Origin of the sequence: Bradyrhizobium sp. LMTR 3 (assembly GCF_001693485.1) — a bacterium.
Classification (GTDB): domain Bacteria; phylum Pseudomonadota; class Alphaproteobacteria; order Rhizobiales; family Xanthobacteraceae; genus Bradyrhizobium.
This window is the reverse complement of sequence record NZ_MAXC01000043.1, coordinates 455,961-511,937: the sequence shown is the minus strand read 5'-3', so window position 1 is coordinate 511,937 and position 55,977 is coordinate 455,961. Positions and strand designations below refer to the sequence as shown.

At 62.1% G+C, this 55,977-nt stretch carries 50 protein-coding genes, 1 tRNA gene and 4 pseudogenes (2 of these 55 running past the window's edge); 34 read left to right on the top strand and 21 right to left on the bottom strand.

The features are described from left to right. Both hmgA and fahA read left to right on the top strand, forming a co-directional pair. Positions 1–2: a 2-nt sliver of a homogentisate 1,2-dioxygenase gene (hmgA, locus tag LMTR3_RS25910; protein WP_065747786.1), read on the top strand. 1,345 nt of this gene lie to the left of the window's left edge; just 2 of its 1,347 coding nucleotides fall inside the window; its start codon lies beyond the left edge, outside the window; its stop codon straddles the left edge of the window (only 2 of its three bases are visible, at positions 1–2). 207 nt (positions 3–209) lie between these two features. After that, positions 210–1,481 carry a fumarylacetoacetase gene (gene fahA / locus LMTR3_RS25905; protein WP_065747785.1) on the top strand — a complete coding sequence of 424 codons (1,272 nt, stop codon included), beginning with the start codon at positions 210–212 and terminating at the stop codon, positions 1,479–1,481. Between the two features lie 130 nt (positions 1,482–1,611). On the opposite strand, the gene LMTR3_RS25900 is transcribed toward fahA, so the two are convergent. Both LMTR3_RS25900 and LMTR3_RS25895 read right to left on the bottom strand, forming a co-directional pair. After that, positions 1,612–1,923, bottom strand: a complete 312-nt coding sequence (locus LMTR3_RS25900) for a DUF1272 domain-containing protein (protein WP_065747784.1) — start codon at positions 1,921–1,923, stop codon at positions 1,612–1,614. A 110-nt stretch (positions 1,924–2,033) separates the two neighbouring features. Beyond that, positions 2,034–2,498, bottom strand: coding sequence for an Lrp/AsnC family transcriptional regulator (locus tag LMTR3_RS25895; RefSeq protein ID WP_065747783.1), 465 nt, complete (start codon positions 2,496–2,498; stop codon positions 2,034–2,036). 122 nt (positions 2,499–2,620) lie between these two features. On the opposite strand from LMTR3_RS25895, the gene hppD reads away from it, so the two are divergent. Continuing rightward, entirely contained in the window at positions 2,621–3,739 is a 1,119-nt protein-coding gene (gene hppD, locus LMTR3_RS25890; protein WP_065747782.1) for a 4-hydroxyphenylpyruvate dioxygenase, read from the top strand. A gap of 109 nt (positions 3,740–3,848) precedes the next feature. On the opposite strand, the gene LMTR3_RS25885 is transcribed toward hppD, so the two are convergent. The 4 genes from LMTR3_RS25885 to LMTR3_RS25870 form a co-directional block, all read right to left on the bottom strand. Then, complete coding sequence (locus LMTR3_RS25885; RefSeq protein ID WP_065747781.1) at positions 3,849–4,955, bottom strand: CaiB/BaiF CoA transferase family protein; 1,107 nt, start codon at positions 4,953–4,955, stop codon at positions 3,849–3,851. Between the two features lie 161 nt (positions 4,956–5,116). Beyond that, complete coding sequence (locus LMTR3_RS25880; RefSeq protein WP_065747780.1) at positions 5,117–5,917, bottom strand: FAD binding domain-containing protein; 801 nt, start codon at positions 5,915–5,917, stop codon at positions 5,117–5,119. Between the two features lie 15 nt (positions 5,918–5,932). Next, a complete protein-coding gene (locus tag LMTR3_RS25875; protein WP_065747779.1) occupies positions 5,933–8,278 on the bottom strand; it encodes a xanthine dehydrogenase family protein molybdopterin-binding subunit in 2,346 nt (781 codons plus the stop codon). 83 nt (positions 8,279–8,361) lie between these two features. Then, on the bottom strand, positions 8,362–8,847 hold the full coding sequence (locus LMTR3_RS25870) for a (2Fe-2S)-binding protein (protein ID WP_065747778.1): 486 nt from the start codon (positions 8,845–8,847) through the stop codon (positions 8,362–8,364). A 495-nt stretch (positions 8,848–9,342) separates the two neighbouring features. Between LMTR3_RS25870 and LMTR3_RS25865 the strand changes: the two genes are divergently transcribed. Then, positions 9,343–11,313, top strand: a complete 1,971-nt coding sequence (locus tag LMTR3_RS25865; protein ID WP_084029813.1) for a methyl-accepting chemotaxis protein — start codon at positions 9,343–9,345, stop codon at positions 11,311–11,313. 122 nt (positions 11,314–11,435) lie between these two features. Here the strand turns inward: LMTR3_RS25865 and LMTR3_RS25860 are convergent, their stop codons facing one another. Beyond that, positions 11,436–11,786: a DUF3175 domain-containing protein gene (locus LMTR3_RS25860; RefSeq protein ID WP_084029812.1), complete on the bottom strand. Its 351-nt coding sequence runs from the start codon at positions 11,784–11,786 to the stop codon at positions 11,436–11,438. 356 nt (positions 11,787–12,142) lie between these two features. On the opposite strand from LMTR3_RS25860, the gene LMTR3_RS25855 reads away from it, so the two are divergent. The 3 genes from LMTR3_RS25855 (at position 12,143) to LMTR3_RS25845 (ending at position 16,148) form a co-directional block, all read left to right on the top strand. Next, positions 12,143–13,642, top strand: coding sequence for an MFS transporter (locus LMTR3_RS25855; RefSeq protein WP_065747775.1), 1,500 nt, complete (start codon positions 12,143–12,145; stop codon positions 13,640–13,642). A gap of 9 nt (positions 13,643–13,651) precedes the next feature. Next, the gene (gene otsB / locus LMTR3_RS25850; protein ID WP_065747882.1) at positions 13,652–14,488 is read left to right on the top strand and encodes a trehalose-phosphatase; all 837 of its coding nucleotides are present in this window, start codon (positions 13,652–13,654) and stop codon (positions 14,486–14,488) included. 196 nt (positions 14,489–14,684) lie between these two features. Beyond that, positions 14,685–16,148, top strand: a complete 1,464-nt coding sequence (locus LMTR3_RS25845) for a trehalose-6-phosphate synthase (protein ID WP_065747774.1) — start codon at positions 14,685–14,687, stop codon at positions 16,146–16,148. Between the two features lie 225 nt (positions 16,149–16,373). On the opposite strand, the gene LMTR3_RS25840 is transcribed toward LMTR3_RS25845, so the two are convergent. After that, positions 16,374–16,721 carry a hypothetical protein gene (locus LMTR3_RS25840; RefSeq protein WP_065747881.1) on the bottom strand — a complete coding sequence of 116 codons (348 nt, stop codon included), beginning with the start codon at positions 16,719–16,721 and terminating at the stop codon, positions 16,374–16,376. A gap of 196 nt (positions 16,722–16,917) precedes the next feature. On the opposite strand from LMTR3_RS25840, the gene LMTR3_RS25835 reads away from it, so the two are divergent. From LMTR3_RS25835 to LMTR3_RS37975, 4 genes are all read left to right on the top strand, one after another. Continuing rightward, positions 16,918–17,007: transfer RNA gene (locus LMTR3_RS25835), tRNA-Ser, on the top strand. A 161-nt stretch (positions 17,008–17,168) separates the two neighbouring features. Beyond that, a complete protein-coding gene (locus LMTR3_RS39475) occupies positions 17,169–17,558 on the top strand; it encodes an Arm DNA-binding domain-containing protein (protein ID WP_245319993.1) in 390 nt (129 codons plus the stop codon). Next, positions 17,555–18,463 (top strand): tyrosine-type recombinase/integrase, encoded by a 909-nt coding sequence (locus LMTR3_RS25830; RefSeq protein ID WP_245319992.1) that lies wholly within the window; start codon positions 17,555–17,557, stop codon positions 18,461–18,463. The genes LMTR3_RS39475 and LMTR3_RS25830 overlap by 4 nt, the downstream gene beginning before the upstream one ends. Then, positions 18,460–18,642 carry a hypothetical protein gene (locus LMTR3_RS37975; protein ID WP_141686799.1) on the top strand — a complete coding sequence of 61 codons (183 nt, stop codon included), beginning with the start codon at positions 18,460–18,462 and terminating at the stop codon, positions 18,640–18,642. Before LMTR3_RS25830 ends, LMTR3_RS37975 begins: the two co-directional genes overlap by 4 nt. 431 nt (positions 18,643–19,073) lie before the next feature. On the opposite strand, the gene LMTR3_RS25825 is transcribed toward LMTR3_RS37975, so the two are convergent. Further along, on the bottom strand, positions 19,074–19,757 hold the full coding sequence (locus LMTR3_RS25825) for a TetR/AcrR family transcriptional regulator (protein WP_065747773.1): 684 nt from the start codon (positions 19,755–19,757) through the stop codon (positions 19,074–19,076). Between the two features lie 111 nt (positions 19,758–19,868). On the opposite strand from LMTR3_RS25825, the gene LMTR3_RS25820 reads away from it, so the two are divergent. The 6 genes from LMTR3_RS25820 to LMTR3_RS25795 all read left to right on the top strand — a co-directional run bounded on the left by LMTR3_RS25820 (position 19,869) and on the right by LMTR3_RS25795 (position 25,504). Continuing rightward, positions 19,869–20,762 (top strand): NAD(P)/FAD-dependent oxidoreductase, encoded by an 894-nt coding sequence (locus LMTR3_RS25820; RefSeq protein ID WP_065747772.1) that lies wholly within the window; start codon positions 19,869–19,871, stop codon positions 20,760–20,762. A gap of 21 nt (positions 20,763–20,783) precedes the next feature. After that, positions 20,784–21,257 (top strand): methyltransferase family protein, encoded by a 474-nt coding sequence (locus LMTR3_RS25815; protein WP_065747771.1) that lies wholly within the window; start codon positions 20,784–20,786, stop codon positions 21,255–21,257. Positions 21,258–21,343: 86 nt separating this feature from the next. Further along, entirely contained in the window at positions 21,344–21,802 is a 459-nt protein-coding gene (locus tag LMTR3_RS25810; RefSeq protein ID WP_065747770.1) for a (2Fe-2S)-binding protein, read from the top strand. Between the two features lies 1 nt (position 21,803). Then, positions 21,804–24,053 carry a xanthine dehydrogenase family protein molybdopterin-binding subunit gene (locus LMTR3_RS25805; RefSeq protein WP_065747769.1) on the top strand — a complete coding sequence of 750 codons (2,250 nt, stop codon included), beginning with the start codon at positions 21,804–21,806 and terminating at the stop codon, positions 24,051–24,053. Between the two features lie 126 nt (positions 24,054–24,179). Continuing rightward, positions 24,180–25,148 (top strand): Vgb family protein, encoded by a 969-nt coding sequence (locus LMTR3_RS39470; RefSeq protein ID WP_245319991.1) that lies wholly within the window; start codon positions 24,180–24,182, stop codon positions 25,146–25,148. Positions 25,149–25,285: 137 nt separating this feature from the next. Then, positions 25,286–25,504, top strand: coding sequence for a hypothetical protein (locus tag LMTR3_RS25795; protein ID WP_065747880.1), 219 nt, complete (start codon positions 25,286–25,288; stop codon positions 25,502–25,504). Here the strand turns inward: LMTR3_RS25795 and LMTR3_RS25790 are convergent. Continuing rightward, positions 25,487–26,170: a TetR/AcrR family transcriptional regulator gene (locus tag LMTR3_RS25790; RefSeq protein WP_065747767.1), complete on the bottom strand. Its 684-nt coding sequence runs from the start codon at positions 26,168–26,170 to the stop codon at positions 25,487–25,489. The two genes, LMTR3_RS25795 and LMTR3_RS25790, sit on opposite strands and share 18 nt — an antisense overlap. 202 nt (positions 26,171–26,372) lie before the next feature. Here LMTR3_RS25790 and LMTR3_RS25785 point away from each other — a divergent pair, with 202 nt between their 5' ends. The 3 genes and pseudogenes from LMTR3_RS25785 (at position 26,373) to LMTR3_RS25775 (ending at position 28,777) form a co-directional block, all read left to right on the top strand. After that, a complete protein-coding gene (locus LMTR3_RS25785; RefSeq protein ID WP_065747879.1) occupies positions 26,373–27,266 on the top strand; it encodes an NAD(P)/FAD-dependent oxidoreductase in 894 nt (297 codons plus the stop codon). 56 nt (positions 27,267–27,322) lie between these two features. Further along, on the top strand, positions 27,323–27,700 hold the full coding sequence (locus LMTR3_RS25780) for an antibiotic biosynthesis monooxygenase family protein (protein WP_065747766.1): 378 nt from the start codon (positions 27,323–27,325) through the stop codon (positions 27,698–27,700). A 214-nt stretch (positions 27,701–27,914) separates the two neighbouring features. Continuing rightward, positions 27,915–28,777 (top strand): annotated as a pseudogene (locus tag LMTR3_RS25775) (class I SAM-dependent methyltransferase). On the opposite strand, the gene LMTR3_RS39465 reads toward LMTR3_RS25775, so the two are convergent. Further along, the gene (locus LMTR3_RS39465) at positions 28,774–28,968 is read right to left on the bottom strand and encodes a hypothetical protein (protein WP_245320000.1); all 195 of its coding nucleotides are present in this window, start codon (positions 28,966–28,968) and stop codon (positions 28,774–28,776) included. The pseudogene LMTR3_RS25775 and the gene LMTR3_RS39465 sit on opposite strands and share 4 nt — an antisense overlap. Between LMTR3_RS39465 and LMTR3_RS25770 the strand changes: the two genes are divergently transcribed. The 7 genes and pseudogenes from LMTR3_RS25770 to LMTR3_RS25745 all read left to right on the top strand — a co-directional run bounded on the left by LMTR3_RS25770 (position 28,877) and on the right by LMTR3_RS25745 (position 35,831). Continuing rightward, positions 28,877–29,995 carry a Bcr/CflA family efflux MFS transporter gene (locus LMTR3_RS25770; protein WP_245319996.1) on the top strand — a complete coding sequence of 373 codons (1,119 nt, stop codon included), beginning with the start codon at positions 28,877–28,879 and terminating at the stop codon, positions 29,993–29,995. The two genes, LMTR3_RS39465 and LMTR3_RS25770, sit on opposite strands and share 92 nt — an antisense overlap. Positions 29,996–30,145: 150 nt before the next feature. Next, a complete protein-coding gene (locus tag LMTR3_RS25765) occupies positions 30,146–31,255 on the top strand; it encodes an efflux RND transporter periplasmic adaptor subunit (protein WP_065747764.1) in 1,110 nt (369 codons plus the stop codon). Positions 31,256–31,428: 173 nt separating this feature from the next. Next, positions 31,429–34,566 (top strand): efflux RND transporter permease subunit, encoded by a 3,138-nt coding sequence (locus LMTR3_RS25760; RefSeq protein WP_065747763.1) that lies wholly within the window; start codon positions 31,429–31,431, stop codon positions 34,564–34,566. A gap of 34 nt (positions 34,567–34,600) precedes the next feature. Continuing rightward, positions 34,601–34,824 (top strand): annotated as a pseudogene (locus tag LMTR3_RS25755) (TetR/AcrR family transcriptional regulator); the annotation flags it as partial. Between the two features lie 47 nt (positions 34,825–34,871). After that, positions 34,872–35,012, top strand: a pseudogene (locus LMTR3_RS37965) (SAM-dependent methyltransferase); the annotation flags it as partial. Positions 35,013–35,152: 140 nt separating this feature from the next. Further along, a complete protein-coding gene (locus tag LMTR3_RS40370) occupies positions 35,153–35,434 on the top strand; it encodes a DUF7660 family protein (RefSeq protein ID WP_502686669.1) in 282 nt (93 codons plus the stop codon). Between the two features lie 118 nt (positions 35,435–35,552). Then, positions 35,553–35,831, top strand: a complete 279-nt coding sequence (locus tag LMTR3_RS25745; protein WP_349643820.1) for an RNaseH domain-containing protein — start codon at positions 35,553–35,555, stop codon at positions 35,829–35,831. A 151-nt stretch (positions 35,832–35,982) separates the two neighbouring features. Here LMTR3_RS25745 and LMTR3_RS25740 read toward each other — a convergent pair whose 3' ends face one another. Together LMTR3_RS25740 and LMTR3_RS25735 are read right to left on the bottom strand one after the other, a co-directional pair. After that, entirely contained in the window at positions 35,983–36,228 is a 246-nt protein-coding gene (locus tag LMTR3_RS25740) for a conjugal transfer protein TraD (RefSeq protein ID WP_065747759.1), read from the bottom strand. 1 nt (position 36,229) lies between these two features. After that, positions 36,230–36,556, bottom strand: a complete 327-nt coding sequence (locus LMTR3_RS25735) for a conjugal transfer protein TraD (RefSeq protein WP_065747758.1) — start codon at positions 36,554–36,556, stop codon at positions 36,230–36,232. Positions 36,557–36,727: 171 nt separating this feature from the next. Here LMTR3_RS25735 and traA point away from each other — a divergent pair. From traA to LMTR3_RS25720, 3 genes and pseudogenes are all read left to right on the top strand, one after another. Continuing rightward, a pseudogene (gene traA, locus LMTR3_RS25730) lies at positions 36,728–39,678 on the top strand (Ti-type conjugative transfer relaxase TraA). Between the two features lie 129 nt (positions 39,679–39,807). Continuing rightward, a complete protein-coding gene (locus tag LMTR3_RS25725; protein WP_065747757.1) occupies positions 39,808–40,023 on the top strand; it encodes a helix-turn-helix transcriptional regulator in 216 nt (71 codons plus the stop codon). A 428-nt stretch (positions 40,024–40,451) separates the two neighbouring features. Continuing rightward, positions 40,452–41,330, top strand: coding sequence for a hypothetical protein (locus LMTR3_RS25720; protein ID WP_065747756.1), 879 nt, complete (start codon positions 40,452–40,454; stop codon positions 41,328–41,330). A gap of 265 nt (positions 41,331–41,595) precedes the next feature. Here the strand turns inward: LMTR3_RS25720 and LMTR3_RS25715 are convergent, their stop codons facing one another. Both LMTR3_RS25715 and LMTR3_RS25710 read right to left on the bottom strand, forming a co-directional pair. Beyond that, positions 41,596–42,696, bottom strand: a complete 1,101-nt coding sequence (locus LMTR3_RS25715; RefSeq protein ID WP_065747755.1) for a L,D-transpeptidase family protein — start codon at positions 42,694–42,696, stop codon at positions 41,596–41,598. A 45-nt stretch (positions 42,697–42,741) separates the two neighbouring features. Continuing rightward, the gene (locus LMTR3_RS25710; protein ID WP_065747754.1) at positions 42,742–43,419 is read right to left on the bottom strand and encodes a nitroreductase; all 678 of its coding nucleotides are present in this window, start codon (positions 43,417–43,419) and stop codon (positions 42,742–42,744) included. A gap of 620 nt (positions 43,420–44,039) precedes the next feature. Here LMTR3_RS25710 and LMTR3_RS25705 point away from each other — a divergent pair. Further along, a complete protein-coding gene (locus tag LMTR3_RS25705; RefSeq protein ID WP_084029801.1) occupies positions 44,040–45,149 on the top strand; it encodes a TRAP transporter substrate-binding protein in 1,110 nt (369 codons plus the stop codon). Positions 45,150–45,351: 202 nt separating this feature from the next. Here LMTR3_RS25705 and LMTR3_RS25700 read toward each other — a convergent pair whose 3' ends face one another. The 4 genes from LMTR3_RS25700 to LMTR3_RS25685 form a co-directional block, all read right to left on the bottom strand. Continuing rightward, entirely contained in the window at positions 45,352–46,887 is a 1,536-nt protein-coding gene (locus LMTR3_RS25700) for a TRAP transporter large permease (protein WP_065747752.1), read from the bottom strand. 6 nt (positions 46,888–46,893) lie between these two features. Beyond that, a complete protein-coding gene (locus LMTR3_RS25695; RefSeq protein WP_084029800.1) occupies positions 46,894–47,469 on the bottom strand; it encodes a TRAP transporter small permease subunit in 576 nt (191 codons plus the stop codon). Between the two features lie 263 nt (positions 47,470–47,732). Further along, a complete protein-coding gene (locus tag LMTR3_RS25690; protein WP_065747750.1) occupies positions 47,733–48,362 on the bottom strand; it encodes a 2-dehydro-3-deoxy-6-phosphogalactonate aldolase in 630 nt (209 codons plus the stop codon). A gap of 12 nt (positions 48,363–48,374) precedes the next feature. Further along, the gene (locus LMTR3_RS25685) at positions 48,375–49,286 is read right to left on the bottom strand and encodes a 2-dehydro-3-deoxygalactonokinase (RefSeq protein ID WP_065747878.1); all 912 of its coding nucleotides are present in this window, start codon (positions 49,284–49,286) and stop codon (positions 48,375–48,377) included. Positions 49,287–49,470: 184 nt separating this feature from the next. Here LMTR3_RS25685 and LMTR3_RS25680 point away from each other — a divergent pair, with 184 nt between their 5' ends. Continuing rightward, a complete protein-coding gene (locus tag LMTR3_RS25680; protein ID WP_065747749.1) occupies positions 49,471–50,499 on the top strand; it encodes a Bug family tripartite tricarboxylate transporter substrate binding protein in 1,029 nt (342 codons plus the stop codon). A 50-nt stretch (positions 50,500–50,549) separates the two neighbouring features. Here LMTR3_RS25680 and LMTR3_RS37960 read toward each other — a convergent pair whose 3' ends face one another. Then, positions 50,550–53,813, bottom strand: a complete 3,264-nt coding sequence (locus LMTR3_RS37960) for a VCBS domain-containing protein (protein WP_065747748.1) — start codon at positions 53,811–53,813, stop codon at positions 50,550–50,552. A 297-nt stretch (positions 53,814–54,110) separates the two neighbouring features. Between LMTR3_RS37960 and LMTR3_RS25670 the strand changes: the two genes are divergently transcribed. Further along, the gene (locus tag LMTR3_RS25670; protein WP_065747747.1) at positions 54,111–54,758 is read left to right on the top strand and encodes a FecR family protein; all 648 of its coding nucleotides are present in this window, start codon (positions 54,111–54,113) and stop codon (positions 54,756–54,758) included. Positions 54,759–54,855: 97 nt separating this feature from the next. Further along, on the top strand, positions 54,856–55,725 hold the full coding sequence (locus tag LMTR3_RS25665; RefSeq protein WP_065747746.1) for a tetratricopeptide repeat protein: 870 nt from the start codon (positions 54,856–54,858) through the stop codon (positions 55,723–55,725). 91 nt (positions 55,726–55,816) lie between these two features. Here LMTR3_RS25665 and LMTR3_RS25660 read toward each other — a convergent pair whose 3' ends face one another. Continuing rightward, positions 55,817–55,977: the end of a Bug family tripartite tricarboxylate transporter substrate binding protein gene (locus tag LMTR3_RS25660; protein ID WP_065747745.1), read on the bottom strand. Its footprint extends 820 nt past the window's final position; 161 of the gene's 981 nt are visible here — the last part of the coding sequence; the start codon falls outside the window, past its right edge — the gene reads right to left on this strand; its stop codon occupies positions 55,817–55,819.

The window sequence follows — 55,977 nt, the reverse complement described above, 5'->3', positions numbered from 1 at the left end:
GATCTCACCCTCCCCTGGAGGGGGAGGGTCGACGCGCGTGAAACGCGCGGCGGGGCGGGGTGACGGTCTCTCCACGTCCAACAGTGCCCGAGTGGAGAGATCACCCCACCCCGCCTCATATTTCGCTGCGCTCAATATGAGCCGACCCTCCCCCTCCAGGGGAGGGTGAAAAAAGCGCCTTCGCGATATCCAAGCCCATCGGGAAACCCATGCCCCACCCCAACGATCCCAAACTCCGCTCCTTCATCCCCGTCGCGCCCAATTCCCATTTCCCGATCCAGAATCTCCCTTACGGCGTGTTCTCCGCCAAGAACGGGCTCGCCCCGCGGGTTGGAGTAGCGATCGGTGACTACGTGCTCGATCTCTGGCAGCTCGCCCAGGACTGCCGGTTTGATGTGGTCGAGCCGGCGGTGTTCGCCGCGCCGCAGCTCAATGCGTTCATGGCGCTGGGGCCAAAGGTCTGGTCGAGCACGCGGGCGCGGATCAGCGAGCTTTTGCGGCACGACTATCCGGAGCTGCGCGACAACGAAGCCTTGCGCAGGCGCGCGCTGGTGCCGATGGCGGACGTGAAGCTGCACATGCCGTTCGCGGTCTCCGGCTACACCGATTTCTATTCGTCCAAGGAGCACGCCACCAATGTCGGCGTGATGTTCCGCGGCAAGGACAATGCGCTACAGCCGAACTGGCTGCACATGCCGATCGGCTATAACGGCCGCGCTTCGACCGTCGTGGTCAGCGGCACGCCGGTGCGCCGGCCGCGCGGCCAATTGAAGCCGCCGACCGCCGACATGCCGAGTTTCGGCCCCTGCAAGCGGCTCGATTTCGAACTCGAAATGGGCGTGGTGGTCGGCCAGCCATCGGTGATGGGCGAAATGCTCACCGAGAAGCAGGCCGAAGAGATGATCTTCGGTTTCGTCATCCTCAACGACTGGAGCGCGCGCGACATCCAGCAGTGGGAATATGTCCCGCTCGGCCCGTTCCAGGCCAAGGTGTTCGCGACTTCGATCAGCCCGTGGGTGGTGACGCGCGAGGCGCTGGAGCCGTTCCGCCTCAACGGCCCTGTGCAGGATCCGAAGCCGCTGCCGTACTTGCAGCAGGCGCAGCCGAACAATTACGACATGGCGCTGGAGGTGGACTTGCGCGCCGCGCCGATGAACGCGCCGAAAAATATCAGCCGCACCAATTTCAAATACATGTACTGGTCGTCGGTGCAGCAGCTCGTGCACCATGCGTCTTCAGGCTGTGCCATGAATGTCGGCGATCTCTTGGGGAGCGGCACCATCTCCGGTCCGGCGAAGGACCAGCGCGGCAGCCTGTTGGAGATAAGCTGGAACGGCACCGAGCCGGTCGAGCTGGCCGAGGGCGTGAAGCGCTCGTTCCTGGAAGATGGCGACTCACTCGTGATGCGCGGCTGGTGCCAGGGCAACGGCTATCGCGTCGGCTTTGGCGAGGTCGAGGGGACGATTTTGGCGGCGGGGTAGCCGTCATTGTGAGGCCGTAGGGTGGGCAAAGGCGCGTAGCGCCGTGCCCACCACCTATCCCGATGCGGATCTAGTGGTGGGCACGCTTCGCTTTGCCCACCCTACGCAACTTCGCAATGACGCGGATGGTTCACCGCTCCTGCGGCGGAATATCCCGCAGCCGCGCGCAATGCGCCGCGATATCTTCCAGCGGATACTTCAAATGCACCCGCTTGTCCGACGGCGGATGTTTCGTCACGCACACGCCCGGCCGTCGCTCGGTCGCGGGCCGGATCGGCCGCCGCTCAAAGCCGCCGCCGCAGTTCGGGCAGACATTATGCAGGTTGGTCTCGACGCAATCCGCGCAGAACGTGCATTCGTAAGAACAGATCCGCGCGTCGATCGCATTCGGCGGCAGGTCCTTGTCGCAATATTCGCAGTTCGGTCGGAGTTGCAGCGCCATGGCGGTCTCGTGGGGTGATTCTTACAGATCATCGCAAATGGGATCGGGAACGCGAATGACGAATTTCCCTCGATTTGGGCCATGCGGCCCCAGTGCCTCATCCAACCGCTTCACTTCAACGGCAGCCTCGAGCTCTCCTTCAGCCGGTCCAGCACGACCGACGAGCGGACGTGCGCGACGCTCTGATGCGGCATCAGCACGTTGTTGACGAGATCGGAGAGGTCCTTCAAGTCGCGCAGCACCACTTTCAGTACGTAGTCGGCGTCGCCCGTGAGCGAATAGGCCTCCTGGATATCGTCGACGCGGTTGACCAGTGCGCGGAATTTCTTGGCGTTGTCGGGCGAATGCGTCGCCAGCGTAATGTGAACGAAGGCGATGAGGTTGAAGCCGAGCGCCTCGCCGGCGAGGTCGGCGTGGTAGCCGGCGATCACCTTTTCCTCCTCGAGCCGCATCCGCCGCCGCGAGCATTGCGAGGCGGACAGGCCGACGAGGTCGGCGAGTTGCTGGTTGGTCAGCCGGCCGTCGTCCTGCAGCGCGGCCAGTATTTTGAGGTCGAAGGCGTCTACCGAGATCATGCGTAAAGCGGCCATTCTATGCACGATGTGTGCGTCACTATAGCCTAACGCGGGGCTGTTTGCATGCACTTTGCACCCATTTCGCCCGATATTGATCTAGATCAATTTACGGGAGTTTAGCCATGGGTCCGTTTCCGCACGATGCGCCGGCCGCCACCATCAGCGCCGACAATCCGATGGGCACCGACGGTTTCGAGTTCGTCGAGTATGCGCATCCGAGCCCGGAAGAGCTGCACGCGCTGTTCAAGCTGATGGGCTATGCGCCTGTCGCCCGCCACAAGACCAAGAAGATCACGGTCTATCGCCAGGGTGACATCAACTATCTCGTCAACGAGGAGCCGGGCACCCATGGCCATGGCTTCGTTGCCGCGCATGGGCCTTGCGCGCCGTCGATGGCGTTTCGCGTGGTCGACGCCAGGCAGGCCTACGAGCGCGCGCTCTCGCTCGGCGCGGAGCCGGCTGATGTTTCGTCCGCTCAGAAGACGCTCGACGTTCCCGCCATCAAGGGCATCGGCGGCAGCCTGCTCTATTTCGTCGATCGTTATGGCGCCAAGGGATCGGCCTATGATCTGGAGTTCGAATGGCTGGGTGCGCGCGATCCTCGACCCGCCGGCGCCGGGCTCTATTACATCGATCACCTCACCCACAACGTCCATCGCGGCCGCATGGACGTCTGGACCGGCTTCTACGAAAAGCTGTTCAACTTCCGCCAGATTCGCTTCTTCGACATCGAGGGCCGCGCGTCCGGCCTGTTCTCGCGTGCGCTGACCAGCCCGGACGGCAAGATCCGGATCCCGATCAACGAGGATGCCGGTGACTCCGGACAGATCGAGGAATATCTCAACATCTATCGCGGCGAGGGCATCCAGCACATCGCCTGCGGCGCGCGGGACATCTACCGCACCGTCGAGACGCTGCGCGAGGCCGGATTGCCGTTCATGCCGTCGCCGCCGGATACCTATTTCGAGAAGATCGACGCGCGCCTGCCGCAGCACGGTGAGGATGTCGCCCGACTGCAGCGTGACGGCATTCTCATTGACGGCGAGGGCGTGGTCGACGGTGGCCACACCAAGGTGCTCTTGCAGATCTTTTCCGCGAACGCGATCGGGCCGATCTTCTTCGAATTCATCCAGCGCAAGGGCGATGACGGCTTTGGTGAGGGCAACTTCAAGGCGCTGTTCGAATCGATCGAGGAGGATCAGATCCGGCGAGGTGTGTTGAAGGTGGACACCGCGGCGTAGCACCCAGCGTTGTCATTCCGGGGCGATGCGCAGCATCGAACCCGGAATCTCGACGTCGTAACCTCTAGATTCCGGGTTCGCTCGCTTTGCGAGCGCCCCGGAATGACGGCTATCTCTTCCACGCACTCATCAATTCGGCAATCTCCGCCTTCTCCGCATCCCGGATCGCCGACGGCGTGCGCGAGAAGCGTGGCGCGGGCGCTGGTTGCGTCACGCCGTGGCGCTCGACGAAAATCTTTCGCGCCGCCATGTGGGGATGCTTCGGCGCTTCCGCCATGGTCAGGATCGGCGCGAAGCAGATGTCGGTGCCTTCCATGATCTTGCACCAATCTTCGCGCGTCTTGCTCTTGAAGACCTTGGTGAGCTTCTCCTTCAGCGCCGGCCAGGCCTTGCGGTCCATCTGGGCGTCGAAATCGGCCTCGGTGAGGCCGGCATGCTGGCGCAGCAGCGCGTAGAACTGCGGTTCGATCGAGCCGATCGAAATGAAGTTGCCGCAGGAGCATTCATAGACGCCGTAGAAATGCGCGCCGCCGTCGAGAAAATTCTGCTCGCGGCCTTCGACCCAGCGGCCGATCGCGGTCATGTCGAAGAACATCGACATCAGCGACGCCGCGCCGTCGCACATCGCCGCATCGACCACCTGGCCCTTGCCGGACCTCGACGCTTCCAATAGCGCCGCCAGCACGCCGACCACGAGATAGAGCGCGCCGCCGCCGAAATCGCCGACGAGGTTGAGCGGCGGCACCGGCTTTTCCTTGGTGCCGATCGCCGCAAGCGCGCCGGTGACCGAGATGTAATTGATGTCATGGCCGGCCGCGTGCGCCAGCGGGCCTTCCTGGCCCCAGCCGGTCATCCGGCCGAACACCAGCCGCGGGTTGCGGGCCATTACTACATCGGGTCCGAGGCCCAGCCGCTCCATCACGCCGGGGCGAAAGCCTTCGATCAGCGCGTCGGCATAGCTAAGCAGATCGAGCACCTGCGCGACCGCGGCCTTGTCCTTGAGGTCGAGCTCGACCACTTTCCGGCCCCGCCCCGCCACCGACTTCAAATTCTTCTTCGCGCCGACGCGATCGAGCGTCACGACTTCCGCGCCCATGTCGGCCAGCATCATGCAGGCGAACGGGCCCGGGCCGATGCCGGCGAATTCGACGATGCGGAAGCCTGTGAGCGGGCCGGAGGTGCGGGTGGCGGACTGGGTGGCTGGTTGATCGAGCACGTTGTTTTCTCTCCCACGGGAACATCTTAATTAGTTGGTTAGCTAAATTGTCCCGCCGAAGCGAGGCCCTGGCAAGCTTCTTTTGCCGAGAATCGAGCCAAAATACGAAAGCGGCGCGCATCCCTGCGCGCCGCTCGAATACAAGTTGCGTTTAGATGTTATCAGCCCGCCGCGGTCACCGCGCGCTGCGCCATCACCTTGATCAGATTGGCACGATAGTCCGACGTACCGTGGATGTCGTTCATCAGGCCGTCGGCGGAAATCTTGAGGCTATCGAGCGCGGCGGCCGACCAGTTGGCCTTCAGCGCCGCCTCGATCGCCGGCACCCGCATGACGCCGTTTTGCGATGCGCCGGTGGCTGCGGCGCGGACGTCACCCGCCGGGGTTTTTGCGACGAACACGCCGGTCAGGGCGAAGCGCGACGCCGGATGGTTGAACTTCGCGTAGCCCGCTTTGGCCTGAACCGGGAACGACACGACGGTGATGATTTCGCCGTCATCGAGCGCCGTGGAGAACAGGCCCTTGAAGAAATCATCCGCCGGTATCGAACGCTTGTTGGTCTTCACGGTGGCGCCAAGCGCCAGAACCGCCGCCGGATAGTCGGCCGCGGGATCGTTATTGGCGAGCGAGCCGCCGATGGTGCCGCGATGCCGCACCGCCGGATCGCCGATCAGCGAGGCGAGATAGGCCAGCGCCGGGATTGCCTTTTGCACCGTTTCGCTCGAGGCCACGTCGTGATGGGTCGTCGCCGCCTTGATCATTATTCCGTCACCGGTTGGCTCGATGCCGACCAGCTCCTTGATCTTGCCGAGATCGATGACGTCGGACGGCGAGGCCAGCCGCTGCTTCATCACAGGAATGAGCGTGTGGCCGCCTGCCAAATATTTCGCATCCGAACCCTTGGTGAACAGGCTTGCCGCTTCGTCGACCGAAGAGGGGCGGTGATAGGTTGTCTGGTACATGGCTGTGCTCCCCTCTTACGCGTTGCCGTGAATGGCATGCCAGACGCGATCGGGCGTCGCCGGCATTTCCAGTTTGTTGTTGCCGATCGCATCGGTGATGGCGTTGATGACGGCGGCCGAAGCGCCGATCGCGCCCGCCTCGCCGCAGCCCTTGACGCCGAGCGGATTGCCCGGACATAGCGTCGTCGTGTGCGACAGCTTGAACGAGGGCAGGTCATCCGCGCGCGGCATGGTGTAATCCATGAACGACGCGGTCACGAGCTGGCCGGACGAGTCGTACACCACGCCCTCCAGCAGCGCCTGGCCGATGCCCTGGGCGAGGCCGCCATGGACCTGGCCTTCGACGATCATCGGATTGATCAGCCGGCCGAAATCATCCGCCGCCACGAAGTTGACGAAGGTGCTTTTTCCGGTGCCGGCATCGACTTCCATTTCGCAGATGTAGGCGCCGGCCGGGAAGGTGAAGTTGGTCGGGTCGTAGAACGCGCCTTCTTTCAGGCCCGGCTCCATGCCATCAGGCAGGTTGTGCGCGGTGTAGGCCGCGAGCGCGACCATCGGCAGCGCCAGCGACTTGTCGGTGCCGGCGACCTTGAACTCGCCGTTCTCGATGACGATGTCGTTCTCGGAGGCCTCGAGCTGGTGCGCTGCGATCTTCTTCGCTTTCGCCTCGACCTTTTCCATCGCCTTCAGGATCGCGGTGAGGCCGACAGCCGCCGAGCGCGAGCCGTAGGTGCCCATGCCGAACTGCACCTTGTCGGTGTCGCCATGGACGATCTGGACCTGGCTGATGGGCACGCCGAGCCGTTCGGCGATGAGCTGGCAGAACGTCGTCTCGTGGCCCTGGCCGTGGCTGTGCGATCCCGTCAGGATCTCGATGGTGCCGACCGGATTGACGCGCACTTCCGCCGATTCCCACAGGCCCACGCCGGCGCCGAGACTGCCGACCGCCTTTGAAGGCGCAATGCCGCAGGCCTCGATGTAGCAGGAGACGCCGATGCCGCGCAGCTTGCCCTCGGACTTCGCTTTCGCCTTGCGGCCCGCGAAGCCCGCATAGTCGATCGCCTTCATCGCGGCATCGAGCGAGGCGTGGAAGTCGCCGATGTCATAGGCCATGATCACGGGCGTCTGGTGCGGAAACTGCGTGATGAAATTCTTCTTCCGCAACTCGGCCGGATCGACCTTCAACTGCCGCGCCGCCGTCTCCATCAGCCGCTCGACCACAAAACTTGCCTCGGGCCGGCCCGCGCCGCGATAGGCGTCGACCGGCACGGTGTTGGTGTAGACGCTGATCACCTCGGCGAAGATGTTGGGAATGTTGTACTGGCCCGACAGCAGCGTCGCATAGAGATAGGTCGGCACCGAGGAGGAGAACAGCGACATGTAGCCGCCGAGATTGGCGTAAGTCTTGACGCGCAAGCCGGTGACCTTGTTGTCCTTGTCGAACGCCATCTCGGCCTTGGTGAGGTGATCGCGGCCATGCGCGTCGGTCAGGAAGGCTTCTGTGCGGTCGCCGGTCCACTTGACCGGACGGCCGACCTTCTTGGAGGCCCACAGCGCCACCATCTCTTCGGGGTAGATGAAGATTTTTGAGCCGAAACCGCCGCCGACGTCGGGCGCCACCACCCGCAGCTTGTGCTCCTGCGCGATGTTGTAGAACGCCGACAGCACGAGGCGGGCGACATGCGGGTTCTGCGAGGTCGTGTAGAGCGTAAAGTGCTCTTCGGGTTCGTTATACTCCGCGATCGCCGCGCGCGGCTCCATTGCGTTCGGCACCAGGCGGTTGTTGGTGATGTCGAGCGAGACGACATTGGCCGCCGATTTGAACGCGGCGTCGGTTGCGCCCTCGTCGCCGATGGTCCAGTCGTAGATCACGTTGCCCGGCGCCTCGGGATGCAGTTGCGGCGCGCCCGGCTTGATCGCTGCGCGAATGTCCGGAACGGCAGGCAATTCCTCGTAGTTGACGACCACGGCCTCGGCCGCGTCGCGGGCCTGGTTCTTGGTCTCGGCGATCACCACCGCGACCGCCTGGCCGACGAAGCGCACGGTCTCCGGCGCCATCGCCGGCCATGCACCCATCTTCATGCCGGTGCCGTCCTTGGAGGTAATCGCCCAGCCGCAGATCAGATTGCCGATCTTGTCGTCGACGACCTGCTGGCCGGTCAGCACGCCGACCACGCCCGGCATCTCCATCGCCGCCGAGGTGTCGATGCTCTTGATCTTGGCATGTGCATGCGGGCTGCGGATGAAGTGTGCGTGGGTCATGCCCACCAGCTTGATATCGTCGACGTAGCGGCCCTTGCCCGTGATGAAACGGCGGTCTTCCTTGCGCACGACGCTTGCGCCAATGCCTTCAACGCCCATTGTGTCCTCCCGACCGGAATTGTTGTTTCCGCGACTTCTTTCGAACCGCGGGGTTGAATTCGAAAAATGCTGGTCCGCGGCAGCTATTCTGCCGCCTGCGCGACCTTCATGCGCCCGGCCGCGTCGAGCACCGCCTTGACGATGTTGTGGTAGCCGGTGCAGCGGCAGATATTGCCTTCCAACTCGTGCCGGACGGTCGCCTCGTCGAGATTGCCGTTGTGGCGGTGCACAATATCGATCGCCGACATGATCATGCCCGGGGTGCAGTACCCGCACTGCAGGCCGTGATTGTCACGGAACGCAGCCTGCATCGGGTGCAGTTCGCTGCCCTTGGCGATGCCCTCGATGGTGGTCACGTTGGAGCCGGCCGCCTGGCCGGCCAGCACGGTGCAGGATTTCACCGCCCGGCCGTCGATATGGACGACGCAGGCGCCGCACTGGCTGGTGTCGCAGCCGACATGCGTGCCTGTCAGGTTCAAATGGTCGCGAAGGAGATGGACGAGAAGGGTCCGGTCTTCGACCTCGGCCGAGACGGCCTTGCCGTTTACCGTCAGCTTGACTGTAGACACGCGTGGTACCTCCCGATGTTTTATAATTATTCCAATTAGAAACAGCGGCGAAGGAACTTGCAACTAGGATTTTGGTCGGCACGGTCATTGTGATGACATTGGCGCGCGTGCGCGTGCCGATGACTCTCGGCGCGAATTTTTTCTTATCCTCCCCTGGAGGGCCCCTGGAGGGGGAGGGTCGACGCTCATGAAATGGGGTGACGGTCTCTCCACGTCCAACGGTGCCCGAGCTGAGAGATCACCCCACCCCGTCTCACATTTCGCTGCGCTTCATGTGAGCCGACTCTTCCCCTCCAGGGAGGATAAGCCCCGCACCCTTGCAAGTTTGCCCAGATTTACCCGCCCTTATCCATTCTGCCTTAACTTTGCGCACCGGATCGGGGGCTGCGCCTCCGATGCCTGTTCTTCAGAACGAAAACGGGGGGTGACGTGCGATTTCTGAAGCGTGGCGGCTCGTCTTTCAAGCTCCCGACCCTGCGGTTCCGCGCCAAGATCATGCTCGGCTTTGCCGTCGTGCTGGCGATTTCGGCCGCCAGCATGGGGTTTGCCTATCTCGGGTTCGAGCGGGTTTCGGCCGGCGTGGAGTCCTACCGGCGCAGCGTGCTGGAGGCCGATCTGTCACGCGACATCGACCGCGAACTGATTTCCTACCGGTCACTGGCCCGCTATTTCGTGGCGACCGGAAAGGAAGAGGACGGCAAGGCGGCGCTGGCCGCCGAAGCCGCCCTGAAGGACGCAATCATTGCCTCGATGAAGGGGACCACCAATCCGACGCGGCTCGAGCAGGTCGCGAAACTGGAGCGGGAGTTCCGCGCCTTCACCAAGATTTTCGCCGACATCGTCAAGGTGAAGGACGAGAGTGCGCGCATCACGCAGAACCAGCTCACCCGCACCGGCAACTCGCTGCGCTACAAGCTGGACGATCTCCCGAGCAATGCCGACGATGACGAAATGCCGGTGATCACGCTCGGCGCGAAGAAGGTGACCGAACAGTTTCAGGCGGTCACTGCGCTTGCCAATACGTTCGTGGTCAATTCGGATAAGACGGTCGCTGCCAGCGCAATGGCGCGCCTGAAATTCGTCGAGAACGCGCTCAAGGCGATTTCGTCGAACAACGAAAAGATCCGCGAGGGGATCAAGGAAATCTCCGGCATGCTGGAGGAATACCAGAAGTCGCTCGCCAAGCTGGTCGACAATTCCAAGGAGATCGACGAGCTGACGCTGGAGATGACGGAATCGGCCGCCGCTATCAACAAGGGCTCGGGCGCCATGAAGTCTGACCTCCTGGCCGATCAGAAACGGCTCGAAGCCGAGTCGGACGCGACCATCGGCGAGACCGAGCGGCTGATCCTGATCCTTGCCGCCGGCGGCTTTCTGCTCGGTTGTGTCTGGGCCTTCTTCCTCGGCAAGGGCATATCCCGGCCGATGATCGCGATGTGCAACGCGATGCGCGAACTTGCCGCCGGCAATTTCGAAGTCGTGCTGCCCGGCCTCGGCCGCAAGGACGAACTGGGCGAGATGGCAAGCGCGGTCGAGGAGTTCAAGGTGCAGGCGATCGCCCGCGCCGAGCGCGATGCCGCCACCCAGGAAGCGCAGAACAAGGCGGCGAGTGCCGCGCGGCGCGCCGAACTCATTCGCTTCGCCGACGAATTCGAAGCTGCAGTCGGCGCCATCGTTTCCAACGTGTCGTCCTCGGCCGTGCAACTCGAATCCGCTGCCGGCAAGCTGACGCGGACGGCGGAAACCACCCAGAGCCTCTCGAGCCAGGTCGCCGGCGCCTCGGAAGAAGCCTCCACCAACATGCAGTCGGTGGCGTCCGCGACCGAGGAGCTGTCAGCTTCCGTCGACGAGATCGGGCGGCGCGTCAAGGAATCCAGCCAGATTGCAGAGGCCGCCGTGCGTCAGGCCGAACAGACCGACGGGCGGATCGGCAAGCTGTCGCGTGCCGCGCAGGAAATCGGCGACGTGGTTAAGCTGATCACGGCGATTGCCGAGCAGACCAACCTTTTGGCGCTGAACGCCACCATCGAGGCCGCCCGCGCCGGCGATGCCGGCCGCGGCTTTGCCGTGGTTGCATCCGAAGTCAAATCGCTCGCCAGCCAGACCGCGAAGGCGACCGACGAGATTTCCAGTCACATTTCGGGCATGCAGGGCGCTACGCAGGAATCGGTTGCCGCGATCAAGGAGATCGGCGGCACCATCGGCAGGATCTCCGACATCGCCGCGACGATCGCCAGCGCCGTCGAGCAGCAGAGCGCGGCAACGCAGGAAATTGCGCGCAGCGTCCAGAACGTCGCGGAAGGCACGCAGGAGGCCGCCGCCAACGTCATGCACGTCAACCGCGGCGCGACCGAAACCGGATCGGCGTCCGAGGAAGTGCTGAATTCGGCCCGCACGCTATCCAGCGAAAGCACGCGGCTTCGCGAAGAACTCGATCGCTTCATGGCGAATATCAGGGCAGCGTGATTGTCGCCCCTGCGAACGCAGGGGCCCATAACCACCGCAGACCATTGTTGCCGAGCAACCAACCGCGTGCCTCTTGCAAGTGGCCGCGGCGTATAGGTCCCTGCGTTCGCAGGGACGACAGGTCACTCCCTTCCGAACTGATGCTTCAGCTCCACCTTCGCGCGCTCCAGTCGCGCGCGCTGTGTTTTCGGCAACGTCTTGCCGGCGCGGTTGATGTAGAAGGTCAGCATCGAGAGCGCCGACCGATAGGCGCCTGACTTGCGGCGCGTACTGTGCTCGGCGGAGCGCTTGAGCGATGCGGCGATCTTCTTCGCGCTGGTCTGCTTGAAGACGCCGCGCTTCAGATCGAGCGCGTCGCTTTCCCGTGTTACGCGTTGCGACCACCGTTTCGGCGATGGTTTCTTCGCCGTTGTCGTGCGGCTGCTCTTCCGGGCTGCGGTCTTCCGTGGTGTGGCTTTTCGCCGTTCAGCCATGTTCGACTCCATTGCTGTTTTGCCGAAAACGGCCGCCCGATTGTTCGGTTCCCTTCATGCGTCGCGGGGTATGACAGTCGTGGTGAGCTGCGGTACTTCAACGTCATTGCGAACCAACGGGTCGCGCGAATGCGCGCCCGATGGCTCGCAATGACGTGGAGGGCACGCTGCGTATCCAATACCCCGCACGATACGCAGAGCACGGCAACAGCTATGCAATTTCGCCATGCGAAAGTCTCCGGAACCGCATCCTCTGAAGGGCGTTATCTTCACGGCGGGCATCATGTTTGCCGCAATTGAGCGTGAAAACCCTGGGGCTGGGGCGTTCCGGGGTGTTTTTTCATTGGCTAAATCCGATGGATGTGAAAGCGATACGGCAGGGGGCGGCAGTGGCTGAAAGCGCGTCCGTTACGTCGCTGGAGCAGGACAATGCTCGCGTCATCGAGACCAGCATACCCACGCGGCTCGATTGCCTGCGTTGGGGCGGCTTTCATACCCGCGTCGTGGCCGCACTCGGCATCACCTGGATTCTCGACGGGCTGGAAGTCACGCTGGCGGGCGCCTTGTCGGGCGCGCTGAAGGAGAGCCCGACGCTGCAATTCTCGAATTTCGATGTTGGCCTCGCCAACAGCGCCTATCTTGCCGGCGCCGTGCTCGGCGCTCTCGGTTTCGGCTGGCTGACGGACCGGATCGGGCGCAAGAAACTGTTCTTCATCACGCTCGCGGTCTATCTCAGCGCGACCGCCGCCACTGCGCTGTCGTGGAACATCGCGAGTTACGCGCTGTTTCGTTTCCTGACCGGGGCGGGCATCGGCGGCGAATATACCGCGATCAATTCGACGATTCAGGAGTTGGTGCCGGCGCGCTACCGCGGCTGGACCGATCTCGTGATCAACGGCAGCTTCTGGATTGGGGCTGCGATCGGCGCGGTCGCCGCCATCGTGCTGCTCGATCCCAACGTGCTGGCGCCGGATCTCGGCTGGCGGATGGCCTATTTCATCGGCGCCGCCCTCGGCCTGATTGTCTTCGTGATGCGGATGTGGATTCCGGAAAGCCCGCGCTGGCTGATGATCCATGGCCGTCCCGAGGAGGCGCACGCGATTGTCGACGGTATCGAGAGATCGTCGATGAGACACCCGGATCATCCGGCCGATCAGGTATTCCCGAAGATCCGCTTACGGATGCGCAGCCACACGCCGCTTGGTGAGGTGGCGCATACGCTGTTCACGACCTACCGGCAGCGTTCGATGGTTGGATTGGTGCTGATGGCCTCGCAGGCATTCTTCTACAACGCCATCTTCTTCACCTTCGCGCTGGTGCTGACCGATTTCTTCGGCATTCCGTCAAATGACGTCGGCTGGTACATCCTGCCTTTTGCGGCGGGCAATTTCCTCGGGCCCTTGTTGCTCGGCCGTCTCTTCGATACGCTAGGTCGCCGCGCGATGATCGCGACCACCTATGGTGTCTCCGGTCTGCTACTCGCGCTGTCGGGCTATCTGTTCTCGATCGATGTCTTGAGCGCGCAGACCCAGACCATCGCCTGGATGGTGATCTTCTTCTTTGCTTCGCCGGCGGCGAGCGCGGCCTATCTCACCGTCAGCGAGACGTTTCCGCTGGAGGTACGCGCACTCGCGATTGCGCTGTTCTATGCGATCGGAACGGGCATTGGCGGCGTGGTAGGACCGGCGCTATTCGGCGCCCTGATCGATACCGGATCGCGCAACACCGTTTTCGCCGGCTACCTCTTAGGGGCGGCATTGATGATCGTGGCCGCCGCTGTCGCGTGGCGGTATGCCATTGCGGCCGAGCGCAAATCGCTCGAATCTGTCGCACGGCCGCTAGCATGTGTGGAGTAGGATGAGATGATGAATGAGGATCTGGCGGAAATGCCATTGGAAGATGATATCGCCGGTGAAGAAGAGGTCGTGGAAGAGACCGTTCCGGTGCCGCGCTCGCTGGTGCCGCACTTGAGCGAAACTGCCGTTCTGCTCGACATCGACGGCACGCTGCTCGATCTGATGCCGACGCCGCGCGAAGTCTGGGTGCCGCCGGGCTTGTCAAAGACGTTGAATCGTCTGCTCCAAAGGACCAACGGCGCGTTGGCGCTGGTCAGCGGCCGCTCGCTCAACGATATCGACCTGATTTTCGCGCCCGATCAATTCCCGGCCGTCGGCGGCCACGGCGCCGAAATGCGGATCGAGCCGGATAGCGAGGCGGTGGCCGCCCACGCCCCGCCGATGGACAAGGAGTTGAAGCGACGGCTGGCGGCGATCGCAAAGCTCAGTCCGGGAATATTGCTGGAGGACAAGGGCTACTCGCTGGCGCTGCACTATCGCCTCGCGCCGCATGCCGAGAAGGCGATTTATGCAGCGGTGTCGCTGATCAGGGCCGATCTGCCCAATGCGCCGATCGAAGTGTTGCCCGGCAAATGTGTCTGCGAGATCAAGCACTCAGGCTTCACCAAGGCGAGCGGGGTGCGCGAATTGATGACGCGCGAGCCGTTCAAGGGGCGCCGTCCGTTCTTCATCGGCGACGACGTTACCGACGAGAGCGTCTTTGCGATCATGCCCGACCTCGATGGCCTCGCCTTCTCCGTCGGCCGCCGTGCCAAAGGCGTGGCCGGGCACTTCGATGCGCCCAGCGACGTCAGGGAATTCCTTACACACCTGCTTGATGACGAAAGGGACGCACCGCTGCCATAATGTCTTTCGTCTCGACGAGATTCGAACACAGATTCTCGCGCTTGATGCCGAGGTTCGCGGTAAATTTTATTTTTCGTGAGTTCCGGTGAGTTCCTGCATGCCGCAGCCCGAATTTGGTTTCAATTCGTTGAAAGGGTGATCAGGAACCATATTGATGAATGGCTGTTAATGCGGGCGTATCAACGGGAGGGGACCTGTGAACCTCGTCGTCGTTTCTAACCGCGTTTCGCGCGGAAAACCCAACGAACCCATGACGGGGGGACTCGCGGCGGCGTTGTTGCCGATTGTCGAGAAGTCTGGCGCTATCTGGGTCGGTTCCAGCGGCCGGGTTCGTGACGGGAACCTGAAGGAACCATTTGCCGAGATCGAAGCGCTTGGCGCCGGCGCACTGGCGATGCTGGACCTGCCGGCCGCGCATTACGGCGGCTATTACGAAGGTTTTGCGAATTCCGCACTATGGCCGGCACTGCATTCGCGCGCCGATCTGATCCGCGCCTCGCAGGAGGACTATCTCAGCTATCGCGAAGTGAACGCCTTCATGGCGCGTGCGCTGTTGCGATTCCGAAAAGCGGATTCGGCGTTCTGGATTCAGGACTATCATTTCCTCGCGCTCGGCGCCGAACTGCGCGATCTCCGCGTCACCGAGCCGATCGGTTTCTTCCTCCATACGCCGTGGCCGGCCCGCTCGGTGATATCAGGCGTTCCGCACCATCGCGAGCTGGTCGAGGCGATGCTGGCCTATGATTTGATCGGCTTCCAGACCGAGGAAGACTGCGAGAACTTCCTGGCTTACGCGCAGTCCGACCTCGGCCTCGTCGTGCATGACGGCGTCATCATTTCGCGCTACGGCCGAACGCGCGCTGCGGTATTTCCGATCGGCATCGATCCCCAGCTATTCGCGCAGTTGGCAACGAAGGCGTCGACCCATCCGGATGTCTCGCGGCTGCGGCGCAGCCTGAATGGCGAGAAGCTCGCGATCGGGGTCGACCGGCTGGATTATTCCAAGGGCCTGATCAACCGCATCAAGGCGTTCGACCGGATGTGGACCTTGCATCCGTCGCTGGCGCGCACGGTGTCGTTGCTGCAGATCGCAACGCCGTCGCGCGGTGCGATCGAGGCCTACGGCAATCTGCAAAGCGAGGTCGCAAGGTTGGTCAGCGACGTCAATGGCGTTCACGGCGAAGTCGACTGGACGCCGATCCGTTATCTCAACAAGGGTTACGGCCAGGCCGTGCTCGCCGGCCTCTATCGCACCGCGCAGGTCGGCGTGGTCACGCCGCTGCAGGACGGCATGAATCTCGTCGCCAAGGAATATGTCGCCGCGCAGAACCCGGTCGACCCCGGCGTGCTCGTGCTGTCGAAATTCGCCGGCGCCGCCAACGAACTCGACACTGCGCTCTTGGTCAATCCGCACGACATCGACGGCATGGCGCGCACCATTGCGATCGCGCTGTCGATGCCGCTAACCGAACGGCGGATGCGCTGGGAGGCGATGATGGCGAAGCTGCGCGGCCATACCATCCAGCAATGGTTCGCCGACTTCACCGATGCCTTGCGCGAATGCCAGCTCGACAAGGACGCGCTCGCGCCCGTGATCGTCGAGCCGGCCCGATGGCCGCTGCGCTCCGCCAGCAACAGCAACACCGCGCGGTATCATTAAAGCGTGTGATGATGTCAGGTTTGATTGCGACCAGGAAAAGGTGCGCTCCCTCTCCCGCGTGCGGGGGAGGGCTGGGGTGGGGGTGTCTCCACAGGCGATACTGCCCGTGTGGAGAAAGCCCCCACCCGGCGCTTCGCGCCGACCTAAGAGCGAGCTTCGCTCGTCTCGACCCCCGCAAGCGGGAGAGGTGAGCGCCGTCTCGAGGATCGGGCCGCTAGCGGCCCCTCAATAACAATACGACACGCCATCCAGCACGGGGCAGCGCGCCTTGGTCGGCGCGCTCGGATTCTCCATCGGCACATAGCCGCCCTTGCCGTTGCCCGCGAACACGCCGGGGCCGATGACGACGGACGATTTGTTGCCGATGATGACGCTCGGATGCGGCGAGGCCAGCCTCGATCGCGAGCCGTCGGCCCACACGATGGCGTCGCCCGCAAAGATGCCGCGCCGGCCGTCATCGCAGGTCACGTCCACGCCCTGCTTGGTGCAGGCCTGCGCCAGCGCCGGGCTCACTGCTGTGCCCGCAAACGCCGATAAAAGGGTAGCGAACAGAAGCGCCCGCGCGATGATCATGCCGTCCTCCACCGATTGCGTTGCCACTGTGGTCGTCGATCGTGGCCGGATTCCGGTTCAATGGTCCGGAAAGCACGGATCATCCGACGCCGAACGCGCCAAATTGCCGAATAAATTCAATGAATTGGGGAAATTTTATCCACCGCGCCCAGCCTCCCTTGCAAAATCAGTGCTGCCCCTTCAAGAGAGGGCCTCCGGAGAGATGGCCGAGTGGCTTAAGGCGCACGCTTGGAAAGCGTGTGTGCGGGAAACCGTACCGTGGGTTCGAATCCCACTCTCTCCGCCAGAATCTCGTTCCAGCCAATTTCATCCGACCCCAATTCCTGACACAAACACCTGCAATATTAGCCACTTGTGCTGGATTTGGCGTTCCATTCAATTCCATCCTCTCTCGCCAAATCTCACGCCTAAGTGTATGTAAGGGTGTATGCAGCCGGGTGCCGATTTATGGCGCGAGGATTCGGAAAACTGACGGCCAAGAAGGTCGAGCATCTATCTAAGCGAGGGATGCATGCTGATGGCGGCGGCCTTTATCTCCAGGTGGCGAAGGGGGGCTCCAAGAGCTGGCTGTTTCGATACAAACTTCATGGACGCACCCGCTGGCATGGCCTCGGGTCCCTGCGCGATGTGAGCCTAGAAGAGGCACGCGACAAAGCGACTGACGCCCGCAAGGTCCGGCGCAATGGCGCAGACCCGATCCAAGCCAGGCGCGAGGCGAAAGCCGCCGCGCGCATTGAAGCGGCCAAGGCAATCACGTTCGGGGCGGCTGCCAAGCGCTTCATCAAAGCCAATCGGGCGGGCTGGAAAACGCCAAGCACGCCGATCAATGGCAGATGACGCTGCTTGGCATTGATCAGAATGGGAAACCGACCAAGAACGACTACTGCAAAACGATTCGCGATCTTCCGATCGGCGCGATCGACACGACGCTGGTCCTGCGGATCATCGAGCCGATCTGGGCGACCAAGACCGAAACGGCGAGCCGCATTCGCAGTCGCATCGAGCAGGTGATCGATGCCGCCAAAGCGAAGGGCGAGTTCAAGGGGGAAAACCCCGCACGCTGGAAGGGGCATTTCGATAACCTGCTCCCGGCCACCTCGAAGGTTCGGAAGGTCCGCAATCATCCGGCGTTGCCTTATCGGCAATTGCCTAACTTTATGCCCAAGCTCCGCGAGCGCGACGGTGTAGCTGCTGCAGCTCTTGAGTTTCAAATCCTGACGGCCGTAAGGCCCGGCAACGCAGTCGCAGCAAAATGGAACCAGATCGATCGGCAGACATCAGTCTGGACCATTCCGGCCGCACTCATGAAGAGCGATGCCGAACACAAAGTGCCATTGAGCAAGGCGGCGGTCGCCGTACTTGATCGCATGGAAGCCATCAAGGATGGCAGCGAGTACATCTTCCCAAACACCAAGGGCAAGTCTCTGAGTGACGCCTCGATGGCTGCGGTGATCGACAGGATGAACGAGCTGGAGCGGAGCTGGATCGATCCGAAGCTCGACCGCGAAATCGTGCCGCACGGCTTCCGGTCATCGTTCCGCGATTGGGCTGCAGAGCACGGCTATGACGATCCCGCCGCCGAAGCTGCTCTCGCGCACAAGGTCAGCGACGAGGTGATCGCGGCTTATAAGCGCACAACGTTCTTTGAATTGCGCAAGCGGATGATGAAGGACTGGGCCGACTATTGTGCGCGGCCTTCCAGTAGCGATGACACGGTCGTGCCGTTCCGGACGCAGTCATGAAACCGGCGAACCAAGTTTGGCAATACAGATTTCTTGATAAAGAACAACTGGCAATCATTGAGGCTGCGCCTTCTCCGTTGCCAGATGCCATTGATCTCGCCGCTGCGATCAGCGAACTGGAAGGCTACCTTTCCTCCCGCGCACGGCTTGAATGGTTAGAATTGGCCGCTCATGACTGATTGCAGATTCGAGTCCTGCCGGCCCACCAGCCTTCGCCGCGTGTTTCGGATTTGCCGAATTCGGCGGGCACTTAAAGAAGCCCGCTTCGCGAGCTCCGGCTGGGTTCGCCGCTTCCGCTTGATGGGATGTTTTGTGCACTGTCACCGTAATGCCGAAACGCGCGTCCGAAGTCGCCAGCGTGCTTGTACGCAAGACAGATCGATTCCCGCTGAGCGGGGCCGACGACGTGAACACATACGCATTATTTGCGGAGCTATTTCCCCAACTGACAAGAGCGGGTTGGCGCGCGGGAATCATCGTGCGGACTGGTATCGCAACCGATAGTTCAACAAGCGTATTTATCCGCGATCTTGTTGCCAATCGAAAGCTCTTCAGCCTCCATGATTTCAAACCGGTCCCGGCTATTTTGACAACATCGGTCACGCACGATTCAAATTTTGTCTTTTGACCTTGGCGCCGGCAAATATCCGCCCGCGTGGTCGTTGCCGCCGTGCGCGGCGATGAACATGGCGACGGCCGACCGGCAATAGGATTCGATTTCGTGGTCGTCCTCTGCTCTCGCCTGATCGAAGCGTGCGATCATCACGAGATCGGATCCCTTGAAAAGCGCGGCAAACAAGCGGGCGGACCGGAGAGGATCGGGCACGTTCAGAACCGCCTTCGCGTGCAACTGACGCAACAGGGCCTCGATCTGGGCGATGACATGGGCGGGGCCGGCTTCGAAATGAAGCTTGCTTAACGCGGTTTGACTGGTCTTGTCGGCCATGACCATGGCTTCGACACTGCGGACGTCCGGTCTCAACAGCGTGCGAAGCAGTAATGATCCCACCGCCATGAGCTGATCTTCGACCGAACGGTCGTCGCCTTCAAGAAGGGCCTGTGGTGCAAACAACTGCTGGCAGCCGGCCGCCATGGCCGCGCCGAACAGCGCCTCCTTGTTCTCGAAGTGCCTGTAGATGCTGAGCTTGGATATCTTCGCTCGCTGGGCAACCTTATCCAAGGTCGTCGCCTGAAAACCCAATTCCAAAAAGAGTTCGCGCGCGGCGTCGACGATCGTTTGGCCAAGCGCCTCGTTGGCGGGCCGGCCGCGCCGGCCCTGGCTTTTTTCAGTCACGACAATTCCAGTACTTGACAGTATCTCAATTCTTGCATTATGATACCATGAAGTATCTGAAATGTGCAAGCCGGGTAGGTTGCAACCTATCCTCCAACGGAGCCCATCACCATGGATGACGTCATCATCATCGGCGGCAGCTTTGCCGGTCTCGCCGGCGCCCTGCAGCTCGGCCGTGCACGCCGCAAGGTCACCGTTCTCGATACCGGCCTGCCGCGCAACCGCTTCGCCGGCCACTCGCATGGACTGCTCGGCCACGATCACAAGCCGCCGCTGGACATCCTGGCCGAGGCGCGCCGGCAGCTGGCGCGTTATCCCACGGTCAGGCTGGTCAATGCCCGGGCCGACAGCATCTCCGGCAACATCGACAAATTCTCCGTCCTCACTGGCGATGGCGAAAGCTTTGGGGCGCGCCGCCTGATCCTGAGCTATGGCATCGTGGACCAGATGCCTAACGTTCCGGGTTTTGCCGAAAGCTGGGGCACGTCCATCGTGCCCTGCCCGTATTGCGACGGCTTTGAAGTCGCCGGCCAGCATTGGGGCCTCGTCTGGTCCGGCCCGCAGTCGCACAATCAGGCCAGGCTGTTCCACGATTGGACCGACAAGTTGACGCTCTTCGCCGATGGTCACGACATTCCGCCCGATATCCGGGCCGATCTGGCGCGCCGAAGCATACCTGTCGTCGACGGCCGGATCACCGGGATCGCCCATCATGGGGGCCATAACGCCACCGTCAAGCTCGATACCGGCCCCAATGTCGCGGTCGACATCCTGTTCGCGCATCCGCGCAACAAGCCGTCCGCAAGCCTGCATGAATCACTGGGCCTCGCCACGGTGGATACGCCCGGCGGCATCGCCTTGAAGGTCGACGAGCGCCGCCAAACCAGCATGCCCGGCATCTACGCCGCCGGCGACCTCACCACGGTCTTCTTGCCCTCGGTCACCCAGGCATCATCGCAGGGCGCGATGGCGGGTATCTTCGCCCAGCAGTCGATGGTGGTTTGAGACCGCAGATGGGAGATGAGCATGCCGGTCGAACCGGACAGCGCGGGTGTGCGCTTCCCCCCGCCCTTCGTCTATCTGGGAGCGCTGCTGTTGGGGCTGGCGGCGGAGCGGTTCGTCACTCTGCGCTCTTTCGGCATCGACGGGCGGTTGCTGGTCGCGACCGGCGCGCTGCTGTTCGTTGCCGGCGCGGCGATGATGCTTGCGGCGGCGGGGCTGTTCCGGCGGCTGGGCACCAACGTTCCACCGTCGCAGCCAACGACCCTCATCGCAACGACCGGCCCTTATCGGTGGACCCGCAATCCCATGTATCTCGGAATGGCGCTTAACTATGCCGGCCTTGCGATCGGCTTCGACGGGCCGATCGCCTTCGCCTTGCTCCCGTTGGTGCTGATCGCGATCCAGACGCAGGTGATCGCCCGCGAGGAGCGCTATCTCGAAGCGAAGTTCGGCGACGACTACCGCCGCTACAAGGCCGAGGTTCGCCGCTGGCTCTGACTATTCCGCCGCTGCCGCCTGCGGGGCCTTCTGATCGACTTGGCAGGCGGGCTGGCGCCGTTGTTCGCAACTACAGGAGCTTCGCAATGCAATTGACCGTCAACAGTAAGCGCTACGATCTGGATGTCGAACCGGAAATGCCGCTCCTTTGGGTGCTGCGGGACGAGCTTGGTATCTCGGGACCGAAGTACGGTTGCGGTGCGGGCCTTTGCGGTGCGTGCACCGTTCATATCGACGGTACCGCGGTTCGCTCCTGCTCGATCAACGCTGGCGAGGTCCGCGGCAGCATCACGACAATCGAGGGCCTGGGGACTCCGGCAAACCTGCATGTGGTTCAGCAGGCCTGGATCGAGCACCAGGTCGCGCAGTGCGGCTATTGTCAGTCCGGCCAAATGATGGCCGCAGCGGCGCTGCTGTCTAAAACCCCCGATCCTTCGGACGCCGAAATCGCCGAAGCCATGGACGGAAATCTTTGTCGATGCGGGACTTACACGCGCATCCACAGCGCCGTCAAAACTGCAGCCCAGATGATGAAGGGGAAATAGCGTGGCTCGGCTCAAGACAATTGCAAGACGCACGTTCCTGATTGGCTCCGCTGCGATCGCCGGCGGCGTCGCGTTCGGCTATTACCGACTGCGCCAGGATCCTCCCAATCCGCTGCTCAAGGACCTCAAGGCGGGGGAAGCCGCGATCACGCCCTACGTCCGCGTCGACGCAAAGGGCGTCACGCTCATCACTCCGCGCGCCGACAAGGGCCAAGGCTCATATTCCATCCAGGCTCATCTGATTGCTGAAGAGCTCGACGTGGATCCGCACAAGGTTCGCATCGATCCCGGTCCGCCAAGTCCGGCCTATTTCAACAGCCGGGTGATGGACGACAGCCTGCCGTTCTCTACGATCGACGATGGCATGATGGCGCGTGCGGCGCGGGGAGGCGGCGAAGTGTTGAGCCGCGTTCTCGGTATGCAGATCACGGGGGGCTCGTCCACCGTACCCGACGGCTATCAAAAACTCCGCATGGCGGGCGCGGTCGCGCGCGAGACTTTGAAGGAGGCGGCGGCCAGAAGGTCGGGAGTGTCCCGGTCGCAACTGAAGACCAAGGATGGTCAGGTGATCTTGCCCGATGGCAAATCCCTTACTTACGCGGAACTGGCCGTTGAGACAGCGCAGCTTGCACCCGTTACGGATGTCACGCTCCGGCCGGAACAGGAGTGGCGCTACATCGGCAAGAAGATGCGTCGGATCGATATCGTCGCCAAGTCCACAGGTACCCAACAGTACGGCATCGATATTCGTCCGGACCGGGTCGTGTACGCGACCGTCCGCGCTAACCCCGGCATGGGTGGCACGATTAAACGATACGATGCCTCCAGCGCGGAGAAGATGAGAGGCGTCAAAAAGATCGTCCTCATCAAAGACGGCGTGGGCGTCATTGCCGATAACACCTGGAGAGCCTTTCAGGCCGCAGCCGCCATCAAGATCGAATGGAATGATCCTCCTTATCCAGCCGACTCGGCTGGAATGTGGAAGGTGCTGGAGAATTCATTCTCCAAAGACCAGCAGGACAGCCGGCTTCGCAACGACGGTGATGTCGAGAAGGCTTTAGCCGGCTCGTCCAAACCGATCGAGGCGGAGTATCGGACTCCCTACCTGGCCCATGCGCCGCTGGAGCCCATGAATGCGGTCGTACTCTACACGAAGGAACGGCTCGACATCTGGACGGGAACGCAGATCCCGGTCTTCCTCCAGGGGCATGCGGCAAAGCTGACGCGACTGCCGGAAGAGAAGGTCTATCTGCATGTTCAGTCGATGGGCGGCAGCTTCGGGGCACGGCTCGATGACACCTATGCGTTGCAGGCGATCGAACTCGCGATGGCCATGGAAGGCGTGCCGGTCAAGATGACCTGGAGCCGTGAAGAGAACATGGCGCACGACTATCCGCGCCCGATTCAGCTCTCGCGCGCCAAGGGAACCGTTCGCGATGGCATGGTCGAGAGCATGAGCATTGATGTGGCCGGACAATCGATGGGCGCCTCCTGGTTCAATCGGTTGCAGGCGCCCATTCCTCCCGGTCCCGATGTTTCAAGCGTCAACGGTATTTGGGACCAACCTTTCGCAATACCTAACTTTCGTGTGACGGGTTATAAGGCGAAGGAAATGGTGCCAGTCAGCCCGTGGCGATCGGTTGGAGCGTCCGCCAATGGCTTCCACCATGCTTCCTTCCTGGACGAGTTGATCCATGCCGCGGGCGCGGATCCGATGGCAGAGCTCATTCGTCTCTGCAATCATGAGCCTTCCAAGAAGGTGCTGCATACTTTGCGTGATATTTCCGCCTGGAAAGGCTCGCGAATCGATGATCGACGAGCTCGCGGCGTGGCGCTGACTTTGTCCTTCGGCGTGCCAATGGCTCAAGTCGTCGAAGTAAGCTACGCGCCGCAAGGCATCAAGATCGACAAGGTGTATGCCGTTTGCGATGTGGGACGCATTCTGGACCCGGTCAACTTCGAAGCGCAGGTGCGGGGAGGCATCATCTGGGCCTTGGGCCATGCCATGAACTGCGAGCTGACCTACGAAAACTTTGCGCCGGTCCAGACCAATTTTCATCTGTTCGAGGCCATGAGATTCCATCAAGCACCCGAAATCATCGTCAAGGGATTGCAGCTTGGTGGGGACGTTCGAGGAATTGGTGAACCTCCGGTCCCGCCGGCGGCGCCGGCTCTCGCCAATGCGATCTTTGCTCTTACCGGAAAACGGGTACGCGAATTGCCTCTAAACAAGAGCATCAATTTCGCTTGATGGGTTGAGCTCTATCGCCCACTTGCGGTGCTTGCCCGAGCACCACCGTCTTCCCTCACGCAAGCCGAAAATCTTGGGTTGAGTGACTCAACATCCCTCAGAAGTGACGTCGACCACATAATCAGCTTGGAGGAACGCATGTACGCTAACAAATCAGACCTATTTCAAAACCTGTCCCACCTGGTCATCGCAGCGGTGGTAGGCCTAGTCGCGGCCTCGGTTGCGAGTGAGGCCCGATCGCAGACCGTGATCCTATCGGGATCGCCGTTCCCGGAAAGTCTGGCAGCGACAACGGATGGAACGCTCTTTGCCACCAGCTTGACGAACGGCGGAATCGCGCGCGTCAAGCCGGGCGCCTCCGAGGCCGAAGCCTGGATCAAGCAGGGGACATTCGATACGCGATCGACGTTCGGCGTTCTCGCCGACGAGACGTCAGGGCTTCTTTGGGTATGTTCGAACGATGCCACCCCACTCGGCGTCAAAGGTCCAAACACGATCGAAGGCTCGTTCGTTAAGGGATTTGACCTCAAAACCGGCGAGGGAAAAATCAGCGCGCAATTGCCCGCGAAACCTTCGCTCTGCAACGATCTCGCGATTGGGCCGGACGGCGCGCTCTACGTCACGAATACTCTGCAGCCGCAGATCCTTCGCCTGAAGAAAGGGTCTTCCGAGCTCGACATCTGGGCCCAGGACGCGAAGCTGAAAGGGGGGCTTGATGGGATTGCGTTCGGACCGGATGGCGCTTTGTACGTCAACACCTTCCAAAGCGGCGAACTCTTCCGCATCGAATCCAAATCGGGAGTCGCTGGTGCCGTCACGAAGCTTGAGACGTCCCGCCCAATCAAGTTCCCGGACGGTCTTAGGGCAGACAAGACCGGATTCGTGATGGTTGAAGGCACCGGTCCGCTTTCTAAGGTCACGATCGTGGGGGATCGGGCCCAAATCGAAACGATCAAGGATTTCGCTGGACCAACAGGCGTCGCGCGCGTCGGCGACAAGCTTTGGGTAGCGGAAGGCCAGATTGGCTATCTCATGGATCCTTCCAAGAAGGGCCAGACGCCGACCTTCCAGTTGCGGTCAATCGACGCTCCCTGACCGATACGAGACCCTCGTCGCGCCCGGCGCGATCGAGACGGATTTCGCAGGCGGCACCTCGAAGAACACGCCCGCGGTCCAGGACGATTTCCGCGGCGTCACAGCGCTGGGCCGCAGTGATGTTGCGGGGGCGCGTCATGGAGTTGGAATTCTACCAAGGTCTCGCACAGCGGGTTCGGGTCATTGCCGAGAAGGCGGCCCCCTTCACACGGCGTCGCCTGCTGGAGCTTGCCGAGCGGTACGACGCGAAACGAGGCGGCTCGCGTCCCGCGGGCTCGATCGAGCGTCGGCTGCCGGTGCCGCGCACCACGCCACTGAGCACATCGGTCACGCACGATTCAAATTTTGTCTTTTGAGCTTGGCGCCGGCAAATATCTGCCCACGTGGTCGTTGCGACCGTGCGCGGCGATGAACATGGCGACGGCCGACCGGCAATAGGATTCGATTTCGTTGTCGTCCTCTGCTCTCGCCTGATCGAAGCGTGCGATCATCAGGAGATCGGATCCTTTGAAAAGCGCGGCGAACAAGCGGGCGGACCGGAGAGGATCGGGCACGTTCAGAAGCGCCTTCGCGTGCAACTGACGCAACAGGGCCTCGGTTTGGACGATGACATGGGCGGGGCCGGCTTCGAAATGGAGCTTGCTTAACGACTTTTGATTCGTCTTGTCGGCCATGACCATGGCTTCGACACTGCGGACGTCTGATCTCAACGGCGTGCGAAGGAGCAATGATCCTACCGCCATGAGCTGGTCTTCGGCCGAACCGTCGACGCCTTCAAGCAGGATCTGTGGTGCAAACAACTGATGGCAGCCGGCCGCGATGGCCGCGCTGAACAGCGCCTTCTTGTTCTCGAAGTGCCTGTAGATGCTGAGCTTGGATATCTTCGCCCGCTGGGCGAGCTTGTCCAAGGTCGTCGCTTGAAAACCCAACTCCACAAAGAGTTCGCGCGCGGCCTCGACGATCGTTTGGCCAAGAGCTTCGTTGGCGGGCCGGCCGCGCCGGCCCTGGATTTTTTCGGTCACGACAATTCCAGTACTTGACAGTATTCTAATTCTTGCATTACGATACCATGCAGTATCTGAAACGTGCAAGCCCACGGTGACTTCCATGCAACGACGAGCCCTACTGAAGTTGGCTGCGCTTTCCGCCATCGGCCTCGCGCGCGCTCCGGCCGCCGCCAAGCCCAACGCGTCCCCCTCCATACCCAACACGGAGCCCATCACCATGGATGACGTCATCATCATCGGCGGCAGCTTTGCCGGCCTCGCCGGCGCCCTGCAGCTCGGCCGAGCCCGCCGCAAGGTCACCGTTCTCGATACCGGGCTGCCGCGTAACCGCTTCGCCGGCCACTCGCATGGACTGCTCGGCCACGATCACAAGCCGCCGCTGGACATCCTGGCCGAGGCGCGGCAGCAGCTGGCGCGTTATCCCGCGATCAAGATGGTCAACGCCCGGGCCGAAAGCGTCTCGGGCGCCATCGACGATTTCAAAGTCCTCACTTCCGAGGGCGAAAGCTTTGGAGCGCGGCGCGTGATCCTGAGCTATGGCGTCGCCGACCAGATGCCTGATGTTCCGGGCTACGCCGAAAGCTGGGGCACATCCATCGTACCCTGCCCCTATTGCGACGGCTTTGAAGTCGCCGACCAGCATTGGGGCCTCGTCTGGTCCAGCCCGCAGTCGCACAATCAGGCCAGGCTGTTCCACGATTGGACCGACAAGTTGACACTGTTCGCCGATGGTCACGACATTCCGCCCGATATCCGGGCCGATCTGGCGCGCCGCAAGATACCTCTCGTCGATGGCCGGATCACCGAGATCGCCCATCACGAGGGCCATATCGCCACCGTCAATCTCGATACCGGCCGCAAGGTCGCAATCGACATCCTGTTCGCCAATCCGCGTACCAAGCCGTCCGCAAGCCTGCATGAATCACTGGGCCTCGCTACCGTGCCTACGCCCGTCGGCATCGTCCTCAAGGTCGACGAGCGCCGCCAAACCAGCATGCCCGGCATCTACGCCGCCGGCGACCTCGCCACGCCCTTCTTGCCCTCGGTCACCCAGGCATCATCGCAGGGCGCGATGGCGGGTATCTTCGCCCAGCAGTCGATGGTGGTTTGAGAGCAAGCAGCATCGATCACGCCAGTTTCAATTCCACAATAGAAAGGAGCGCCACCATGGCCGCCATCAAACCATTCAAGCCCCTAGACGAGAAATTTCCGTTTGACCGCCAACTCGGTATCGCGGCCGCGCCTGTCGTGCTCATCAACCTCTTCATGGTCGATCCCGCAGACGAAGCGGGCTTCCTGGACGCTTTCAAGGCGGCTGCCGAAATCATAACGAAGCAACCGGGCTTCATCTCCATGCAACTGCATCGAGCGATCGGCGATAGCCCGACTTACCTGAACTATGTGGTGTGGGAATCCACCGAGACGGTCCGCACCGCCTTCACCCAGCCCGAGTTCGTCGCGAAGCTTTCGGCCTATCCGTCATCCGTCGTGGCCAGCCCGCACCTGTTTCAGAAGGTCGCCGTCCCCGGTTTTTGCACGGCCTGACTCCGGAAATGGCGACTTTTGGGCCGACGCGCTGACGCTCTTCGCCGATGCTCACACCGCGAACATGATCCAGCTCAACATCACGACGCTCACGGAGCTGGGATCAGCGGAGGATGGATCGCTTCATCCTGTTCGCTCTTGTCGCTCGCTGGAGAGGAAGCGCGCTTTGACATCGGACAGCCTAGTCAAGAACGCATCAGAACAAGGATATGTCATGGCACAGCACAATGCCGATCGGGTCTCCGACTGGAATGGCCAAAGCGGGGAGCGCTGGGTCGCCCACCAGGCCCGGCTCGACGCCATAGCGGCGGCGTTCGGCCAGGCCGCGATCGAAGCCGCCGCGCCCGCAGCGGGCGAGCGCGTGCTGGACGTCGGCTGCGGCGCGGGCGGGTCCAGTCTGGCTCTGGCCGCCCGCGTCGGCGCGGGGGGCCAAGTGCTGGGCGTGGACATATCCGAACCGCTGATCGCCCGAGCGCGCGCGCTTGCACCACAGGATACGCCGGTCCTGTTCCGCGTGGCCGACGCCAGCAGCGCCGAGCTGCCCGAGGGGGAGTTCGACATCCTGTTCTCGCGTTTCGGGGTGATGTTCTTCGACGATCCGACAGGGGCGTTCGCCCACATGCGCCGCGCGCTCAAGCCGGGCGGGCGGGTCGCTTTTGTCTGCTGGCGTGGCGCGGCCGAGAACGATTGGGTGCGCCTGCCGATGGGCGCGATCAAAGGTATCGTGCCGCCGACGGCGCCGCCCGATCCCGAAGCCGCGGCGCATTCTCGTTCGGCGACCCGGCGCGGGTGGGCCGGATCCTGACGGCGGCCGGCTTCACCGATATCGCTATCGCACCCTTCGATGCTTCCGTCCCGTTTGGCGAGGGCGCGACGCGGGACGCGGCGATCGACGACGCGGTGAAGATGACGTTTGAGGTCGGCCCGCTGTCGCGGGTGCTCGCCGATCAGGCCGACGATATCCGCGCCCGCGCCTCGGCCGCGGTTCGTGCCGCCTTCGCGGGCCGCGCCGGCGAGCGGTCGGTGATAATCGACGGCGCGACGTGGATCGTCACGGCGCGCAATCCCGTAACCTAACACGCGAAGGATCCCATGGCTGACCTGATCAACACCGCGCCGCGGGACATTCCTACCTCCAGCGCTCTGCCCATCGCCGTCATTTCCGTCCTAACCGCGATGGGAACGCTGGCGACCAACATCTTGCTGCCGTCTCTGCCGAACATTGCGATCTCATTGAATGTCACGAGTGCGGCGGTCACGTCCGCCATCACCGTCTTCCTTGCGGTGTTCGGATTGGGCCAGCTCCTGGTCGGACCGCTTTCGGATCGCTACGGAAGACGTTGGCCGGTCCTGATCGGATTTGCCGTGTTCTTCGCGGGCAGCGTCTGGTGCGGTCTGGCAACCGACCTGCCCAATCTCCTTATCGGCCGCGTCGTGCAGGCAACGGGTGCTTGCGCGACGGCAGTGCTGTCTCGCGCCATCGCCCGCGACATGTTTAGCGGCGCAGCGCTGGCACGCGCGATGGCGGCCATCATGATCGTGATGTCCGCTGCTGCCGGGTTCTCGCCACTGCTTGGCGGCGCACTCGACCACAGTCTGGGCTGGCGCGCCGAATTCGCGCTGGTCGCGGCCTTTTCTGCCGTCAGCGCCGTTGCCTACGGCATCGTTGTCGGCGAAACCCACAATTCGATCCGCACGCCGCTCAACCCCGTTGCCATCGGCAGGACCTATGCCGGCCTGATTGGCGACCGTCGCTTCGCTATCCCCGCGACCACCTCGAGCCTCATCATAGCGGGCATGTTCTCGATGTTTTCCGCTGCACCGCGTCTATTCATCGAAGCGCTGCACTTCACGCCGATCCAGCTAGGCCTCTTTTTCGCCGGCACCATCTTCATCGTATTCGCCGCGGGTATGCTTGCAACAAGATTGGCACCACGCTACGGGCTCGATGGTCCGATCCGGGCCGGCTTGTGCGCGACGGCCGCCAGCAGCCTTGCGATCCTGCTCATCTCGATGATCAGCCCGACTTTCCTGCCTTTTCTGGGCGCGATGTGCGTTTTTCTTCTCGGCATGGGTGTTGTCATTCCACTGGCCACTGCGCGGGCGCTTTCTCCATTCGGGGAGAAGGCCGGCGCCGCCTCGGCGCTGCTGGGTTTCTTGCAGATGATGATCGCCGCGATCGGCGTATGGCTTGCTGCCACAGTGTCACATGAAGCAATGTTGGCGCTGGGCGTCGTGATGAGCGCGTTTTCCCTGCTGGCTCTTGGCCTGTACGCGCGGGACCCAGGATCTTGATTGGCGCCATGACTCCGCGCGCATTTCTTTTCAGTCGCTCGTGAGCTTTGCGAAGTCCGGCTTACGCCGTCGGGCAAACGCGGCAAAGATTCGCCAGAGAGTTAGTTAGTTGGTCAATCGTCAGGGTACGCAGAAGAGATGGATGCTAACATGAGTCACCGGCTTATCGAGGGCGCTCCCTATTCCAGGCTGTTGGCAGGCGTGTCGCTGGCCCTGATGGCGGCTTCGCTGGCCGGGTGCAATGACATCGTCGCTGAGAAGGCCGAGCCACCGCGGTCGGTTCTGGTCGCAACCGCGCATTATGATGCCGAGACTTCGCAGCAGAGCTTCGTCGGCACCATCAGGCCCCGGATCGAGAGTGACCTCGGCTTCCGCGTCGCCGGTAAAGTCGCCAAGCGCCTCGTGGAAGTCGGCCAGACCGTCGAAATCGGACAGCCGCTCGCCACCCTCGACGAGGTCGACCTGAAGCTCCAGGCCGAGCAGGCGTTGGCCGAGCAGACCGCCGCGACCGGCGTGCTGGCGCAGGCCGCCGCCGCCGAGCAGCGCGCCAAGGATCTGAAGGCCAAGGGCTGGACCACCGACGCGCAGATGGATTCGAGCCGTGCATCGGCCGACGAGGCCCGCGCACGCTTGAACCGTGCCGAGCGCGCGCTCGAATTGAGCAAGAATTCCCTTGCCTACGCGACGCTCGTTGCCGACGCCCAGGGCGTCGTCACCGCAACGCTGATCGAGCCTGGTCAGGTGGTCGCCGCGGGCCAGGCTTCGATCCGCGTCGCGCGCTTTGCCGAAAGGGAAGCGGTCGTCGCGATCCCTGAGACGCTGGTTGGACGTGCCAAGTCGGGCGTCGCCAGCGTCACTCTTTGGTCGGAGCCGAACAAGAAGTACGTCGCGAAGCTGCGTGAGATCGCACCGGCCGCCGATCCGGCCACCCGCACCTATCTGGCAAAGTTCTCGCTGCCTGAGGCCGACGACAAGGTCGCGCTCGGCATGACCGCGACGCTGACGCTGTCCGATGCCGCTACCGAGCGCATCGCGCGGCTGCCGCTGTCGGCGCTGTTTAACGAAGGCGGCAAGCCGTCATTCTACGTCGTCGACGACAAAGGTGCAGTCACGCTGAAGCCGGTCGCAGTGAAGTCCTACGACAGCAACGACGTCGTCATCACCGGCGGTGTGGACGAGGGCGCAAAGATCGTCGCCCTCGGTGTGCAGAAGCTCGATTCCGGCCAGAAGGTGCGGGTCCTATCGGCGCCGTCCTTCTAGGCTTTCTACGAGTTACGTCGTGTGAGGTAGTTTCGACCTTTGCCCCTACGCAAAGGCTGAAGCGGCGAAGCGATCCAGAACCCAGCCCCCTGGATTGCTTCGCTGCCTCGCGACGACGATTTGACCAGAGCGGCTGTCGTTTATTGCAACTGGATCGTCTTTCGGAGAGAGCGATGAAGCGCTTCAACCTTTCGGCTTGGGCCGTCAGCCATCCGACGCTGGTCCTGTTCCTGATGGTCATGCTCGGCGTCGCCGGCTACTTCTCCTATGAGAAGCTCGGCCGCGCCGAGGATCCGTTCTTCACGGTGAAGGTGGTCAACGTCTCCGTGCTGTGGCCGGGCGCGACCGCGCAGGAGATGCAGGCCCAGGTCGCGGATCCCATCGAGAAGAAGATCCAGGAGCTGCCCTATTTCGAGAAGGTGCAGACCTATTCCAAGCCCGGCTTCGCCGCGCTCCAGGTGACCTTCCGCGACGATACGCCACCGAAGGACGTGCCCCATCTCTTTTATCTGCTGCGCAAGAAGGTGATCGACGTACAGGGCCAGCTGCCGTCGGGCATCCTAGGGCCAGTCGTCAATGACGAGTTCTCCGACGTCGACTCCATCCTCTACATGATGACCGGCGACGGCGCCGACTACGCCCAGCTCAAGAAGGTCTCGGAGGGCTTTCGCCAGCGGCTGCTGAAGGTCGACGGCGTCACCAAGGTCAATCTTTACGGCACCCAGGACGAGCGCATCTTCGTCGAATTTTCCCACGCGAAGCTGGCAACACTTGGCATTACGCCGCAGGCGCTGTTCGATTCGCTCGCCAAGCAGAACAACGTCACGCCGGCAGGCACCGTGGAAACCTCCTCGCAGCGCGTGCCGCTGCGCGTCACCGGCGCGCTTGATGGCGTCAAGGCGGTCGCGGAGACCCCGGTCGAAAGCAATGGCCGCGTGTTCCGGCTCGGCGATATCGCGACCGTCACCCACGGCTTCGTCGATCCGCCGACCTTCGTCGCCCGCCAGGAAGGCAAGCCCGCGATCGGCATCGGCGTCGTCACCACCAAGGGCGCCAACATCCTCCAGCTCGGCGAGGATGTCGAGAAGGCGACCGCCGATTTCATGAAGGTCGTGCCGCAGGGCATCGAGGTCGAACAGATCGCTGACCAGCCGAAGGTGGTCGAGCGCGCGGTTGGCGAGTTCGTGCATTCCTTTATCGAGGCGTTGGCGATCGTGCTGTTCGTCTCTTTCGTGGCGCTCGGCTGGCGCACCGGTATCGTGGTCGCGATGTCGGTGCCGTTGGTGCTCGCCATCGTCTTCATCGTCATGAACGCGATGTCGATCGACCTGCACCGCATCACGCTCGGTGCGCTGATCATCGCGCTCGGCCTTCTGGTCGACGACGCCATCATCGCCGTCGAGATGATGGTGGTGAAGATGGAGCAGGGCTGGGACCGCGTTCGCGCGGCTGCCTTTGCCTGGGAATCAACTGCGTTTCCGATGCTCACGGGAACGCTGGTCACGGCCGCCGGCTTCCTCCCCATCGGCTTTGCCAATTCGGCGGTCGGCGAATATGCCGGCGGCATTTTCTGGATCGTGGCGATCGCGCTGGTCGCGTCCTGGTTCGTGGCAGTGATCTTCACGCCCTATATCGGCGTCAAGCTGCTGCCCAATATCGCCGTGCATCACAACCACGATCCGCACGCGATCTACGAGACGCGGATGTATCGCGGCTTGCGCGCCGTGGTGCAGTGGTGCGTCGACCACCGGATCAAGGTGGTGGCGGCGACCGTCGGCGTGTTCGTGCTCTCGATCGTCGGCTTCGGCCAGGTCCAGCAGCAGTTCTTCCCGCTGTCGGAGCGGCCCGAGCTGTTCCTCCAGTTGCGCCTGCCGGAAGGCACCGCCTTCAATGTCACGGAAAAGTCCGTCAAGAAGGCCGAGACCCTGCTCAAGGACGACAAGGACATCGAGACCTACACGTCCTATGTCGGCCAGGGCTCGCCGCGCTTCTGGCTCGGTCTCAATCCGCAGTTGCCGAACGAGGCCTTCGCCGAGATCGTTATCGTCGCCAAGGGCGTCGAGGCGCGCGAGCGGGTCAAGGCCAAGATCGAGAACGCGGTCGCCGACGGCATGCTGACCGAGGCGCGCGTCCGTGTCGACCGTTTCAATTTCGGTCCCCCCGTCGGCTTCCCCGTGCAGTTCCGCGTAATCGGCCCCGATGCCAACAAGGTGCGTGAGATCGCCTATCAGGTCCGCGACGTCATGCGGCAGAACAAGAACGTCAAGGACGTCCAGCTCGACTGGAACGAGCAGTCTCCGTTCCTCAAGCTGGTCGTCGACCAGGATCGCGCCCGTGCCATGGGCCTGACCCCGCAGGACGTCTCCCAGGCGCTATCCATGCTGATCTCCGGCGCGCAGGTCACGACCGTGCGCGACGGCATCGAGAAGGTCGGCGTGGTTGCCCGTGCGATTCCGTCCGAGCGTCTCGACCTCGGCGGCGTCGGCGATCTCACCATCACCTCGCGTAACGGCGTGGCCGTGCCGCTGCAGCAGGTTGCCAAGATCGAGTATGCGCATGAGGAGCCGATCCTGTGGCGGCGCAACCGCGACATGGCGATCACCGTGCGCTCTGACGTCGTCGACGGCGTGCAGGCGCCCGATGTCACCAGCCAGATCACGCCGAAGCTGAAGCCGATCATTGACCACCTCGAGCCGGCCTACCGCATCGAGCCGGGCGGGGCGTTCGAGGAATCCGCCAAGGGCAACGCCTCGATCTTCATCCTCTTCCCTCTGATGGTCATGGTGATGCTGACGCTGCTGATGATCCAGCTCCAGAGCTTCTCGCGCCTGATCCTGGTGTTCCTCACCGCGCCGCTCGGCATCGTGGGCGCTTCCCTCGGGCTCAACGTCGCCAACGCCCCGTTCGGTTTCGTGGCACTGCTCGGCCTGATCGCGCTCGCCGGCATGATCATGCGCAACACGGTCATCCTGGTCGACCAGATCGAGACCGATGTTTCGCACGGCCTCACCAGGCGCGCGGCGATCGTTGAGGCAACCGTCCGCCGCGCCCGTCCGGTGGTGCTGACTGCGCTCGCCGCCATCCTCGCCATGATCCCGCTGTCGCGCTCGGCGTTCTGGGGCCCGATGGCGATCACCATCATGGGCGGCTTGTTCGTCGCGACCTTCCTGACGCTCTTGTACCTGCCCGGCCTCTACGCCCTCTGGTTCCGCAAGAGCCTGGATGAGGCCGGCACCCCCGAGCAGCCTGCCGCGCCGCAGCATGGGAGCGATGACCCGCATGCTATTCCGCGTGCTAAAGCGGCTGAATAAGTGAGATGAAGCACTGATTGACGAGTCCCGACAGATGACACTGATTGCGGAACATATCGAAGGCGACACCCGGGATCGTATTCTGGAGGTCGCCGCCCCGCCAACGTCTATCGCTTCTTCGAATCGAAGAAAGGCGATTCACCAGGCGGTGGCGCAGGGCCTGATGGGCGAGGTCGAGCTCGAGGCGCAGCGGATCGTGGCGCGGCCCGGTCCGGTACGCCCGCGCTTCCGCGAACTGCTCGCACGATCCATCGCATGAGACGATCACACGCAGGTCTGGCGCCTTTTCGCTGGTGGAGGCGGGCGCGCTCGCTGATCAGCCCGACGACATCCGCGCCCGCGCCTCGGCCGCGGTTCGTGCCGCCTTCGCGGGCCGCCCCGGCGAGCGGTCGGTGATGATCGACGGCGCGACGTGGATCGTCATGGCGCGCAATCCGGCAAGCTGACAGGGATTAGCAGGAGAGACGCCCCGCTCGGTGGAGGGGGGCGTCTTTGGCCGGTCAGCGGGACCAGATGAGGGCGTATTCGCCGGCGGTCTCGGAGAGGAGAGAGTTAGTTGGCCAATCGGTCAGGGTACGCAGAAGAGATGGGTGCTGACATGAGTCACCGGCTTATCGATGCCGCTCCCTCGAATGCGTCCGAGCTCTCAGCTTATGTAGAGAGTCTCCGCGAGCACTTGCTGGCGCATCCGGAGGAATGGGAGCAGGTTACGCTGGACCAATATCTCGAAGCTTTCGCAGCTGTGCTGCGAGACCATCAAGGGCCGAGCTCCCTTGGCCAAAGCCGTCTCCTGGACGGGCATGAGCGGGAAAGCATGCCTTACGCCGTCCTTGCTCGACTGCTGCATGCGGCCAGCATCTACGAGTAGCCCTGACGCGCCTTCGGTTGACCCTGGCGAGCCGAAGCGAATTCGATCGAGCGATCGCCGGCAACATCGTGCGAATACGCTTTCAACTTCGTCCTGAACCAGGACTGTCAGCCATGCGCTGAAAAAGAAGCCGCACTCCGCGAGGATAGTCGGCCGGGCGATGCCGGTATCGCGCCAGCTTCCGACCGGCGACAACACGGCGCTGGATAACAATCCGCGAAAGGTTTCGTCGGTCGACGAAGTGTGGATCGCCTTGTGCCAGGATGGCGACTATCTCGACGAACTGCGTCTGTTCGCTCACCGGCTGAGATCGGTCCACGCGCAATACGACGATGACACCAGAGCCCCGTTCCCGCTGCACGAGCTTCTTCTACTGAGCGAGGCCGTCACCGCCTGAACCGCCGCGGTTCGTTCGTCGGAGCTCCGGCGTCTTCGGACGTCCGACCCGACTACCCGCCGGACTTCCTTCGCCGCACGAGCCAACCGACGGCGGCCTCTTCCATGATCTCCCACGCAGGCCGACCGTCTTCGCTGCCATTGTCGTCGCATCAACGATTTGTGCGTACGTGCGTCGCCGAATCCGCCTCGAACGCTTGCTTTCCCTTTGCGGCCCATAGCGCTCTTGCCCGTTCGCCTTGATCGCTCTTGAGCTTGTCGGCCATCCAAAATAGCGCGCCAAGGATGGTGGCGCGGTCGTCGCCGATTAGATCCACGATACCGGCTTTGACGACGAGGCCGCCGAGTTCGATGAGGTGCCGCGTGCGCTTGCGGCGCTCGACCTGCCACGTTCGCATGTCATGTCGCGCCCTTGCGGCTTGATGTCGGTTGCGCGCCACCCAGTTGCGCAGGAGGGCCATCCGTGTTGCGATCATTTGTCGGTGCATTTCGCCGCGCCCGGCTTTGAAAGAACGCAGCCCCGCGCCTGGCCCATGCCTCCCTCTTTCCGGCCTCCTTCGTCTCGGCTAGCACGATCAGCGCTCCAGCCAATTCATCGGCGCTGAGCGCGTCAGCTCCCGTGGCAATGACGAGTTCGCCCAGCTGCTGTACCTTGCGGCTCTTGAGGTCCCGCGCCTTGTCCCCCAGTGCCTTCAGTTCAGCATCAAAGTCCCGTGGCTTGCGCATCTTCGTCTCCGTCGGTGTTGATGGAGAAATGATAGTCTAGCACCCGGCAGAATGCTCCAAGGTCACCAGGACGGCCTGGAACGCGGTAGTCCCTCCCGAGATTTTTTCGAGGGAGGGCGCGCTTATACGTCGTTCCGACGTGCGCTTTGCCGTGCCACTGATCTGATCGCGATGGCGATCTATCATCTTCACGTCAAGGTCATTGGCCGCAAGTCCGGGTCCAGCGCAGTGGCCTCGGCCGCCTATCGCTCGGGCTCGCGGCTGTGCGACGAGCGCCTGGACCGCAGCCACGACTTTTCCGGCAAGCGCGGCGTCGTCCATTCCGAGGTGATGCTACCGGAGAACGCGCCGGAGGCATGGACCGACCGCGAGCGGCTCTGGAACGATGTCGAGGCGTTCGAAATCCGCAAGGACGCCCAGCTTGCCCGCGAGGTCGAATTCGCGATTCCCCGCGAGATGACTCAGGCTCAGGGGATCGAGCTGGCCCGCGACTTCGTGCGGGCCGAATTCGTGGGCCAGGGCATGATCGCCGATCTCAACGCGCATTGGGACATGGCCGAGGACGGCATGCCCAAACCCCATGCCCATGTCATGCTGACCATGCGCGCGGTGGACGAGAACGGTTTTGGCCGGAAGGTGCGAGACTGGAACCGCACCGAGATGGTCGCACGCTGGCGTGAACGCTGGGCCGAGCTTGCCAATGAGCGGCTGGCCGAACTCGACATCGACGCGCGGATCGACCATCGCAGCCTTGAGCGCCAAGACATCGCGTTGGAACCACAAAGCCAAATCGGCGCGCCGGCGCAGCGGATCGAAGGCGAAGGGATCGAGGCCGCCGACCGCGCCGAACTGCACCGCGAGATCGCGCGCGGCAACGGCGCGCGGATCATCGCCGATCCTTCGGTCGCGTTGGACGCCATCACGCATCAGCAATCGACTTTTACGCGGCGCGATATGGCGAAGTTCGCGCACCGGCACAGCGGCGGGATCGACCAGTTCAACGAAGTGATGGTCGCGATGCGCGGAGCGCCCGATCTGGTCGAACTCGGCAAGGACGCTCGGGGCGAAGATCGCTTCACCACCCGAGACATGATTAAGGCCGAACAGCGCCTGCACCGCGCCGCCGAACTGATGGCTGAACGGGCGCGCCATGAGGTGCGTGACGCGCATCGCAACGCAGCGCTGGCGCGTGCGGAAGCCCGCGGTCTTGTCCTGTCGGGCGAGCAGGCCGACGCGGTTGCGCGTGTCACGGACGGCCGCGATTTGGGCGTCGTGGTCGGCCATGCCGGCACTGGCAAGAGCGCGATGCTCGGTGTGGCTCGGGAGGCATGGGAAGCAGCGGGCTACGAGGTCCGGGGCGTGGCGCTGTCGGGCATCGCGGCGGAAAATCTTGGAAGCGGATCGGGCATCTCGTCGCGCACCATCGCCAGCATGGAACATGGCTGGGGGCAGGGCCGCGACCTGCTCACGACCCGCGATGTGCTAGTGATCGACGAGGCGGGCATGGTCGGCACGCGCCAGTTGGAGCGCGTCCTATCGCATGCGGCGGAGGCTAGCGCGAAAGTCGTGCTGGTCGGCGATGTCAAGCAGTTGCAAGCGATCGAAGCCGGTGCGGCCTTCCGCTCGCTTCACGAGCGTCATGGCGGGGCGGAAATCGGCGAGGTGCGCCGCCAGCGGGAGGACTGGCAGCGGGACGCCACGCGCGATCTGGCAACCGGCAGAACCGGCAATGCCCTTGAGGCCTACCGCTCCCACGGCATGGTGCATGAGGCCCAGACCCGCGAGCAGGCGCGGGGCGATCTGATCGAGCGCTGGGACCGCGCCCGACAGGCGTCGCCCGACAAGCGCCAGATCATCCTCACCCATACCAATGACGAGGTGCGCGCACTCAACGAGGCGGCGCGCGAGCGGATGCGGGCCGCCGGCGCTCTGGGCGACGAGGTGGGTGTGGCGGTCGAGCGCGGCGCGAGAAACTTCGCCAGCGGAGATCGCGTCATGTTCCTGCAGAACGAGCGCGGCCTCGGCGTAAAGAACGGCACGCTCGGCACTATCGAACAGGTGAGCGCGCAGTCCGTGACTGTGCGCATCGACGATGGCCGATCCGTTCGATTCGACCTCAAGGATTACAACCGCATCGACCATGGATATGCGGCGACGATCCACAAGGCGCAGGGTATGACTGTGGACCGCACCCATGCGCTGGCGACGCCGGGCATGGATGCCCATAGCAGCTATGTCGCCCTGTCGCGGCACCGCGACGGCGTGGAGCTGCATTACGGCCGCGATGATTTTGCCAATCCGGACCGCTTCACCCGAACCCTGTCGCGCGACCGGGCCAAGGACATGGCCTCGGATTACGAACGCGCCGATCCGGCCCAAAACTATGCCGAGCGGCGCGGGATCAGCTTCGGCGAGCGCATTGCCGAGATTGTGCGCAAGGTCGTGCCCGAGAGGGTGCGCAACATGTTCGAGGGCCTGCGCCCGTCTGCCGAAGCTGTGCCCGGCACGGGCAACGCGCGGAGGCCGGAACGGGAAGCGCCTGAAAGGAGGGTGGCGGAAGACCCGGAAGCGGCGCTGCGTAAGGCCCGCACAAAGGTCTCATCCGTCATGCCCGAGCCGTGAATGCGATCTTCGATATGCAGGATTGGGGCGGCAAGGCCAGCCCGGCGCAAGTGAACGAATTGCAGGAGGCCCGGAAAGCCTTCGAGGAGGTGCGGCCCTACGGCTCGCACGATGCAGAAGCCGCCTACAAGAAGAACCCGGAGCTTGTCGGCGAGGCCGCATCGGGCCGGGTCAACCGGGCCGTCCGCGCCCTTCAGCTCGAAACCGAACTTCGCAGCGACCCGGGGCGCCGCGCTGATCGTTTCGTGGAACGCTGGCAGAAGCTCGATCAGGCCAGCCAGCGCCAGTATCAGGCCGGCGACATTTCCGGCTACAAGGCCACGCGCTCCGCGATGGGCGACATGGCTAAAAGCCTCGAACGCGATCCGCAACTGGAATCCATCCTCGCCAATCGCAAGCAGGAACTCGGCATCGGATTCGAATCGGGCCGCCGGCTCGGCCAGGAACTGGCCTTCACTCACGGCATCGACATCGGCAGAGGCCGAGGCATCGGAATCTGAGCCATCCTGTTTGCCGCCGCCTGAACGCCATAGTACGGCGATGCGCAAAACGCTCTTGCGCGCCTGCAACGGCCTGTCCTGTCTAGTCGCAGATGCTGTCAGAAACAGCCAGCAGGAGGCCGCGGGGCCATGCACGAACCAGACCGTATCATCCGTCTAAGAACTGTCCTTTCCCGGACCGGGCTGTCCCGATCTACCGTCTACCGCAAGATCGCCGAGGGCACGTTCCCGGCTCAGCTCAAGATCAGCGTCAACGGGACTGGCTGGCATGAATCGGACATCAATCGCTGGATCGCAGATCCCGTCTCATGGCGTCCGAAAGGCGAACTCGATGACGTCCGGTGAGGTCGGTTTGTACAGTTTCCTCACGCGGGTCCTCCAAGCCTCCACAGCCAACCCGAGTCTGGAAAGTCGGTACGACGAGCCTACCCTCGGTGCCGGCGCGATGGTCACAGTTGGAGACGGGCTCGCGTGGTGTATGTATAGGTGTATGTAGACAAAAGTCGTGCGCTAGAAACCCCGATAAAATTGGCGTTTCTTGCATTTTCTGGCGGACACTCTCTCCGCCAAACAAATACAGCTGCTGGTCCGCCCTCGCTTTGCAACAGAGTGAGAGAGACCACTGCAAGACTGTTGATCACGCTCTCGACGTCCTTGGCGACGAATCGGTTGCGTGTAGAGTTCCCTGCTACACTGGAGCGTGCATGCGGCCAAAGGTAGTGAGCACCGGAGAAATCATGGCTCAAGCACTGCAGGATCGGGAAGAATAGGCAATGTCAGATCAGGGCTGGGACAAGCACGCCGTACACGCCCGTAGGCTTCATGAGCGCTACATACTCTTCATTTTGCTGGCCGTGTTGATCGGTGTCATTACGGTCAAGTGGTCCGACGTCCCAAAGCTCACTGAGTACATTAGCTTTGCGCTAACGCTTGCGTCGCTGCTCCTGGCCATCATGGCCATCGGATATGCGATTTATTCCAATCACGGCTTGGGACTAAATTTGGCTTCGTTGGTGTCGTCGATTGGTGAGGTAAAGACTATTGCGTCAACGCTATCTGCTTCGTCCGTCACCCTGTCACGCGACATTCAAAGCCTGTCGGAGCAAACAGGCGGAATGGACCGTAGGTTAGCGCAGATTGCCGAGAACACGCGCGCTCAAGAGCTATCCAAGCAAGCGATACAAGAGCCTGCCGCGCCATTGCCTGAACCAGAGCTAAGCCTGCCACTCGAAGTACGAGCTTACGAACTTGACTTGGTACGCTTCGCCACTGTGACATCGACAACTGGCCGATACGTGTTGTTCGCTCTAACCATCGCCTTCCTCAACAAGAAGGAAATTAATATGAAGGAATTGTTTGAACGAGGCGAGTATCAGTGGGGGTTCCTCATCGCGACGTCGTCCGCGGACATTTGGGACGGTCCGACAAAGGGCTATGATCAAGTTAACGTTGAGAGTTTTCCCGGAGCGGACGTCGGGTTCGCTACCAAGTTGGTGGCCTTAACCCAAGCCTCAGCGGCTGAGTCCGACATTGACACAATGCCGGAAAGTGTTGCGGAGGACTTCGGTAGGATGCGAGCTTATTTCGAGGATAAGGGCTTTGATCTACATGGCACGTTGGACGCCTTTAGAAGGGTCGTGAAGAAGAAGTAGCCGCATCGGGTTAGAAGGCCGTCGTCGGAATTACGGTGACAGTGCATTAAACTATTGTGAGTAGCGGCAGCGTTGACGACGAGCCACGCGCCTGCGCGCGGCACTTGGTCATCCCCTCCCGCCTTCGCCCATCTAACCCTAGAAACCGACAAATACCGTAGCTTTCTCGACAGACCTCCGCTCCGACGCCACCGCATTCGCTGGGACGGAGTGCCGATGCCAGCCATTGTCTGCTGATGCTCCATCGCTGACGTCGCAGAAGTGTCTAGCACCGCCCCGATGAGAAGCCGGCACGCGCCGCATTACACACAACCGGCTTGTCGAACGAGCTCCCAAACCATCTGCTCGTCAGCGAGCCATCATTGTCGATCCACGGGATCGGCGGCAATGTCGGCAGGTACGACGCATACGGCATCACCTTCGCAAGCGTCACCCGGCCCGGAAACCGTGCGAGGAAAGCCTTGTTCATTCCGCCGTCAAGTCCGCTGTAGATCGGGGCCGCCGGCACATTGTCTTCAACCAATTTCGAGTAGGCGCGCTCGTCGGCGCGCTGTTTTTCCTTTGCCCGCCGTGCGATTTCGGGATTGACGACGAAGGGGGGACATTTTCCAGCGGCATCGAACACGAGAGGGTGCGGCGAATTCGCAGGCGGTTGCGCATCGAATACATAGCGGCGGTTGCACACATCCACCTTGGGTTCGCGTTGCGTCGTCTCGAAGTGATCGTTGCCGACCTTGAGCATTTTCCAGAAGGAGAGGTTCGGACTGTTTCGATGCCGCGCCAGATTTTCCGGCGTCAGGCGGAACGGATAGGCCTGCACTTGAAACGACGGCCGGCCGCTGAGCGAGTCGCGCGCCAGCGAATAGATTTCGCTGATCTGTTCGTCGGTCATGGCATAGCAACCGCTCGACCAGCAGTCGCCGTGGATCATGAGGAAGCTGCCGTTGCGCTTGTTCGCTCTGTCGAAGCTGTTGGGGTAGCCGAGGTTAATCGACAGATAGAAGTTGGAGTTGGGATTCATCAACTCAGGCGTAATTGTATAAAACCCTTCCGGCGCCTGCCGATCGCCCTCGTACAATTTCGGCCCGAGATCGCCCGACCACCGGCAGATCGGATAGGTCTTCAGGATCTGGAAACGGCCGGCCGTGTCCTGTTTCCAGACTTCAAGCTCCGCCTCCTCCTTGAAAAGGCGCATAACGATCGGCGAATATTTTGGCATCTTCTTCTGTTCGAGCAGCGCGAGCAGCTCGGGCGGCAGCTCCTGTGTTGCCTTGGCCGGCAACGGTTTTGTGCTTTGGCCAAGGCACTTGACCGGCGTCAAGATGGCGGCAAACGCGGTTGCGAGTACAAGCGCATGTCGGGCCATCGCGCGGATCACTGCTGCACCTCCAGCCCTTCCGCCCGCGCGCCGTTAACTCTCAAACCCGACAAACACCGTCGCTTCCTCGACAGACTTCCGCTCCGACACCACCGCATTCGCCGGAAACGTCTCATCCGGCCAGCCCAGCGCGATGCTTTTCATGATGACCTGATCGTCGGCGATCCCTGCGTACTCGCGCACCACGGGGGATTGCATGATGCCCTGGCTGTTGATCACGGCGCCGAGCCCGCGAGACCAGGCCGCATTGACGAGCGCGGTCGCCACCGCGCCGCAGTCGAAGGGCGTATCGTCGCTGCCGTCAAGGACGCGGTCATAGGTGATGATCACGCAGACGGGCGCGTCGAACTGGCGGAAGCCGCGCAGGACCCAGTCCTGGCGCTTGTCCTTGTTGTCGCGCTCGATCCCCATCGCGGAGAATAATTGCTTGGCGACACCGACCTGCCGGTCGCGGTGCTTGCCTGCAAAGGGTTGACCGGTGCGGAATTCGCGCGACTGCGGAATGCCCGCCACCATGCGTTCGGTGTTGCCGGCGCGGATCCGATCCAGCGGTTCGCCTGTTATGACGTAGAAATTCCAGGGCTGGGTGTTCATCGAGGACGGAGCGCGCATCGCCAAACCAATGATTTCCGCAATCAGCGCCTTGGGTACTGGATCGGGTTTGTAACCGCGGATGCTCCGGCGACCGAGGATAACGTCATCAAACAGCATCTGTATGGGAATCCCCGGATAAGTCCTGAATCAGCTTTCGTCTGACGGTACACCGAACAGCATCCGCTGCGGGCCCGTCGTCGTCTATCGGATTTTGGGATGATGAAATTGTGCTGCTGATTTGCCCGACGTGTCAAGGTTTCGGTCCTAACCGTCGGTTGCGTCGGCCGCCGGCTACTTTGCATGGGGTTGTTTTCGATATTTTTGGTGGGAGCCGCGATCCGGCGCGACGGCGCCCGGCCTGAAGGCGCATAGGCCTTTTCAGGCTGTTGCCCAAATCGTGGGTTTTGGTCTGGAAAGGTCGAAAATTCCTGATCTTTCAATGAGGATTGACTGACACTCTCTCCGCCAGCCGGCCCATCTATTCGAACAAGTTCGCCGCTGCCCAGAGGGCCCTTTTTGCCACCGCAAGCGGCTGTCTGGCCAAATCACGAACCGGGGTGGCCGGACGGCTGTTTTAATGGCCCGCGGGTTCATCTGACTGGAGGCTAGCGAGCGCCAGAGAGCCGCACTGGCTGACGGCACCTTACCGCTGTAGGCTATTCGTGTGCTGGCCAGCCGCTGGGCTCGCCCGCGCACTCTGCCAAAAGGGAGAAAAGCAAAAGGGAGGGAGACGTCCGATGAAAATGAGTTCGCTTAGGAAAGTCGCTCTGTTCGCAGCAACATCCGCCACGTTGGCGTTCGCGGGCACAGCGCTCGCCCAACAGCCTCGGGTCCTCAAGATACAATCGGCGGTTCCGCCGTCATCCACCACGCACGACGCTCTCAAGTTTTTTGCCGACCGCGTCGACAAGCTGACCGGCGGCAATCTCAAGATCGAGGCGCTGCCGGGCGGCGCGGTCGTTCCGCCGTTTGAGATCCTGGATGCCACGCACAAGAAGGTGATCGATGGTGCCTATGGCATCTCCTACTGGTGGTACGGCAAGAGCGTCACCGCGACGCTGTTCGCCAATACACCGGCGGGCATTTTCGGCATGGATGCCGTCGACTTCATCGGCTGGGTCTACGAGGGCGGCGGTCTCGATCTGTGGAACGAGTTCTACCAGAAGGAGCTCAAGCTCAATCTGGTGGCATTTCCGAGCATCCCGCCGAGCCCGCAAGCGCTCGGCTGGTTCAAGCGTCCGATCAAGGACCTGCCCGACTTCAAGGGAATGAAGTGCCGGCAGACCGGCATCGTCTCGCAGCTCTATGCCAAGATGGGCATGGCGGTCGTCAACATGCCGGGTGGTGAGATCCTGCCCGCCGCAGAGCGCGGCACGATCGATTGTGCCGAGTGGGTCGGCGGTATCGAAGATCAGCGGCTCGGTCTGCATACGGTCTGGAAATACCACTACACACCCGGCATGCATGAGAGCGCCTCTGTCGCTGAGATCGCGATCAACAAGGACGTGTGGGACAGCTTGCCGGATCAGAACAAGGAAGCCATCAAGTCGGCCACGTCAGAGACGTTCCTGCGCTGGTGGGCCAGCTTCCAGCGACAAAACGCGGACGCGATCGCAGAGTTTAAGGAGAAGCACGGAGTCAAGCTCCTGACGACACCGCCCGAGGTCAATCAGGCCTTCCTCAAGGCCTGGGATGAGTTTGCCACGGCGGAGGCCGCGAAGAACCCGTTCTTCAAGAAAGTCTACGAATCTCAGAAGGCCTATGCCGCCAAGGTCGTGCCCGCCAAGCGCTTCATGTTCCCGCCCTACGCTTTGCAGGCGGACCACTATTGGCCCGTTAAAGAATAAGACGGCCTTGAACGCGATGGATTATATCGAACCGCCATCGCGCTCCAGGTTGATTGAGCATGATCTCCGGGCAAACGCTTCGCGTTTGTCCCGAGGGAGAACCGGTACCGACTATTCCGGATCGTGTTCTGGCGAATGGAGGACATAGCTGAAAGGGCGGCCTCGGCCGCCCTTCTTGATATGGATAGCTGGCCGATCGCACTTACCTGACAATGTTCGGCAACCACAGTGCGATTTGCGGGAATAACAGCAGCAACGCCAGAACTAAGACCTGAATAACCATATAGTCGGACATGCCCCGGTAAATCGCGCCCAAGCTCCATTGCGGAACGACGTTCCGCAGATAGTACGCCGACATTGCAACGGGCGGGCTCAAATACGACGTCTGCATATTGACGGCGGTCAGTGCGCCGAACCAAATCAGCAGGTCGAGCTTGTTCAAGCCGAACTGAAGCTTTTCGACCACCGGCAAAACGATCGGAAGAAAGACCAGGATGATCACGGGCCATTCGAACGGCCAGCCGAGGACGAAAAAGATCACCATGATCAACGCCAGCTTCCACCAGTCACTCAACGGAAGGGCGAGCAGATAGCTGGTAATCAAGTTCGCTGTACCCAGCTTGGTGAAGACAGCGCCGAACACCGTCGAGGCCACCGCCAGAAACAGCACCATGGCCGAGGTCACCATCGTGCCGATAGCCGCGTTGGTGATCGATTGCATGCTGAGCCGGCCGTAAAAGAATGCAAGGAGTATAGCGCCGAAAGCCCCGCACGAGGCTGCCTCGGTCGGTGTGGCGATTCCACTGACTATGGTTCCGAGGGTAAATCCGATCAGCGCGCTGAGAGGTGCAATGCCGAGCATGACGGCGCGGAAGTAGGCGTTCCGGAAGTAGGGGTAAGCCGTCAGAATCGCTAACACCGAAGCGATGGCCGATAGGCTAAACGGCCCGATCGCAAGCGACAGACGCGGCACACGCGCTTGGCTCAACAACAACTCGAGCAGCAAGTACGCCAATGCGACCAGGCACACCAGGCCCAATCCGACTACAGGAGCGCCTACCTTTTCCGTGGTCATCGCGTCATAGGTGGCTGTGCGCTCCTCCATGGTCATGGCTGGTCCGAGCTTCGGATTGATCAAGCTGCGGACGAGCGTATAGGCAATATAGGAGCCAGCGAGCAGAAAGCCCGGGCCGAACGCCGCTGAATAGAGCAGATTGACGGGCACGCCCATGACCGGGCCCATGACTACCAGCATTATGCTTGGAGGAACCAGAATGCCGAGCGTACCGCCGGCGGCGATTGCACCCGCTGACAGCCGCGCGTCATAGCCGGTTTTGATCATCATCGATCCGGCCATGATGCCGAGCACGGTCACTGCGGCGCCCACGATGCCGGTCGCCATCGCAAAAATAGTCGCCGTTAGAATTACGGCCAAATAGAGCGATCCGCGCACCGGCGCGAGAACGCTGCGCAAAGCCACGAACAGCCGCTCCATGAGTCCGGCCTGTTCGGTCATGTAACCCATGAAGATGAACAGCGGCACGGCGGGAAAGATCTCGTCTTTCATCGTGCCCCAGATCTGCAGGTAGCCGAGATTGAAAGTCTGTTCCCACCCGAGGCCAATGCCACCAAAAACAAGGGCGAGAAACAGCAGCGTGAAGGAAATCGGGAAACCGATGAAAATGACGAAGACCATACCGACGAGCATGGCAAGTCCGAGAGCTTCGGCGGCGGTCATGGTTGTTCAGACCTCGATCTTCTCGTGTTTGGCCAAGAATGCGCCGGTTCGCCAAGCCCAGAGGCTCTTCATCAACTCCGAGATGCCCTGCAAGAACAGCATGAACGCCGTCAGCGGAATAACCCCGCGCAGCGGCCACAGGACCGGCGTCCACGCGCCGGAGCTTCCGCGTTCGTTGATCGAGAGCGAGTACAGGAAATCGTCTATCGAGAGGAAGAACAGCACGACCATTGTCGGCAGGAAGAACAGCAGGAACGCCAGGCTGTCGATCATGCCTTTCGTGCGATCCGAGAATGTTTCCCACAGCACATCGGTGCGGATGTGAGCGCCCTTCAGGAGCGCCAACGCCGAGCCCAGCATGAACAAGGTCGCGTAGGACATCGTCGTCACATCGAGGGCCCAGATGGTCGGATCCCCCAGGACGTAGCGGGCAAAAACCTCGACCACATTGGCGCAAATCAGGGGAATGATCGAGAGGACGAAGAGATACCCGGTCAATTCCGTGAACTTGTCGATGCTACGGATGACGGCCAAATAGCCGCGGGGGGGCATGGGCTTTGGCGGAGCAGAAATGTTGGCCATTGCAGTATGCCCAGACGGCGCCCGCCTTGGACTTCCCTATAGGAGTGCGCGCCACCGCCCACTCAAATGATCCCGATGCTAGCTTAGCGGCCGCCTCGGTGCCAGCGGGTGAATGGCCGCGGCGATCGGTCGGGATTGCGATGCACAATTAGGCAGAAAAGCCATCCCACGGCGCCGGGGACCGAATGTCTGGCGGGCACTTCTCAGACTCACACGCTCGGTCTCTGCCGGGGGCGGATCGATCGCTCGCCGATCCACCCCATCTATTGAACAGCCATGTCGTACGCCTCGATTGTCGCCCTGGCGCGTGTGGCTACTTCCGCTGCCGTCATGCCGGGCTTGTAGAGGCTGCTGCCGAGGCCGAACGCCAGAATGCCGGCCCGGGTGTAATCCGCGAAGTTTTTGTCGGAGACGCCACCCACGGCGGCGATCATCAGGTCCGCGGGGAGAACAGCGCGAATCGCGGTGATCCCTGCTGCGCCAAGCACGCTCGCGGGAAAGAATTTGAGGCTTGAGGCGCCAGCCCGGGCGGCAAGCAGCGCCTCCGTTGGACTAAAGACGCCGGGCATCGTGACCATGCCGCGTGCCCGGGCGCCGGCAATGATTTCGGGATCGACGTTGGGAGTTACGAGAAGCCGGCCGCCAACATCGTGGAGCCGCTCGACAGCTTCCAGCGTCAAGACCGTGCCAGCCCCAACCAGGATTCCGGCGGGCGCCCTCCTGACGGCGATCTCGATGGAGCGGAACGGGTCCGGCGAATTGAGCGGGATCTCGATCGCCGTCATGCCGCTGTCGATCAGCACGCTGACGATATCCGCCGCCTCCTCGGGCCTCACGCCGCGCAGGATCGCGACCAGCGGACGTTTCATCGGGGGAAATGGGACAACGCTCATTCGTCTGATCCTTCATACGTTCCAAATCGAGTGAGCGGCCATTGCAAGACCGCGACGGACCGCATCCTCGGCACCGATTGATCGGACAGGTACGGAAGCCGTGTCAAACGCCAACCGGTAAAGCATCTGGAGCCGTCCTGCGGCCACCAGCGTGATGCCGGCCTTGGGAGCTTCGGCGAGCCCCGCCGCCAGTTCAAGACCGATGAGCGTGCCCGATATTTTTTCGCGGGCCGAGGATGGCTTGCTGCCGTAGAGGAGCTGACCCGATCGCACCTGGAACAACAGATTGGCAGCGAACGCTGGCGCCTCGAACGCGGCCATGACCGCTGACCTGAATGCGTCGACATCTTCGGCTTCATCGGCGCCGGCCACCGCGTGAGACAGGATCGTTTCGCGCGACACGACGTCGAACAGCTCGCCCGTCATGAAGGTGGCGAAGCGCTCGACGGTGCCGCCATTCGCCCTGACCCATTTCGAATGGGTGCCCGGCATACAGACGAGCGCGTCGTCAGCCGCGTCCACGCCCAAGGTGCCGAGCAACTGCGTCTCCTCGCCCCGCATGACGTCCGGCGCCTTGGGGTCTCGTTGCGCTATTCCCGGGAGGATGCGGATGTCACGGTCCTGTCCCGGCACCACGACGGCCTGCTTCAGGATCGATGCAAGCCGCGCCGGCGGCTCGACATAGCCGGCTTCGACCCACCCCTGCCGGGCGCCGGCCATGCCGCAGATGACAACGGGCAACCCGTCCGCGGCGCCGACGGCTTTAAGATGCGATTGCAGCACGGCTGCGAAGCCAAGCTTGCCTGCCGCCATCATGCCCTCGTGGCTGCGCCGCTCCCCCAGCACGTTGCCGGTCCGGTCGACCAGCCAAAGCCGAAAACTGCTCGTGCCCCAATCGACCGCAACATATGCAGCCTCGCTCATTTCAAAATCCATCCCGATGCTATCTGCCCTCGAAGACATGATATCACGCCGATCCGCCGGCGAGCTACGTTCGCTTTCCATTTGATTTGCGGATGCGCAATCAGCATGATCCCAGCTTCATGCGAAGCCGGGCCGTTTGCTGCGGGTGGCTTTGCCAATGAGCACACGTCCGCGATAACGCGGCATGACAACAAGAACAAAAATTCGGGAGAACGCCGTCGTGATCAATTTTCCCTTCAGGCGCGCAATTGCCGGCCTTGGCCTGCTGATTGCGGCGCTCTCGCCGCAGGCGCACGCGCAATCCTCCGCCAAGACGGTAACGCTGGTGGTGCCCTTTGCGGCCGGCGGCGGCACCGACACCGTCGCGCGTCTGATCGGCGAGCGGATGTCGCGCACGCTCGGGCAGACCGTCATTATCGAGAACGTGGTCGGAGGCGGCAGCACGCTGGCCAATGATCGCGTGGCTCGATCGGCGCCTGACGGCACCACGATCCTCATCAATCACGTCGCGCTGCTTGCGGCGCCCAGCCTGTTCACCAACCTGCGCTACGATACCAAAACGGCGTTCGAGGCGGTCGGCCTCGTCAACAGCGCGCCGATGGTTCTGATTGGCCGCAAGTCGATCCCCGGCGCAGGACCGAAGGACTTTGTGGACTGGATCAAGGCGCAACGCGACAAGGCGAACTTCGCGCATGGTGGTCTCGGGACCAACAGCCATTTGTGCGCCGTGATGATGGGCAATGTGCTCGGCTTCAAGCCGACGGTCGCGGCCTATCGCGGATCGGCGCCGGCCATCTCCGATCTGCTGGCGGGGCAGATCGATCTTTTGTGGGATCAGGTGACCAACGCGCTGCCGCAGATCCAGGCCGGAACGTTGCACGGCATCGCCATTACCTCGCCGGAACGGCTTGAACAGTTGAAGGACGTGCCGACCACCGCCGAGCTTGGCATGCCCGAGGTCAGCTACTCGATGTGGCATGGACTCTACGTCGCGAAGGGCACGCCCAGGGAAACCATCGGCGCGCTGAATTCGGCGCTCCGTGCAGCACTGGCCGACCCGACCCTGCTGGAGAAGCTGAAGCAGCTCGGAACCCTGCCGTTTCCCGAAAACGAGCTGACGCCGGAGGCGCACGCGCGCCTGTTCGCCAGCGACCTGACACGGGTGGCAAAGCTCGTTGAAAGCTCGGGAATCAAAGCGAGCGAAGCGAAGTAAGCGACCTTGTGCGGCGTGGAATGGTTCCGCTGAAATCAGCGCACGGTCCATCACACGATCAGATCATGCGGCGCATGGGTGCCGGCGCCGCTCCACGCATGGTCCGCATTGTTATTGAAGTTGTCAAACCAGTGAGACGTCAAATTGTCCGACGAATGATGCTTTGATGAAGTGATTTCAATCGCTTGTGCTGGTTCTGAAATCGCCGTCGGCCCGCTGGTTGGTGCGGCGTGTCCGTGGTGACCGAGCGAGGCCGCAGAGTGGGCCACGTCTGCAACATCTGGAAACTTGAATTGGAAGGAGTGTTCATGCCCATGCGCGTGCGCCGCTGAGCCAAATGCTACATAATCAGTTGGCGGCTCAACGTCAGAGGCTCCATACTTGGACGCAGTATCATGCTTGCCTGAATTCGAATGGTGCCCCTGTCCACCGCCCTTCCACACGTGAGCATCGTCAGCATTCCAGGCGTCCTTCGTGTGGTCGTCCCGCCGTCCGTGATCTTCGCTGCTCCACTGGACGCTGAAGTGGCCTCTAGTATTGAAAGACCAATCGTTGTGCGGTGATGCGAAGTAGTGCTCGCCTTTCGACGTTTTGTGGTAGTCGATCCGCTGCGAGGCGTCGCTATTGTCGTTCAGTACGACGCACGTACTGTGCACGCTGGTATCGATCGCCTCGGTCTGATCTAGCGTGAAGCCATGGTCCGCTGATGCTTTAACATGAACCTGCTGGGGTTCGATCGATGGCCCGCTTGTCAGGGCGATCGCTTCATCGCCACTGGGGCTTGCCGTTTGCGCCGCCGATTCGTCAAAGCGGGAAAAGTCGAAGCTGTCGCCACTCCCGCCCATTCGCAACGTCCAGCCTTCGATGCTGTTCTGCGCGCCGTCGCCATCGGCCCCGTCAGGTGAAGCATCGGCGGCGAGGGTCGTGGCAGCCGCGTCGGCTTCCGCCGTCGAAACCAGTTCGGGACTGATAGCCTCGGTGGCGATCACGACTGGCGCCTCCGTCGGCTCCGGGATGAAATCCGACGCCTGAACAGTTACAAATCCCTCCAGGTGAATTTCCAGCAGAGAGGAATTGCCGATATCAAGGGTCTGATTGGTCGGATTGACGTACAGAATGGTCTGATTCGTCGCGCTATCGTAGAACCAGGCGATCGTATGCGCCGGTACGGATGTGCTTGAGGACGTCAGCGCCAGAAAGCCAAGTGCTCCGAGAGCCGTTAGATCGATCCTGTCAGACCCGGATCTGAAATCGGTGATAACGTCGAACCGGCCTGCGCGGGAATCCGCTGCGGACAAATAAATGAAACGATCCTCACCATTGCCGCCTGTGAGTTTGTCCGCGCCATATCCGCCGATGATGGTATCGCAGCCGTTGTTGGCGTTGATCGTGTCGCTTCCCGAGCCTCCGTAGATCCTGTCGTCCCCATCGTTGCCCTTGACCGTATCATCACCCGAGCCGGCGTAGATGAGGTCGGATTTGCCGGTGCCGTTGATGGTATCATCGCCGGCGCCCCCATAGATGATCTGACCATGGTGACCGCCGCCCGCGATGCTGTCGCCTCTGGGGGTCCCGTAAACATAGGGCGGATCGCAGATCACGGCCTTCCCCGTAGCGAGGTAGTCGAAATCATTGGGGTCGGCATCGCTGGCGCCGTGGATCGTGACCGTTATCACTTGTTCCGTGCCGTCGATGGTGGTCACCGTAAAGGTGTCGGTCAGCGTGTCGCCTTCGTCGAGCGCCTGCACCGCGCAGTTGCTGTCATCGAGCTCATACGTCCACACGCCGTCCGCCGTCATCGTGAAGGTGCCGAAGCCGGCATCGCTGGCCGTCGGGCAGTTGACCGCCGTGAAACCGGGCGCGTTGTCGACGTCGGTAGCGGTGAGCGTGCCGGTCGCCGTAGGCTCATCGCATTTGGTGCCACTGTCCTCGATCACGGAGCCGGCCGTAGTGCCGGAAACGACTGCCGCGTCGTTGGCGCCGTTGATGGTGATCGTGACCACCTGCGCGGTGCCGTCGATGGTGGTAACTGTGAACGTGTCGGTCAGCGTGTCGCCTACATTGAGCGCCTGCACCGTGCTGTTGGCCTGGTCGATGGAATAGGCCCACACGCCAGCCGTCGTCATCGTGAAGGTACCGAAGCCGCGCGTGCTCGCGGTCGGAGTGCTAACCGCGGTGAAAGTATCGGGCGCATTGTCGACGTCGGCGCTGGTGAGCGTGCCGGTAGCGCTCGGCGTGCCGGGCGCAGTGTTGGCGGGGCCGCTGGCCTCGATCACCGTGCCGTCGGTTGCGCCGGAGATGACCGCCGCGTCGTTGGCGCCGTTGATGGCAATCGTGAAGGTTTGATTGGCCGAGAGCGTCCCGTCGGAAACGGTGATCGTGAAGTCCGTGGTCGTGGGCTCAGTAAGCGCATTGATCGCGTCATTGTCCGGAACGAACGTATAGGCGCCGGTCGTGCTGTCGACGTAAAGCGTGCCGTAGGGACCATCGTTCGATACATCGTACGTCACCCCGTCGATTACGGTGCTGCCGGGTGTTCCCCCGCTGATGCCGAAGGTCAGCGTAGCGTCGGCGTTGGGACTGCTGGCAAGGAAAGTGCCGCTTGTCGCAGTGAAGACGTCAAAGACCGTGGTGTCGATTTCGGTCGGCCCGACCACCGCATTCAGCGTCGGTGGTGTCGGCTGCGGAGGCGGCAGTTGTCCAATAATCATCTCCGGGGCCGATGCGAGGATCACCGCGGGCAAAGCAGGCAAATCCTGCGGCGGGGAAGAATCATCGATCTGAATGAAATTGATCGGTTGCACCGGTAGCCGCTCGAGGGGAGGAGGCGTGCTCGATCCCGTCGACCCCAGTCCCTTCTCGTAGATGGCGAGCGCCTCCTGCTGTGCCGCCTGCAGCTCGGCCATTCGCGCAGCGGAGTTCGTGCTCTGACTGACGCTGATCGTGGACCCCTGCGAACGCAGGATGATGGTCTGTCCGGGATCCTCGACGAGGATATGCCGAGGGATCACATCCTTGGTGACCAGCTCGAACGAGCCGTGCTCGAGGTCCTTGTATGTGATGTTGCCGTCGTCCAGGAACGTGACATCAGGATCGGCGGCCCGGGCCTCCTTCACAAGCGAGAAGGTCAGTGCCGTGAGCCACAGCATGCCGAACCTGCCGGCATGAGCCCGACTTTGCGGATCGCTGACCGCGACTTGAGCGGCGGTGCGGGTCACATGGCTGAGGGGGCCGGAAGCCGCCGCGGTCTGAACGTTGCCGGCCGCAGCGGTCTTACCTTCGCCCCCAGTCTCGGTGTGAGACCCAACGAGCATGGCTCCAACCCCCGTTTGCCACTTGCCTCATGCGATTTCGTGGGGTCTGGTTATGTCCAGCCCAAGGTCAAAAATATCCTGCTGCGGCCAGCCCCGGGGGCTGGCCGCCGAAATGTCGTGACTGAGGTTAGCCCAATCCAGGGGCGTTAGGCTCTAGGCTCAAAAGGATTAATCCTTTTGAGCGGGCGCGGCAGATGATGCCTTCCTCCCACATCCGGTTTAATGTTGCCTCGGCCGCCGGTTCACACAGCCCGCGCGCGGTCTCCCGGACAAGGTCTTCTCAGGAAAGGGGGGATCATGTGCACGCATGCGATTGCCGCATTGATGACAGGCTTCGTGCTGGCGACAGCCGGGCTGTTTGTCGCGCCGGCTCACGCGCAAGTCAGGCCCGCCGTTCAGGATCTCGCGTCAAAACCAATCGGAAAAGTTGTTGTCGCCACGGGTTCGGTCACCATTGAACGTGCGGGTGCGGTGGTCATTCAGGCGAGCACCACAGATCAAGCTGGTCAGGCGAAGGTAGGTGATCTCGTCTATCAGGGCGATGTCGTTGCAACCGGCGCCGACGGCCGGGTCGGAATCAATTTCACCGACGGCACGTCCTTCAACCTGTCGAACAACGCGCGCATGGCCTTGAACGAGTTCGTGTACGATCCAAATAGTCGATCCAACTCGACCTTGTTCAGCCTAACCAAGGGAACCTTCACCTTTGTCGCGGGCAAAGTCGCGAAGACCGGCGATATGAAAGTCGACACGCCGGTCGCGACCATGGGCGTTCGAGGCACCACGCCCCGCATCGAAATTTCGGATGACGGGACAGTCAGATTTTCCACTCTCATTGAAGAAGGCAAAAGCGGGGGCACGCGAAAGCCGGGCGCACCGGCGGCACAGCAACCGGACCAAAAGCCCTATCCAAAATCAAATCTGAACATCTGTCGGGGATGCTAGGCCCATTCGCGTTGTGAGAGACCCGTCAGCGAACGAGGTCTCGGGAGTTCAAATCGACGGCCGCCTAAGCGCGAGTGCCAGGATCGGAGAGCCTGATATGAAATGCAGTGCGAGCGGGCGCGTCATTCAGGGCCTTGCGCCTGCTTTTGCCTTGCTGCTGCTCGGTTCCCTGGCTGCCGCGCAGAATCCCAAGAAGGGCGACTATCTGGAGAATATTGCGTTGTGCAACGGGTCGGATCGCACGTCTTTTGCAGTCCGAATCAATGGTTGCACGGCATTCATCGACTCCGGTCAGGGTACGACGAGGGCGCTTGCGATTGCCTATAACAATCGTGGCAATGCCCATACGGCAGCCGGAGACATTGACCGCGCTCTGCCGGATTTCGATCAATCGATCAAGCTTGATCCGACTTATGCAAAACCCTTCAACAACCGCGGCGCAGCTTACTTGAGGAAGGGCGAATACGACCTCGCCCTCAAATCTCTCGACGAAGCGATCAAGCTCAACCCGAATCACGCCAGAGCTTTCGTCAACCGGGCCGGGGTCCTCCTGAAAAAGCACGAGTACGATCGCGCGGCACGAGACTACGACGAGGCAATTCGTCTTGAGCCCAATCTGGAAGCCGCGTGGAGCGGACGCTGCTGGACCCGCGCCATCCTCGGCTCGTTGCAGGCGGCGCTCGAGGACTGCAACAAGGTGCTTCAGTCATGGCCGAACGATGCCGCCACATATGACTCGCGCGGACTGATTCACTTGAAGATGGGAGAAGCTGCCGCGGCAATAGATGATTTCAATGCCGCGCTACGCTTCGATTCCAAGCTGGCGAGTGCGTTCTATGGGCGGGGGCTTGCCAGGCTCAAGAGCGGCGATAAGGCTGGCGGCGACGCCGATATTTCCGCAGCAAAGACGCTACGGGCCGGAATCGATGACGACTTCATGCGCTATGGCGTGCGCGGCAGCAACTGATCAGCGGGCTTGGGCCGCCAGTAGCCTTCGCTTTCGCCGGCGCGGCAAGCCCGCCATGAAAAATGCGGGTGCCGCGCCCAGCGCTGCTGGCTCAGTCCAGCTTCACGTTCGCTTCGGTCGCGACCTTGCGCCAGCGCTCGACTTCCGACGACACCATTTTCGCGAACGCAGGACCGGCGACATCAGGAACATCGGAGCCGTTGCGCTCCCAGGCTTCCTTGATGGCCGACGTCTGCATGGCCTTCTGCAACT

What these genes read in the sequence shown, in the direction of transcription:
- LMTR3_RS25880 (WP_065747780.1), bottom strand. Translation starts at nt 5,917, where the DNA reads ATGTACCAGACAACCTATCACCGCCCCTCTTCGGTCGACGAAGCGGCA.
- LMTR3_RS25700 (WP_065747752.1), bottom strand. Translation starts at nt 46,887, where the DNA reads ATGACCGCCGCCGAAGCTCTCGGACTTGCCATGCTCGTCGGTATGGTC.
- otsB (WP_065747882.1), top strand. Translation starts at nt 13,652, where the DNA reads ATGAATGAGGATCTGGCGGAAATGCCATTGGAAGATGATATCGCCGGT.
- LMTR3_RS25815 (WP_065747771.1), top strand. Translation starts at nt 20,784, where the DNA reads ATGCCGGTCGAACCGGACAGCGCGGGTGTGCGCTTCCCCCCGCCCTTC.
- LMTR3_RS25765 (WP_065747764.1), top strand. Translation starts at nt 30,146, where the DNA reads ATGAGTCACCGGCTTATCGAGGGCGCTCCCTATTCCAGGCTGTTGGCA.
- LMTR3_RS39475 (WP_245319993.1), top strand. Translation starts at nt 17,169, where the DNA reads ATGGCGCGAGGATTCGGAAAACTGACGGCCAAGAAGGTCGAGCATCTA.
- LMTR3_RS37960 (WP_065747748.1), bottom strand. Translation starts at nt 53,813, where the DNA reads ATGCTCGTTGGGTCTCACACCGAGACTGGGGGCGAAGGTAAGACCGCT.
- LMTR3_RS25725 (WP_065747757.1), top strand. Translation starts at nt 39,808, where the DNA reads ATGCACGAACCAGACCGTATCATCCGTCTAAGAACTGTCCTTTCCCGG.
- LMTR3_RS25685 (WP_065747878.1), bottom strand. Translation starts at nt 49,286, where the DNA reads ATGAGCGAGGCTGCATATGTTGCGGTCGATTGGGGCACGAGCAGTTTT.
- hppD (WP_065747782.1), top strand. Translation starts at nt 2,621, where the DNA reads ATGGGTCCGTTTCCGCACGATGCGCCGGCCGCCACCATCAGCGCCGAC.
- LMTR3_RS25855 (WP_065747775.1), top strand. Translation starts at nt 12,143, where the DNA reads ATGGATGTGAAAGCGATACGGCAGGGGGCGGCAGTGGCTGAAAGCGCG.
- LMTR3_RS25840 (WP_065747881.1), bottom strand. Translation starts at nt 16,721, where the DNA reads ATGATCATCGCGCGGGCGCTTCTGTTCGCTACCCTTTTATCGGCGTTT.
- LMTR3_RS25830 (WP_245319992.1), top strand. Translation starts at nt 17,555, where the DNA reads ATGACGCTGCTTGGCATTGATCAGAATGGGAAACCGACCAAGAACGAC.
- LMTR3_RS25695 (WP_084029800.1), bottom strand. Translation starts at nt 47,469, where the DNA reads ATGGCCAACATTTCTGCTCCGCCAAAGCCCATGCCCCCCCGCGGCTAT.
- fahA (WP_065747785.1), top strand. Translation starts at nt 210, where the DNA reads ATGCCCCACCCCAACGATCCCAAACTCCGCTCCTTCATCCCCGTCGCG.
- LMTR3_RS25680 (WP_065747749.1), top strand. Translation starts at nt 49,471, where the DNA reads ATGACAACAAGAACAAAAATTCGGGAGAACGCCGTCGTGATCAATTTT.
- LMTR3_RS25670 (WP_065747747.1), top strand. Translation starts at nt 54,111, where the DNA reads ATGTGCACGCATGCGATTGCCGCATTGATGACAGGCTTCGTGCTGGCG.
- LMTR3_RS25665 (WP_065747746.1), top strand. Translation starts at nt 54,856, where the DNA reads ATGAAATGCAGTGCGAGCGGGCGCGTCATTCAGGGCCTTGCGCCTGCT.
- LMTR3_RS25715 (WP_065747755.1), bottom strand. Translation starts at nt 42,696, where the DNA reads ATGGCCCGACATGCGCTTGTACTCGCAACCGCGTTTGCCGCCATCTTG.
- LMTR3_RS25785 (WP_065747879.1), top strand. Translation starts at nt 26,373, where the DNA reads ATGGATGACGTCATCATCATCGGCGGCAGCTTTGCCGGCCTCGCCGGC.
- LMTR3_RS40370 (WP_502686669.1), top strand. Translation starts at nt 35,153, where the DNA reads ATGGGTGCTGACATGAGTCACCGGCTTATCGATGCCGCTCCCTCGAAT.
- LMTR3_RS25720 (WP_065747756.1), top strand. Translation starts at nt 40,452, where the DNA reads ATGTCAGATCAGGGCTGGGACAAGCACGCCGTACACGCCCGTAGGCTT.
- LMTR3_RS25795 (WP_065747880.1), top strand. Translation starts at nt 25,286, where the DNA reads ATGGAGTTGGAATTCTACCAAGGTCTCGCACAGCGGGTTCGGGTCATT.
- LMTR3_RS25900 (WP_065747784.1), bottom strand. Translation starts at nt 1,923, where the DNA reads ATGGCGCTGCAACTCCGACCGAACTGCGAATATTGCGACAAGGACCTG.
- LMTR3_RS25690 (WP_065747750.1), bottom strand. Translation starts at nt 48,362, where the DNA reads ATGAGCGTTGTCCCATTTCCCCCGATGAAACGTCCGCTGGTCGCGATC.
- LMTR3_RS25810 (WP_065747770.1), top strand. Translation starts at nt 21,344, where the DNA reads ATGCAATTGACCGTCAACAGTAAGCGCTACGATCTGGATGTCGAACCG.
- LMTR3_RS25705 (WP_084029801.1), top strand. Translation starts at nt 44,040, where the DNA reads ATGAAAATGAGTTCGCTTAGGAAAGTCGCTCTGTTCGCAGCAACATCC.
- LMTR3_RS37975 (WP_141686799.1), top strand. Translation starts at nt 18,460, where the DNA reads ATGAAACCGGCGAACCAAGTTTGGCAATACAGATTTCTTGATAAAGAA.
- LMTR3_RS25820 (WP_065747772.1), top strand. Translation starts at nt 19,869, where the DNA reads ATGGATGACGTCATCATCATCGGCGGCAGCTTTGCCGGTCTCGCCGGC.
- LMTR3_RS25735 (WP_065747758.1), bottom strand. Translation starts at nt 36,556, where the DNA reads ATGCGCAAGCCACGGGACTTTGATGCTGAACTGAAGGCACTGGGGGAC.
- LMTR3_RS25875 (WP_065747779.1), bottom strand. Translation starts at nt 8,278, where the DNA reads ATGGGCGTTGAAGGCATTGGCGCAAGCGTCGTGCGCAAGGAAGACCGC.
- LMTR3_RS25710 (WP_065747754.1), bottom strand. Translation starts at nt 43,419, where the DNA reads ATGCTGTTTGATGACGTTATCCTCGGTCGCCGGAGCATCCGCGGTTAC.
- LMTR3_RS25895 (WP_065747783.1), bottom strand. Translation starts at nt 2,498, where the DNA reads ATGATCTCGGTAGACGCCTTCGACCTCAAAATACTGGCCGCGCTGCAG.
- LMTR3_RS25780 (WP_065747766.1), top strand. Translation starts at nt 27,323, where the DNA reads ATGGCCGCCATCAAACCATTCAAGCCCCTAGACGAGAAATTTCCGTTT.
- LMTR3_RS25760 (WP_065747763.1), top strand. Translation starts at nt 31,429, where the DNA reads ATGAAGCGCTTCAACCTTTCGGCTTGGGCCGTCAGCCATCCGACGCTG.
- LMTR3_RS39465 (WP_245320000.1), bottom strand. Translation starts at nt 28,968, where the DNA reads ATGGCGGACGTGACCGCCGCACTCGTGACATTCAATGAGATCGCAATG.
- LMTR3_RS25860 (WP_084029812.1), bottom strand. Translation starts at nt 11,786, where the DNA reads ATGGCTGAACGGCGAAAAGCCACACCACGGAAGACCGCAGCCCGGAAG.
- LMTR3_RS25770 (WP_245319996.1), top strand. Translation starts at nt 28,877, where the DNA reads ATGGGAACGCTGGCGACCAACATCTTGCTGCCGTCTCTGCCGAACATT.
- LMTR3_RS25740 (WP_065747759.1), bottom strand. Translation starts at nt 36,228, where the DNA reads ATGCGAACGTGGCAGGTCGAGCGCCGCAAGCGCACGCGGCACCTCATC.
- LMTR3_RS25865 (WP_084029813.1), top strand. Translation starts at nt 9,343, where the DNA reads ATGCTCGGCTTTGCCGTCGTGCTGGCGATTTCGGCCGCCAGCATGGGG.